The organism is Pseudomonas sp. 1D4, from assembly GCF_001728925.1.
GTDB classification, from domain to species: Bacteria; Pseudomonadota; Gammaproteobacteria; order Pseudomonadales; family Pseudomonadaceae; genus Metapseudomonas; species Metapseudomonas otitidis.
The window spans coordinates 1-54180 of sequence record NZ_LXJQ01000046.1 but is presented as its reverse complement, the minus strand read 5'-3'; the positions used below and the strand labels follow the sequence as shown (position 1 = coordinate 54180).

The window sequence follows — 54180 nt, the reverse complement described above, 5'->3', positions numbered from 1 at the left end:
CAAGGAACTCCTCGCCCAGATCGTCTTCGATCAAGATGAACGGCTCGCGTTTGCTCTTACTAAGAGCCTGAAGCTCAAAGTACCTGACGATCCGGGCGGTCTGAAATCCCCGGGAGCTGCGTCGAGCGGTTGGGTCGAGCACCTCTGCAGCCCAGCATGTGTTAGCGCTCAGTTGCGGATATTTAGTCTCAAGCCTCCGAAAGATATCTGCTGTCGCAAAGGCTGCCTCCTCATGGCTGCAGCCCAACTCCTGCATGTAGTAGCCAATGAAATCGCACAGCCGAAGCGGATCACAACGCGTGACAAGTGGCCGGCGCTTAATGGGGGCGGCTTGAGGGCTAGTCATGCAGCTCATCCAGGTGGTTGGCATACCATTGCAGCATCTCTCGTCGCCCCTCCAGATATTGAGCATGGTTGTAGGTGCCGCGAATACTGTTCTTGTCCACATGCGCTAACTGGGTTTCGACCCACTCGCTGGGGTACCCCTGTTCGTGCAGGGTGGTTGACATCGTGTGGCGAAATCCATGACCAGTAGCGCGCCTGTCGTAGCCGGAACGCTTCAACAGTTGGTTGATGGCAGCCTCGCTCATAGGTTTTGCTGGGTCGTTACGGCCCGGGAATGCCAGCGTGTAGCCGCCAGTGATACCTTGCAGTTCACGCAACGCGGCGACCGCCTGCTTGGAGAGCGGGACAAGGTGAGCGCGGCGCATCTTCATACGCGCAGCGGGGATCAGCCAGAGCTCCTTATCGAGGTCAAACTCAGCCCATGGAGCCCCTCTCAGCTCGGCCGTTCGTACCCCTGTCAGAATTAGCAGACGGGTAGCGATCTTTACGACGTCATGCCCCGGACACGCCTGAATGCTGCGTATCAACTCCGGAACTTCAGCAATGGGCAAGAAAGGGTAGTGTCGGGACGTAGGGGTCTGCAGCGCCCCTCCCACGTCCGCGATTGGGTTGTACTCAGCGCGTCCCGTGGCAATCGCGAAACGGTAAACCTCTTGGCAACGTTGCCGAACCTTGCGCAGCTTCTCCAGGGCTCCGCGCGCCTCGATGCGACGGAAAACCTGTAGCCAGTGCATAGGCTTGATTTCGGTTAGCGGCAAGTTCCCCACCTGGGGAAATATGTCCAGCTCGAAAGCCTCCATAACGTCACCGGCATAACCTGCCGACCAGCGCGACGACTTATGCTGATGCCACTCCAATGCAAGGCTCTTGAATGTATTGGCGCGAGATATTGCCGCCTGGGCGCGCGCAACCTTCCGCTCAAGCCCAGGATGCCGCCCCTGCGCCACTAGCTGGCGAGCGTCAAAAGCAAGCTGCCTTGCCTGTGCGAGCGTCACCTTGCCGAGAGTGCCAAAGGAAATGTGCGACTGCTTGCCATCCAGGCGGAATCGGAAGCGCCAGGACTTGCCACCTGCCGCACGAATCCAGAGGAACAGACCGCCGCCATCGGCAAGCCCATAGTCTCTTTCGCGTGGCGCAGCATTCTTTACCTGCAAGGCCGTCAAAGGCATGCCGAGTACCCATGGATTATTGAACAATCCAAAGGTACTCGCGGAGGTACTCGGAAGACAAGCGCTTGGGTGAGACTGAATGGCACCGCATGAAACAAAAAGCCCGCACTAGGCGGGCTTCTTAAGAGGTTCATGACACTGCTTGGCACTGCATGAATCTGTTTAATGGTGCCGGAAACAGGAATCGAACCTGCGACCTTCGCGTTACGAGTGCGCTGCTCTACCTACTGAGCTATTCCGGCGGCGGGCGGAATTTAGCATTCAGGGGCGGGGCAGGCAATCAGCCTTGCTTCGGAAATAGAACAGAGAAATCAGTATCAGGGAATACTCGTTCAGCCTCTGCCTTTACCGCTGCCAAGTGTTGATCGGTAAGCGCACCGTAATACACACGAGCATCCTGAGCAGTCCTCTTGCCTTGCTCGATATCCCCCATGGCGACTTGGACAAATGCCAAACGCGCCATCAGTTGAGGGTAAGGCAGGAAATGCTGAAAGCGCTCAAGAACGTCCCGCTCCTGCTGCAACGTCTTGGGCGACAACTGGAAGTTGGCGAAGTAGATCATGTAACCCGCCGGCTCCATCAAAGGATCACGGATCATGGCATTCATGAAGCTGTACTCATTGGCATCGACAGGCGCCCTGACCAAGTACTGCCGATAAGACCAGTAGAAGCGCTCAACCAGCGGAACGTAGATGACCACGCCAACCAGCAAGGCCACCCCCAGAAGAGACGAGAAAATCTTCCCTAGTTTCAAGCGTAAAGAAACAACGGGGCTCGACAGACACCCTACCAGCAGCAGGTTCAGCACTAGGAAGTGCATCACCCAGAGAGGAAACTCGAAAAGACTGTAGACACCAAAGACAAACAAGATGGAAACGGGTAGCAGCTTGACTTCAGAGCAGAGCGCTTTCCAACCGGCATAGCACAATGCAGCAACCGCCAAAACACACCAAAGCAAACCCAGAACGCCCAGCTCCACAGCAAGCTGAAGGATTGAGTTGTGCGAGTGCACAAAAAGCCCAGGAGGCGAGGCTACTCCCTGCCGAAGGTGTTCTGCATAGGCCTCAGCCGCATAATTGCCTACACCTACACCAAACCAGGGGTGATCACTCAGTACGGCTAGGGCAACTCTCCACTCTAGAACGCGCCCACTACTGCCAAACCCCCTTGGGCCGATACCAGAAAGACGACCATCTTCTAGACCAGCGCCCCCGAATTGAGACAACCAGGCCGCGATGCTCCCCATAAAAGGCATCATGAGAAGCACTGCTGTGAGCCCTGCAGTCAAGGCAAGACGATAACGACTGACCTGACGATCACGAAGCCACAACACCATGACAAGGCCAGCCCAGGCCACCAGAGCGGAACGCGCACCGGAAAGCAGAAGCCCCGTGACCATCAGCAACCCGGCGATCACAAACCATGACGTTGCGATCTTTTCACGGTGCCAGACCCAAGCACCACAGAAAAATCCCAGAAGGCAAAGATAGGCAAAGTAATTGGCATGCCCTATCAACCCTACCATCCGGGGGGATGCGACATTGGGGATGAAAGCACTCCACACTCCCAGGAGGTCCAGGTGGCGTGCCCCTCCGACAACCACCCCGACCAATGCACACCAGAAGAATACGCGTGCAACCAGGTCGACAGCCGCAGCGCTCTCCCAATCAATTTGCTCACCGATCAGGATCGCCATCCACCCCATCAGCCAGTAGATCAGATATGCCGCCTTGCCTGCCTGAAAAGCAGCGGGGTGAAAAAACGCTGACAACAGAAAAAGGATGCCCAGCCCCAGCCAGATAAACGAGCCTGCCGAAAACCTCAACGTTTGAACTCGCCAGAGTACGACCGCTGCGGCCCCCATCACGGCCAGTGCACTCAGCAGTTCCTCTATGTAATTAGGGAGCGGATAAAGGTGCAGCGGATTACTGAATGACACTGCTAGCAGCAGCAGCAGGAAGGCTACCGCAGCCCTCACATTCGTATCAGGCATTCTTGGCACTCATTGACGTTTTTTGTCAGCCCCTGCACAACCTTATGGTTCTGAGCTGGACAATTTCGGGCTCAAAAAAGTTGGCAAGGCTCTTGCTTACAAGAATGGCAGCTGCCTGAGCAGTCGTAAACATCTACCCTTGGAGAACATGAATGAAAGCTCAAAAAGGCTTTACCCTGATCGAACTGATGATCGTGGTTGCGATCATCGGCATCCTCGCCGCCATTGCCATCCCGGCGTATCGCAACTATATCGCTCGGTCAGAAGCCAACACTGGTCTGCAGGCCATCGCCCCGCTGAAGACCGCAGTTGAAGACTCCTTCGCTCGTGGAGTACCAGGTACCTCCCTCTCCGACCTTACTCTTCTGGGTGCTGCAGCAACCGCCAGCCCGCTGGGCACCATCGCCGCCACCTTCCAAGACAACGGCCAAGGCACTCTGACTTTCACCTTCAACGGACAAGCCAGCCCGGCCCTGCGCCAGCCCGATAACGCAGTGCACACTCTGACCCGTGCCGCTGATGGAACTTGGACTTGCATGTCTAGCGCTAACGCTGACTTCCGTCCTCGCGGCTGCGACGCTGCTCCGTAATTTCGTTGGGATTCAAACAAGGCACCTTCGGGTGCCTTGTTTATTTGTGCTTCTATATACGCTGCCTCCTTAATACAGCCATACGGACGATGCTTGATGAGCGACTCAATTTCCCTGACCGGCCTGGCTCGCCAGATTGTGATTGCCAACCTGCTCGACGAGAAAAATGCCCAACAGGCCCAGCAGCAGGCCCTGCGCAACAAGATGTCGCTGGTGACGTACATCGTCCAGAACAAGCTGGTAAAGAGCCGCCCGCTCGCAGAGATCGCGGCGGAACAGTTCGGTGTCGCTTTTTTTGACCTGGGCGCCATCGACAAGGAGTCCCAACCCAAAGAGTTGATCAGCGAGAAGCTGATCCGTCAGCACCGCGTGCTCCCCCTGTGGCGCAGAGGCAACAAGCTCTTTATTGGTGTCTCGGACCCCACCAACCATCAAGCTGTTACCGATGTGCAGTTCAGTACCGGCCTCACCACCGAAGCCATCCTGGTAGAAGACGACAAGCTCGGCGAGGCCATCGAGAAATTCTTCGACTCCGCGAATAGCGGTATGGAGGACCTCGGCGATGTCGACCTCGATGGTGTGGATATCGAGAGCGTCGACGAAGACAAGGATGACAAGGGATCGGGGGCCGAAGCCGACGATGCGCCCGTGGTGCGATTCGTCAACAAGATGCTGCTGGACGCGATCAAGGGCGGTTCATCCGACCTGCACTTCGAGCCCTATGAGAAAAGCTACCGTGTCCGCTTCCGTACCGATGGCGTACTGCATGAAGTTGCACGGCCGCCGATTCAACTGGCCAGCCGCATCTCCGCGCGCCTCAAGGTGATGGCGTCCCTGGATATCTCCGAGCGTCGCAAACCGCAGGACGGTCGGATCAAGATGAAAATATCCAAAACCAAGGCCATCGACTTTCGTGTCAACACCCTGCCCACGCTCTGGGGCGAGAAGATCGTGATGCGAATCCTGGATCCCTCCAGCGCACAGATGGGGATCGACGCACTGGGGTATGAGGAATCGCAGAAAGAGCTCTACCTCAATGCACTGAATCAACCGCAAGGCATGATCCTGGTGACCGGCCCAACCGGATCCGGTAAAACCGTATCCCTCTATACCGGCCTGAATATCCTTAACACCGTCGACATCAACATCTCGACAGCCGAAGACCCTGTTGAAATCAACCTGGAAGGCATCAACCAGGTCAACGTGAACCCCCGACAAGGCATGGATTTCTCTCAGGCACTTCGCGCCTTCCTCCGCCAGGACCCCGACGTAATCATGGTGGGCGAGATCCGAGATCTGGAAACGGCGGAAATCGCGATCAAGGCCGCACAAACCGGCCACATGGTGATGTCCACCCTCCACACCAACAGTGCTGCCGAAACGCTGACACGTTTGCGCAACATGGGTGTGCCCGCATTCAACATCGCCACATCGGTCAACCTGATCATCGCCCAGCGCCTCGCACGAAAGCTGTGCGGCGTCTGTAAGAAAGAAGTGGAGGTCCCACGCGACACGCTCCTCAAGGAAGGTTTTCCTGAAGAGAAGATCGGCACCTTCAAGCTTTATGGCCCAGTGGGTTGCGATAGCTGTAAAGGCGGCTACAAGGGAAGGGTGGGTATTTATGAAGTAGTTAAAAACACCCCAGCCCTGCAACGGATTATCATGGAGGAAGGCAACTCCATCGATATCGCGGCCCAGATGCGTAAGGATGGCTTCAACGACCTGCGCACGTCAGGTCTATTGAAAGCCATTCATGGCGTGACAAGCCTCGAGGAAGTCAACCGCGTCACCAAGGATTAACCAATGGCGGAAAAAGCTATCAAAACCAGCTTGTTCAGCTGGGAAGGCACCGACAAGAAAGGCGCCAAGGTCAAAGGGGATATGAGCGGTGTCAACCCCTCCTTGGTGAAGGCACAGTTGCGCAAACAGGGGATCAATCCCACCAAGGTCAAGAAGAAAGGTGCCTCGCTATTTAGCAAAGGCAAGAAGATCAAGCCGCTGGACATTGCACTTTTCACGCGCCAGATGGCAACGATGATGAAAGCAGGTGTACCTTTGTTACAAAGCTTCGACATCATCAGTGAAGGTGTCGATAACCAGAACATGCGCAAGTTGGTTGAAGAAGTTAAACAAGAGGTTGCTGCGGGTAACAGCTTTGCAAACTCTCTTCGAAAGAAACCTCTTTATTTCGATGAGCTCTACTGCAACCTCGTTGATTCCGGTGAACAATCCGGTGCTTTGGAGAACCTGCTTGACCGTGTAGCTACCTACAAGGAAAAAACTGAATCCTTGAAAGCTAAAATCAAGAAAGCGATGACTTATCCGATTGCAGTTGTAATCGTCGCCTTGATTGTTTCAGCCATTCTACTCATCAAGGTTGTTCCTCAGTTCCAAGCCATCTTTTCTGGATTTGGCGCGGAACTCCCAGCTTTTACCATGATGGTCATCCATCTTTCTGAGTTTCTACAGACTTGGTGGTTCATCGTTTTGATCGCAATTTTTGGAGCTTCCTTTGGCTTACGCGAAATGCATAGGCGATCTAAGAAATTCAGAGATGGTGTCGACCGCACTGTATTGAAGCTACCTATAATGGGTGACATCCTCTATAAATCTGCGGTCGCACGTTACGCACGCACGCTATCCACCACCTTTGCAGCTGGCGTGCCTCTGGTAGACGCCCTCGACTCAGTATCCGGTGCAACCGGCAACGTGGTCTTCAAAGAGGCTGTCAACAAGATCAAGCAAGATGTTTCTACTGGCATGCAACTTAACTTCTCAATGCGCACCACAGGCGTATTCCCTGCGATGGCTATCCAGATGACCTCGATCGGTGAAGAGTCCGGGGCACTGGATACCATGCTCGACAAGGTCGCCTCGTTTTATGAGGAAGAAGTGGACAACGCCGTTGATAACTTGACGACTCTCATGGAGCCTCTGATCATGGCCGTTCTTGGCACATTAGTCGGCGGTTTGATCATCGCGATGTACCTCCCCATCTTCCAGCTCGGCTCGGTAGTAGGCTAAGTGACCGTTCTCGACTTCCTGGCCGGCAACTTGCCGGCCTTTGTTTTCTGCGTATTACTCCTCGGTCTCTTGGTCGGCAGTTTCCTCAATGTGGTCATTTACCGCTTGCCGGTGATGATGTTCCGCGATTGGAAAGTCCAAGCCCGCGAGGCCCTGGAGTTGCCGCCGGAGCCGTCGGGCGAGACGTTCAACCTGGTTCTGCCGAACTCCCGCTGCCCCCATTGCCAGCACGAAATCAAGGCCTGGGAGAACATCCCGGTGGTCAGTTGGCTGGCCCTGGGCGGCAAGTGTTCGTCGTGCAAGGCCCCGATCAAGAAGCGCTACCCGCTGGTGGAACTGGCCTGCGGGCTGCTTTCCGCCTACGTCGCCTGGCACTTCGGTTTCACCTGGCAGGCGGGCGCCTTCCTGGTGCTGACCTGGGGTTTGCTGGCGATGAGCATGATCGACATCGACCACCAGCTGCTCCCCGACTCCCTGGTGCTGCCTTTGCTCTGGTTCGGGCTGATCGTCAACAGCCAAGGCCTGTTCACCGGGCTGGAAGATGCCCTCTGGGGCGCGGTGGGCGGCTACCTGAGCCTGTGGAGCGTGTACTGGGTGTTCAAGCTGGTGACCGGCAAGGAAGGCATGGGCTATGGCGACTTCAAGCTGCTGGCCATGCTCGGCGCCTGGGGTGGCTGGCAGGTGTTGCCGCTGACCATCCTGCTGTCGTCCCTGGTCGGCGCGGTACTGGGGATCATCATCCTCAAGCTGCGCGATGCCGACAGCGGCACACCCATCCCCTTCGGCCCCTACCTGGCGATTGCCGGCTGGATCGCATTGCTCTGGGGTGATCAAATAACCGGGACCTATCTGCAGTTCGCCGGTTTCAAATGACCACACCCTGGATTCTTGGCCTCACAGGCGGCATCGGCAGCGGCAAGAGTGCCGCTGCCGCTCATTTCAACGCCCTGGGCATCCACATGGTGGATGCCGATCACGCCGCCCGCTGGGTGGTGGAGCCCGGCCGCCCTGCCCTGGCTCGCATCGCCGAGCATTTCGGCGAAGGCGTCCTCCTGGCCGACGGGCAGCTCGACCGCGCCGCCCTGCGCCAGCACATCTTCCAGCACCCGGAGGAACGCCGCTGGCTGGAAAACCTGCTGCATCCGCTGATCAACCAGGAGATCGCCAGCAACCTGGCCGAGGCCAAGTCCCCCTACGCCATCCTGGTTTCCCCGCTGCTCATCGAGTCCGGGCAGCACCGCATGACCCAGCGTGTGCTGGTGGTGGACGTCCCCGAGGCCCTGCAGGTGCAACGCACCATGGCCCGCGATGGCGTCTCCGAGGAGCAGGTCCAGGCCATCCTCAAGGCCCAGGCCGACCGGGACAAGCGCCTGGCTGCCGCCCACGACGTGCTGCTGAATGACCGGGACCTGACCTGGATGCGCACCGAAGTCGAACGACTGCACGCCTTCTATCTGACACTGCGAGGAGGCCAGCCATGAGCCAACCCATGACCGTTGAATGCCCCACCTGCGGAGCCCCCGTCGAATGGGGCCCGCAAAGCCCCAACCGGCCCTTTTGCTCCCACCGCTGCAAGCTGATCGACCTGGGCGCCTGGGCTGCAGAAGAACATGCCATCCCCGGTGACAATCTCGAGGACGAACTGTTCTCCGGTGATCTTCCTGACCGTCACTGATCCCATGCGCCCTCAGGGGCGCATGAAGGCGTAGTCCCGCCCATCATCCAGGTTGTCCGCCAGGAACATCAGCTCCGCTGCCAGATCCTCTTGTGAGCGCACGCCCTTGCTGCGCTCCACCACCGCACTCAGCAGCGCCCGCAAGGCCATCGACTCGTCGAAACCCTCGCCACCGCCCTGCTCCAGCACCTGCGCCAGCGCCGCACGCGCCCAATCGTGAACCCCCATGGTTGCATCCTCGTTCGAAGTGACCGGGGGATCATCGGCGCGCGCCAGGTCGCACGACCTTGATCGGCGTCAATCGGCGCCGATCATCGGGGCAGTGAATCCAGCGCCATTCAGCTCTTGTCGTCGTCCTTCCAGGGCGCCTGCAGGTAGCGTGTGCGGTTGAAGGTCTCCAACCACTCGGGGCAGAACACCACCAGCGCCGTCACCGCCGTACCGTTGATGAAGGCCTCCGGGAACATCACCAGCCACAGGTAGCCGACGAAGTCCTCCAGCCAGGGCGGCATCGGGAAGATGCCATCGATGAACAGCAGCCCCAGCCCCACCAGGGTGCAGAGCAGAGCCGCCAGCGCCGCGGGGAAGAACCCGCAACAGAAGATGTAGACGAACAGATTGCGCGGCTGGAAGTGTTCCACCCACTTCGCACACAGCTCCGTCACCAGCACCGGCAGCAGCACCAGCAGCGCCCCGTTGATGCCCATCGCCGCAACGTCCTGGCGCCCCAGCGCCAGCAAGCCGAGCTGTGCAACGAGGCCACCCAGCACCGCCAGGGGCCAGTCCAGCAACAGCGTCACCGCCGTCATGCCGATGAAGTGGTAGGACACCCCGGAATCGAAGTCCCGCCGCACCATCCACAGCAGGAACAGCGCCAGCACCGTGCCGAACAGCAGGTGCTGGCGCCGGAAGTCGCTGAACAACTCCAGCCACGGCGCGCGCATCACCGCCCAGGCCAGGGCCGGGACGTAGATCGCCCAGCCCAGCCCCAGGCTGGTGTCGGACAGCAGCTCGGCGGCGATCACGGCGCCGGCGGCACCGCGTCCAGCGCCGCGCGCAGCGACTCGGCGGACGCGAAGGCCTTCTGCCCTTGCAGCACGCCGTCACGCAGGGTCAGCACCAGCACCTGGCCCTCGGGGGCCTCATAGCGCGGCGCCACGCGGGACTCGCGGTCCAGCAGCACGCGGTAGTTGTAGTCCTGCATCGCCGGCACGGCGAACAGCTTGGAAATCACCGACGGCATGCGGCTGATGTCCGCCACGAATACCGCATGGCGCTGTTCGAGGAAGTCCTTCGGCTTGCCGTCCAGAGCCGCCTTCACCAGCTTTGCCCCATCCATGTCGCGCGCCACCAGCAGCAACCCCAGCCGGTCGTCCAGGCTGTAGGGCTTCTCGTACTGGTCCAGCAGGGTCCAGGGCGCCAGGCGCTCACCCTGTTCCAGCGCCTGCGCACCACCAGCCAGCAGAGCCAGCAGCAGCGCCAAAGAGAGCCGTTTCATCGTGTCACTCCGTTCGTGGAAAAAACCGCGATGTCCCCGCGCCGGGACCAGTCCGCCCGGGCGGACCAGAACGCCAGCGCCTCGGGCGCGTCCCGCAGGACGAATACATGGGATTTGCCGATGCCCTCGGCCGCCAGCCGCTGCAGCACCGCGTCCAGCAACCGCCGCGCCAGGCCCTGCCCACGCAGCGGCACATCTACCACCAGGTGTTGCAGGTAACCACGCCGGCCGTCATGCCCGGCCATCAGCGAGGCCACCACCTGGCCCTCCCGCTCCACCAGCAGGCTGAGCCCCGGGTTTCGCGCCAGGTAGGCGCAGAACGGTGCGTAGGCATCATCCTCGCGCAGGCTCAGACCGGGCGTACGCTGCCAGAGGGCGATCAGCTGTGCGTGGTCATCAGGGGTGACTGGGCGAAGGTGCATGGCGGGCATCCGGCAAACGCAGCAGAGTCTATACCAAGGCGCCGGCTGCCACATCGCCACGCAATGCCACACCCTGCGGCGGCTTGCAGCCGACCGCCCTCGCCCCCTACTCTCCGGCCATGGACGAATCCGACTACCTGCGCCTGCTCACCCGCCAGGCCGAACAGGCCAATGAATTCCTCTCCAACGCGCGCAAGTGGGAGCGCGAACGCTGGGTCTGCCAGCGCCTGCTGCAGGCACTCAACCAGCCCTACCGGTTGGAAGACTTCAGCACCGGCGCCGAGCCCCCCGACGTGGAGTTCCGCGATGCCAACTTCGAGGTCTTCTTCGTGCTCGACGAAGGTCGCCGCCTCAACGACGAATGGCGCGCCGAGCTGGAGCGCCGCCGCAGCGCATCGTCCCTCAGCCAACTGCTGCGCCGGGAGACGCGCCCCAAGCGCATCGCCATGAAGGAGCTGCAGGCGACGCTGGCGCCCACGCTGCGCAAGAAGGCCCACAACTACCGCGAGCGCGGCCTGGACCTGGCCGAGCTCGACCTGCTCGCCTTCGTCAGCCTCAAGCGCGTGCGCCCCGATTTCAACAGCCCGTTCCCGCCGCCGACCGAATTCCTCCTGCAGGGCTGGCGCTCGCTGTCCGTAGTGGGCCCCACCTACGCCCGCGTGCTCTTCGCCCAGCCGGGTGCCCCGGAGTTCCTCCGCGCCAACCTCGGGCGGACCGTGCTCTTCGACCTTGGCGTCGGCCTGTGACCGCTCACGCAAACGCGCATTGAGCGCCGCCGGAAGGCACGTCTAGAATGCACGCCATGTTTCTCCGTCGAGGCACGCCATGCCCAGCCGCCTGACACCCGACGACCAGCAGAAGGTCGAGCAGTACCTGAGCCTCCCCCAGCACCAGGTCGAACGCCAGCCGTTCAAGCCCTGGCGGCTCCTGCTCATCCTGCTGGTTCTGGTCATCGGCCTGGGCCTGCTCAGCCGCCTCCTCGCGCGCCTCGTCCTGTGAGCCGCGCCAAGCGCCACGAAGGCGCCTACGAAAAGAATTCTTATAGCCTTGTGAGAAATCCCCATGACCCATCGCATCGTGATCGTCGGCGGCGGCGCCGGCGGCCTGGAGCTTGCCACCCGCCTGGGTAGAACCCTCGGCAAACGCGGCCAGGCGAAGATCATCCTGGCCGACGCCAACCTCACCCACATCTGGAAACCGCTGCTGCACGAAGTCGCGGCGGGCTCGCTCAACTCCACCGAGAACGAGCTGAACTACGTCGCCCAGGCCAAATGGAACCACTTCGAGTTCCAGCTCGGCCGCATGAGCGGGCTGGACCGCAGCCGCAAGGCCATCCAACTGGCCGCCACCCTCGACGAGGAAGGCCGCGAACTGGTGCCTGCCCGCGAGGTGGCCTACGACACCCTGGTGATCGCCGTCGGCAGCACCACCAACGACTTCGGCACCGAGGGCGCCGCCCGCCACTGCATCTTCCTCGACACCCGCGAGCAGGCCGAGCGCTTCCACCGGCAGATGCTCAGCCACTACCTGCGCGCCCACGCCCGCGACGGTGACGACGACCAGATCAGCGTCGCCATCGTCGGCGCCGGTGCCACCGGCGTCGAACTGGCCGCCGAACTGCACCATGCCGCCCACGAACTGGCGGCCTACGGCCTGGACAGCATCCAGCCGGAGAACATGCGCATCACCCTGATCGAAGCCGGCCCGCGGGTACTGCCGGCCCTGCCCGAGCGCATCAGCGCCCCGGTGCACCGCACCCTGGAAGGGCTCGGCGTGCGCGTCATGACCGGCGCCGCCGTCAAGGAAGTCACCGCCGACGGCCTGCTCACCGCCCAGGGCGAGAAGATCCCCGCCAGCCTCAAGGTCTGGGCCGCCGGCATCCGCGCCCCGGCCTTCCTCAAGGACCTCGACGGCCTGGAAAGCAACCGCATCAACCAACTGGTGGTGACCCCCACCCTGCAGACCACCCGGGATGCCGACATCTTCGCCTTCGGCGACTGCGCCGCCTGCCCCCTGGGTGACGGCAGCGAGCGCAACGTCCCGCCCCGTGCCCAGGCTGCACACCAGCAGGCCTCCCTGCTGGTGAAATCGCTCAAGGCGCGGATCGCCGGCCAGCACACCCTGCCCGAGTACCGCTACCAGGACTACGGCTCGCTGATCTCCCTTTCCAGCTTCAGCGCCGTCGGCAACCTGATGGGCAACCTCATGGGCAGCGTGAAGCTGGAAGGCTGGCTGGCGCGGATGTTCTACATCTCCCTCTACCGCATGCACCAGATGGCCCTGTACGGCGCCTTCCGCACCTTCCTGCTGATGCTCAGCGACCGCATCGGCCGCAGCACCGACCCCCGCCTCAAGCTGCACTAGAAAGAAGCCCGCCGGGCGCTCTAGGCCCGGCCATCCGGCCCGCAAATTCAAGCGCAAGAAACGGAGTGCCAACGCCCCACTGTCCCCCGATAGTGGGCGCGTCGGCCCGTACGCCCCGCGCAACGGCCACCCGGGGCCCAGGCATGGCCTGGCCCGGCGTGTCCCCTCATTCGCAGTAACCCGGGAGAACGCCCCGCACCCAGCCCTGAAGAACGCAGAGTCGATGACAGACAGGAGACGAAACACACATGGAACTACGTCATCTTCGCTATTTTCTCGCCGTGGCCGAGGAACTGAACTTCACCCGCGCCGCCGCCCGCCTCCACATCGAGCAATCCCCGCTGTCCCGGGCCATCAAGGAACTGGAGTCCGAGCTCGGCATCCAACTGTTCGAGCGCAACCCCCGGGGCGTGCAGCTCACCTGGGCCGGCAGCGTGTTCCTCGATAACGCCAAGCGCATCTTCGCCGCCCTTGAACAGGCCCGCATGGACATGCGCGGCGTCGCCCTCGGCTTTCGCGGCACCCTGCGCATCGCCGTGTCCGACGGCATCGCCCCGAACCGCCTGGCCGACCTGCTCGCCCGCTGTCGGCAGGAGGAGCCGGAACTGGGCATCCGCCTGTTCGAAGTCAGCTACGCCCAGCAGGTGAAAGGGCTGCTGGAGCACCACTACGACCTCGGCTTCGCCCGCATCGACGCCGCCGGCAGCGGCCTGCAGGCCCAGCGCGTCTGGAGCGACCCGCTGGTCGCCGCCCTGCCGGCCCGCCACCCGTTGCTCTCGCACCGGCGCATCCCGCTGCAGGAGCTGATCCGCCACCCGCTCATCCTCAGCCACAGCGAAGTCCACGAAGGGCAGTTCCAGCAGATCAGCCGGCTGCTCCGCGCCCACCTCAGCGAGGATGAAGCCGCCCGCCTCGATATCGCCGAGCAGTACATCTCCCGCGAGACCATGCAGGCCCTGGTCGCCGCCGGCTATGGCGTCGCCCTGGTGAGCGGCACCGAGCGCAGCGACCTGGCCGGCAGCGAGATCGTCACCCGTGCCCTGTCGTTGCCCGACTCCGAACTGGCCACCTACCTGCTGCGCCCGGCAGGCGAACCCAGCGCCCACCTCTCGCGCTTCCTCGAACGGGTCGCGCAGACCTGCCGGCGCACCGAAGAGCCCAGCCCCCAAGGCCTGTTCGACAGCCTGCGGCCCCTGGCACCGCTCACCCGCCTGCGGCCCATGGGCCTGCCCCAGGCCCACGGCAGCCTGTCCGTATCATGAGTGCCGTGCTCTCATGCCCGGCGGCGCCGGACCTCACCCCCACCGCCCTCCTCGACCGGCTCGATGCCCTGGACTGGCCCCAACTGGAAGCGCAATTGGACCACCACGGCCACGCCTGCATCGAGCAGCTGCTGGACGCCGACGCCTGCGCCCACCTGGCCGCGCTCTACCCGGACGCACGCACCTTCCGCTCGCGCATCGTCATGGCCCGGCACAGCTTCGGCCAGGGTGAGTACAAGTACTTCGCCTACCCCCTGCCTGCCCTGCTCACGACCCTGCGCCACCGACTGTTCCCGCCGCTGGCACGGATCGCCAACCGCTGGCAGGCCCGCCTCGGCCTGGAGACGCGCTACCCCGAGGCCCTGGATGCCTTCCTCATGCGCTGCCACCGGGCCGGGCAGACACGCCCCACCCCGCTGCTGCTGCGCTACGGCGCGGGCGACTACAACCGCCTGCACCAGGACCTCTACGGCGAGCACCACTTCCCGCTGCAGATCGCCATCCTGCTCTCCGAGCCCGGGCGCGACTTCACCGGCGGCGAGTTCGTCCTCACCGAGCACCTGGCCGGCACCCAGCGCGCCGACGTGGTGCCCCTGCGCCAGGGCGACGCGGTGATCTTCCCGGTGGACCTGCGCCCCGTGCCCGGCAAGCGCAGCGGCTTCCGCCGCGCCGCCATGCGCCACGGTGTCAGCCTGGTGCGCAGCGGCCAGCGCCACACCCTTGGGCTGATCTTCCATGACGCCACCTGAGGAGCGCCCATGACCCCCGACCTCTTCGCCGCCCCTGCCGGCGGCCAGCGCGAAGCCATGGCCGAGCAGGCCGTGATCCTGCGCGGCTTCGCCCTGGACCAGGCCGACGAACTGCTGCGGCAGATCCTCCAGCTGCAGGCCCAGGCACCGTTCCGCCACATGCTCACCCCCGGCGGCTTCCGCATGTCCGTCGCGCTGACCAACTGCGGCGCCCTGGGCTGGACCACCGACCGCCGCGGCTACCGCTACAGCCCCACCGACCCGGACAGCGGCGCCCCCTGGCCGGCCATGCCGGAACGCTTCCGCCAACTGGCCCGCCAGGCGGCCGAAGCCGCTGGCTTCCCGAACTTCGACGCCGACGCCTGCCTGCTCAACCGCTACCAGCCCGGCGCCCGCCTGAGCCTGCACCAGGACCGCAACGAACGTGGCTTCGACGCCCCCGTGGTATCCGTCTCCCTCGGCATGAGCGCCACCTTCCTGTTCGGCGGGCAGCGCCGCAACGACCCGGTCCGGCGCTTCCTCCTGCACCACGGCGACGCGGCCGTGTGGGGTGGCCAGGACCGCCTGCGTTTTCACGGCGTGGCCCCACTCAAGGGGCCGCCGCACCCGAGCCTGGGCGAGCAGCGCCTGAACTTCACCTTCCGCCGCGCCGGCTGACGGCGCCTTGCCAGCCACGAGAGCCCCTTCGTGCCCGACCTCACCGACATTCCTGCCGCAGCGGCCGCCCACCTCGGCGAACCACCAGCGGCCCACGACGCGGCGGAACAGGCCAGGCGCCAGGTGCTGGATGCCTTCCAGGCCATGGTGGATGCCCGCCAGGCCTGGTGGCGCACCCACGAAACGGGGCGGACCGAACTGCACCTCGCCAGCGGCGAGGTCTACCTCTTGCAACGCCACGGCGTGGTCCGGCTGCGCTGAACCCCGCCACAAGGAACACCGTCCATGACAAGGAGAACCACCCCATGAACCTGTTGCTGAGCGCCCTCGAGTCCCCGCTGGGCAGCCTGCTGGTGGTCACCGACACCGAACAGCGCATCCGCGCCCTCGGCTTCGGCGATTACCGCCTGGCGCTGCTGCGCAACCTGCGCCAGCGCTTCGGAGACTACCGCCTGCAGGACACCCCGCTGCCACGCAGGATCGCCGACGCCCTGCGCGGCTACTTCCAGGGCGACCTGGGCGCCATCGACCGCCTGGTGCTGGAGCCCGACGGCACGCCCTTCCAGCGCAAGGTCTGGGACGCCCTGCGGCAGATCCCGCCCGGCAGCACCCGCAGCTACGGCGAAGTCGCCCGCCAGCTGGGGCTGAACGACCCACGCGCCGCCATCGAAGTGGGTGCTGCCAACGCCGCCAACCCCATCGCCGTGCTGATCCCCTGCCACCGCGTGGTGGCCAGCAACGGCGAGCTGCGCGGCTACGCCTGGGGCCTTGAGCGCAAGCACTGGCTGCTGGAGCACGAGCGCGCCCTGCGGCCCCTCGCCGCCGCGCCGCGTACCGCCAGCCTGCCGGGGTTCTGAGCATGGCGCTGACGCTGACCCCACCGGCCTTCACCGATGCCAGCCGCTTCCTCGCTGCCCAGGACGCCGACTGGGCGCGGCACATCGAGGCCATCGGCCCCTGCCGGCATCAGCCCCACCCCCAGCGCGAACCCTACGAGGCCCTGGTTCGCGCCGTGGCCTACCAGCAACTGCATGCCCGCGCGGGCGACGCCATCCTCGCCCGGCTGCTGGCGCTGTACCCCGGCGGGCGCTTCCCCACCCCGAGCGAACTGCTGGCCACCGAACCCGAGCGGCTGCGCGCCTGCGGCTTCTCCGCACGCAAGCTGCAGACCCTGCTGGGCATCGCCCAGGCGACCGTCGACGGCCAGGTGCCCGGCCGCGACGAAGCCCTCAGCCTGGATGACGACGCCCTGCTGGCGCGCCTCACGCCCCTGCACGGCGTCGGGCGCTGGACGGTGGAGATGTTCCTCATCTATACCCTTGAGCGCCGCGACATCCTCCCCGCCGACGACTTTGGCGTGCGCGAGGGCTACCGCCGCCTCAAGGGCCTGGACGAGGCCCCCAGCGCCGCCCGCATGCGCCAGCTCGGCCAGGCCTGGAGCCCCTGGCGTACCGTCGCCGCCTGGTACCTGTGGAGAATGCCGCCCACAGCGTGAATTCGATCGCAAGAACCGGAGTTTTCACCGTCACCAACCCCGTTAACCTGCAACCGTCAACAGGCCCTTTTGGATGAATGCCATGAGCAGGACCCTTTCCACCGCCCCGCGCTACCTCACGGATGACCAGCGCTGGGCCGCCGTCCAGGCACGCGACCCGGCCGCCGACGGCCAGTTCGTCTACGCCGTGCGAACCACAGGCGTGTACTGCCGCCCCAGCTCCTCCGCGCGCCTGCCCAATCGCCGTAACGTCGAATTCTTCGACACCCCCGAAGCCGCCGAAGCCGCCGGCTACCGCGCCAGCCGCCGCCAGGCCGGCGACCGCACCGCAGCCGCTGCCCACCGCACCGCCGTGATCGCCGAGGCCTGCCGCACCATCGAGGCCGCCGACTCGCCGCCCAACCTCCACCAGTTGGCGGCAAGCGCGGGCATGAGCCCCTCGCACTTCCACAAGCTGTTCAAGACCGAGACCGGACTCACCCCCAAGGCCTACGCCTCGGCCTACCGTGCCCAGCGCCTGCGCCGGGAACTGAGTGAACAGGGCACCACGGTGACCGACGCCATCTACGGAGCCGGCTTCAACTCCAACAGCCGCTTCTACGAAACCGCCGACCAATTGCTGGGGATGCGCGCCAGTGAGTACCGCGACGGCGGCACCGGCGCCTCCATCCACTTCGCCGTCGGCCAGTGCTCCCTCGGCTCCATCCTCGTCGCCCAGAGCCAGCGGGGTGTTTGTGCCATCCTCCTGGGCGACGACCCGGACGCCCTGGTCCGCGACCTGCAGGACCAGTTCCCCAAGGCCCAACTGGTGGGCGGCGACGCCGGCTTCGAACGCCTGGTGGCTCAGGTGGTGGGCTTCGTCGAAGCCCCGTCCCTGGGCCTCGACCTGCCGCTGGACGTGCGCGGCACCGCCTTCCAGCAACGGGTCTGGCAGGCCCTGCGGGAAATCCCGCCGGGGGCCACCGCCAGCTACACCGAGATCGCCGAACGCATCGGCGCGCCCAAGGCCGTGCGGGCCGTGGCCCAGGCCTGCGGCGCCAACCACATCGCCGTGGCCATCCCCTGCCACCGCGTGGTGCGCCGCAATGGCGACCTCTCCGGCTACCGCTGGGGCGTCGAGCGCAAGCGCGAACTGCTGCAACGTGAAAGCCAGCCCAGCCACCCGACGAGCACAGCGCCATGCCTGAAACAGCCTGCGCTCTGAACCTGCCCCAGGACTGGGCCGCCATCGCCCAGGCCCTGGACGAACACGGCCACGCGCCCCTGCCCGGCCTGCTCGACCCCGAGGCCGCGCGGCGGCTGGGGGAGCGCCTGGCCCAGGGCCCGCGGGAGCGCCTGGAAACCCTCGGCCTGGGCCAGGGCGAAGGCCTGCGCGCCGGCCTGCCCCACGGCCACTGGAACAGCTTCCACGCCCCGCTCGCCGCCATCGCCAACCGCTGGTGCCAGGCGTTCGGCCAGCCCGAACAGCACGCCGCTCACGGCCAGGTGCACTGCGCCCACCTGACCCGCCTCGGCCCCGATGACTTCATGACCCTGCACCCGGGCGAGGACGACCCGGCGCTGCTGCCGGTGCGGTTGCTGGTGCTGCTCTCCGACCCGCAGGACTTCAGCGGCGGCGAGCTGGTACTCACCGAGCAGCGGCCGCGCATGCAGTCGCGGCCCTGGGTGGTGCCCCTGGCCCGTGGCGATGGCGTGCTGCTGTGCAACCAGCGCCGCCCCGTGCGCAACAACCAGGGGCAGCTCTACGGCGCCCAGTTGCGCCACGGCATCGGCCGGGTGCGCAGCGGCGTGCGGGTCGGCCTGGAAGTGAGCTTCCAGGGCCGCCATGACGACTGAAACGGGCGAACCCAGGGCCTGGCGCCTGATCGGCGCCGACGGCCGCCCCTGCCTCAGCCCGGTGCCCGGCACCCTCGGCGGGCACCGCCGCAACCGCCTCTACGGCCGGCTGGATTGCCGCAGCGCCCTGCAGGCACTGGCCCGGGGCGGCTACGTGGCACAACGGGTGTTCTTCCTCGACGAAGCCACCGCATTGAGCGCCGGCTACCGGCCCTGCGCCGTGTGCATGCCCGAACGGTACCGGGCGTGGAAGGCCGGCGAGCTGGCGCCTCCCCCGTAGGGTGGGCTTCAGTTCGTAGCCCGGGCTTCAGCCCGGGGTGCACGGGCACAGAACCCGGACTGAAGTCCGGACTACGGAGCCAGCCTGAACAGCCGTCGCGAGCGGCGATCGCTCCCACAGGGGGTTGGCGTACCCCCGTAGGGTGGGCTTCAGCCCACCAATGGCCACCACTCGTAGCCCGGGCTTCAGCCCGGGGAGGTCAGGCACAGAACCCGGACTGAAGTCCGGGCTACGGAGCCAGCCAGGGCGACCGTTCGCGAGCAGAGCTCGCTCCTACACAAACGCGCGGGGCTCAGGGCGTCGGGGTGGGTGCCAGGGCCTGGGGCGTTGCGGCTTCGGCGGTGCGGCTGCGTTCGGCGATGCGCTTGCTCAGGGCGATCATCGGTCGCTCCACGGTGCGGTGGATCAGCTCGGTGGCGCCAAACACCAGCACCAGCATCAGCGCCGTGTACTGCGGCCAGAGCGCGTCGGTGATGGCGATGCCTTCGCTGCGGGTGTAGCGGTGCATCAGCTCCAGGGTCAGGAAGAACATCGGGATGTGCACCAGGTACAGGGTGTAGGAGCGCTTGCCCAGGTAGTCCAGCAGTGCCTGCAGCGGCTGCGGGAACACCAGCAGGCCGCCCTCGCACGCCGCCATGAACACCAGCGCCAGGGACAGTGCGCAGACCACCGGCACCGCCAGCACGTTGCCGAAGCCGATGGCGGTGACACTGGCCAGCACCAGCGCCAGCACCGTGGCCAGCAGCGCCCCGGCGTAGCGATGGCGGCCGGCCCGCACACGCAGGGCGGCGAACCACGGCTGGGTGCTGGCCAGGTACAGCAGACAGCCGTAGATCAGCCCGTCGCAACGGGTCTGGGTGAAGAAGAACACCTTCATCGGATCGGACAGGCTGAAAGGCCGCAGCACCAGGCTCACCAGCAGCAGTGCGCCCACCAACGCCAGCACCCGTGCGCGGGTGCTCTTCAGCAGGATCAGGAACAGCGGGTAGAACAGGTAGAACTGCTCCTCCACCGACAGGCTCCAGTACGGCGCCAGCGGCACCCCGCCGGCGATCTTGTTGTCCGGCAGCCAGAAGTTGAACGTGTAGGTGAAGATGCCCAGCGCCGCCTGGGCGTTGTACACCGGCGGGGCGAAGTACTGGCCCTGGTTGAGGAACAGGCTGCAGGCCATCACCAGCGCCACCACCACCCAGGCCACCGGCAGGATGCGGAACACCCGACGCACGTAGAACGCCTTGATGCAGGCCGCCCGCTGCACGCCGCTGCGCAGCCCGTCCAGTTGCTCCAGCAGGGTGCGCGAGATGATGTAGCCGGAGATGACGAAGAACAGGTCGACCCCGCCCCAGGCGTTGCCGAACAGGTCCGCCACCGACTCGGGCTTGGGGTAATGCATGGTGAAGGTCCAGGGGTAGAACACCTGGTACAGGTGGACGTAGAAGGTCAGCAGCACGGCGATGGCACGCAGGCGGTCGAGTTCGAGGTTCCTCGACGGGCCGCCCTCGGTGACGAGGCCGGCGGCGGGCACTTCGGTCTTCACGTTCATGGTCTACCCCCGGAGGTGGCTGGCGGTCAGAGCTTGGTGCCACCGTCGACGCTGAGGATGTCGCCGGTGATCCAGCGCGAGGCGTCGGAGGCCAGGAACAGCGCGACATCGGCAATGTCCTCGGGCTGTGCGACGCGCTTCAGGGCCTGGATGCCGAGCACGAAGTCCCGCCCCTCGTCACTGCGCACGAAGCTGGACATCTCGGTGTCCACCACGCCCGGGGCCAGCCCGTTGACGCGGATACCGCGCCCGCCGAGGGCCTGGGCGAAGTGCAGCACCAGCGTGTCCAGGGCGCCCTTGGTGGCGGCGTAGGCGGGGATCTCGCCCACCGCCGAGCGCGCCCCAAGGGACGACACCATCACCACGCTGCTGCCCTCTCCCATCAGCGGCAGCAGTTGCTGGACGAGGAAGAACGGTGCCCGCACGTTGACCGCGAACAGCCGGTCGAAGTCCTCCACACGGGTGTCCTCCAGGCGGGCCGTCTGGGCGATGCCGGCGCAGGCCACCAGCACGTCGAGCCGGCGCACCTGTTCGCCCACCTCGGCGGCGAGGATGCGCGGCCCGTCCACGCTGGCCAGGTCCGCCACCAGCACGTCGGCGCGGCCGCCCCGGTCGCGGATCTCGGCGGCCACGGCGTGGGCCTCTTCCACGCCCCGGTTGCAATGCACCAGCACATGGGCGCCGGCGGCCCCCAGGGCCAGGGCGGTGGCCTTGCCGATGCCACGGGAGGCCCCGGTGACCAGGGCGGTCTTGGAAAGCAGGGAATGCTGCATGATGGATCTCCTGGGTTCAGTTCAGGGAGCGGCGCTCCGCGGGATGGGGTGAGGGTTCAGGCGGTTTCAGCGAGGCGCTGGCCGTGACGCTGCTCGGCCACCAGCACCCGCGCCGCCAGTTGCGCCACGGTGAGCACCGAGGCATGGATGTTCACCGTCGGCATTTCGGGGATGACCGAGGCGTCCACCACCCGCAGGCCGGACACGCCCCAGACCCGGAAGCGCCCGTCCACTACGCTGCTGCGCGGGTCGCGCCCGGCGCTGCAGGTGCCGGTGTAGTGCAGGCCGGGCCCGCCGTTGCGGGCGATGAAGGCGAGCTTCTGCGCCGGGGTGTCCAGCGGGTCGCTGGGGTAGAGCCCGCCGAAGTAGTCGGTGACCCCGGCGCCGATGGCCAGGCCACGGTCCAGGGCGGCGAGCATGATGTCGCGGTCGATGGCCTCGCCCAGGTAGTTGGGGTCGATCAGCAGGGACTGGCGCGGGTCGGTCCCGGCCAGGCGCACCCGCCCCCGGCTGCGCGGCTTGGCCAGAAAGGGGATGACGGTGTAGGAGCTGCCGCTGGGCAGGGGCACCGGGCCGAAGGGGTACTGCATACCGGCCACCTGGATGTCCGGCGCCTGCTGTCCACTGCCGTGGTGGTAGTAACTCATGGTCGCTACGCCGTTGGAGACCTGCGGCGGAATGGCCAGCCGCGAACGGTACTGCAGGCTGAGCAGCAGGTGGTCCTGCAGGTTCTGCCCCACGGCGGGCAGATGCAGCCGCACCGGGATGCCCTGCTCGCGCAGGGCCTGCTGCGGGCCGATGCCGGAGAGCATGAGCAGCTTGGGCGATTCGCAGGTGCCGGCGCAGAGGATCGTTTCGCGGCGCGCGCGGATCGATACCAGGCGGTTGTCCACCAGCACCCGCACGCCTTCGCAGCGCGAGCCACGGAGGATCAGGTTGGTGATCAGCGCCTCGCTCAGCACGCTGAGGTTGGGCCGGGCCAGGGCCGGGACCAGGAACGCCTGGGCCGGCCCCACCCGGTAGCCGTTGGCGGTGGCGTTGACCTCGGTGATGCCGGCGCCTTCCAGCGGCAGCCCGTCGTTGAGGGTCTGCACGCCGAGCCCGGTGGCGCTGCTGGCCGCCAGGTAGGCAGCGGTGAGCGGGTGCTCCCCGGCGAAACGCCCGAGGCGGATGCGCGGTGCGCCCTGGCCGGCGGGGCTGCCCACGGGCTGCGCCATGTCCAGGTAGGCCCGTTGCAGGGCCGCCACCGTCCAGGGGGCGCCGACCAGCTGCTGCCAGCGCTGCAGGTCGCGGGGGTCGCCGCGCAACCAGATCATCGCGTTGATGCTGCCGGAGCCGCCGACGATACGCCCGGCCGCCAGGCTCTGGGCGCGCTGGTCCAGCTGCGGCTGCGGGGTGCTGGTGCGGGCCCAGTCGGTGTCGCTGCCGAGGTTCTGCAGCCACAGCGCGACTTCGCGCACCTTGGGCTGGTCGATGCGGTGGCTGCCGGCCTCCAGCAGCAGCACCGAGGCGCCGGTGGCGGAGAGCCGGTCGGCCAGCAGGCAACCGGCGGACCCGGCGCCGACGATGATGTAGTCGTAGTCCCGGCGGTGGCTGGGGCGGCCTGGGTCAGCGGCGGCCAGGGCGGCGGCGGGCAGCAGCCCCATGCCGGCTGCACCGGCTCCCAGGGCCAGCAGGCGGGTGAGGAAGTCTCGCCGCCCGGAGGCGCCGAAACCGGCCGTCGCTTCGCCCTCGCCTGCAACGCCGGGCATGTCGTTGTGCGTCTTCATGTCGATGCGGATTCCATTGCGGTGGGGGACGGGCGCCGCGATGGCGGCGCCCGGATCGGCCGGGTGGCCTCAGGTGCGGGTGATGGTCACGCCGCCTTCCACGAACAGCGTGGTGCCGGTGACGAAGCTGGAGGCATCGGAGGCGAGGTACAGCGCCGATTGGGCGATCTCCTCCGGGCGGGCCATGCGCTTGAGGGCATGGATGCTTTCGACGAAGGCCTTCTGCTCCGCCGTGGAGGCGGCGGCGCGGCCCATCTCGGTGTCGGTGCCGCCGGGCATCAGCACGTTGACCCGTAGCCCCTGGGCGCCGTATTCGGCCGCCAGGGTGCGGGTCAGGCCCACCAGGCCGGCCTTGCTGGCGGCGTAGGCGGCCATGCCGGGGAAGCCGACGCTGTGACCGACGAAGGAGGAGGTGAAGATCAGCGAGCTGCCAGGGCGCTTGAGCAGTTCGGGGATCTGGTGGCGGGCACCGAGGAAGGCGCTGGTGAGGTTGGTGTCGAGGGTGTCGTGCCAGCCCTCCAGGCTGATGTCGGTCACGCTGCCCAGGGCGCCCATGCTGCCGGCGTTGTTGAAGGCGATGTCCAGGCCGCCGAACTGGCCCACGGCCAGGGCCACGGCCTCGCGGGCGCAGGCTTCTTCCTTGACGTCGCCCACCAGGGCCAGGGCCTTGCCGCCCAGGGCGTGGATCTCGCCCAGCAGGCGGTCCAGGCAGTCGGCACGGCGGGCCACGGCCACCACCTGGGCGCCTTGGGCCGCGAAGAGCTTGGCGGTTTCATAGCCGATGCCTGAGCTGGCACCGGTGACGATCGCGGTCTTGTTCGCCAGAGTTTTCATGCGTTCACCTTTTCTTCCATGTCGTGTTGAGGGATCAGTCCCGTTTGCCGGACTCGAAGAGCCGGATCAGTCCATCCAGGTTCTTGCCGAAGGGCGGCTCGCCCTCCTCCACCGTCTCGGCGTACTGCCAGAAGTCGGTGCTGAACATCATTCCGTAGTCGCGTGCTTCGCTGACGGCCTTGAGCTGGACGATGGGGTTGTTGCGGGCACCGCGCACGCCGGGGAGGATCGGCCGGGCGATGGATTCGAAGTAGTCCTTGAGGGTCACTTCGGGGGTGTCGGGGGTCCACACCAGCCACATCATCACGGTCTTGTCGGTGATGTTGACGAAGCCGTGGATGTGGTTGCGCCGGCCGAACACCATGGCGCCCTTCTTCATGGGGATCATGCGGATGGTGTCGCGCCCGGACACGTCCGGCGGGTTGTCCAGGTCGGTGTAGGTGCGGGTGCCCATGAACATCACCACGCCGCCGTCGGGGGCGTAGAACCACTCGTCGGTGCGGGTGTGCACATGCAGCGGCGGGCCGGAGCCCGGGGGGATCTCCACCTTGGCCATGAGGTAGCGGCCACGGGTGGTCTCGCCGGTCTTCACGAAGCGGATGGAGGCCCCTTCGGGCTCGCCGTTGACCACCTGCGGGTTGGGGTCGTCCTCGATCAGGGCGAAGGCCGCCGCGTTCTCCTGGGCGTCGTCCGCGTACTCGGATTCCAGTCCGCTCGCCTCAAGGGCCGGTTCCCGGATTCGTTCACTTGCCAATGCACTCATGTCGCCTCCTTGATGCCATCAGGTTGTCGATCAGCCCACTGCACTGAATACGCAGCCCAGCACCGGGCCCGGGGCCTGGATGCCCGCCACGCCCTGCCCGACGAGGCGGTCCAGCAACGCGCCGGCATCCTCCGGCAGGGTGTCGCCGCGCCAGCCGATGTGCTGGTCGGGCCGGACCAGCAGCAGCTGCACTGCGTAGAAGGTGAAGGCGGTGGCCGGCAGGTCGACCACCTCCAGGGGAATGCCACGGGCCCGCGCCGCCTCCACCAGGCGCGTGGACTCGGGGGCCTGCGGGCCGTTGCGCAAGAGGGTGAAGCCGACGCCCAGCCGGTCGAACACCGAGCACCGGCCGGTGCTGCCGTCGGCGATCCACAGGTGTGGCAGGCGCCCGCCCGGCAAGGTGCTGGGGCGGTAGAGCAACGGGTCGTCCTCGGGGGGCGTGCCGTCGTCCGGCCAGAGGATCGGCGAGCCGTCGTAGCGGGCGCCCAGCTCGACGCCGAGGGAGGCGAACTGTCCGCGGAACTGCTGCAGCGCCTCGCCCAGGCGCGCCCGCGCCTGCTGGCCGGCGGGCCCCGGGTCCTCGATCTCGGCGGGCACGTCCACCTGGCCGACGCGCTGGGTGAGGCGGCGGGCGGCGTGGGTATTGCGTAGGGTGACCGGGCGGCGCTCCAGCTCGTAGGTGGCCAGGAGCCCGTCGCCGGCCCAGCCCTGCACGGCGGCGGCGAGCTTCCACGCGAGGTTGGCGGCGCCGTCGATGCCGGTGTTCATGCCGAAGCCGCCGGTGGGCGAGAACAGGTGAGTGGCGTCGCCGGCGAGCAGCACCCGGCGGTCGGCAAAGCGCTCGGCCACCAGCGCCAGGCCGCCGTGCCAGACGGCATGGGCCAGCACGCTGACCTCGACGGGTTCACCGATGCCCTGCTGGATGGCGCGGATCACTGCGTCGTCCTGGGGCATCTCGTCGTGGCTGTGGGCCTGGGTCATGAGCAGGAACTCGTCGGCGCCGTCCAGGCTGATCAGCAGCATGCGCCCTTCCGGGGCGACGACGTTATACATCCAGGCCTTGCGGTCCGGCAGCAGGCGCCGGTGCAGGTCGGGGATGCGCACATGGCTGGAGAACATGCGCCCGCTGAGGAAGCCGCCGGTGCTGCCGTCCGGGCCGATGTAGCCGATGCCCAGGCGACGGCGGACGAAGCTGTGGCCGCCGTCGCAGCCCACCAGGTAGTCGGCGCGCCAGTGCTCGTCGGCAGCCTGCCCGGCGCTGTCGACGGCATGCAGGCTGACGCCGTCGGCGTCCTGCTGGAAGTCGTCGACCCGCCAGCCGAAACGCAGCTGGATGCCGGGGCGGGTGCGCAGGTGGTCCAGCAGGAAGCGCTCGACGTACATCTGGTTGGCCCGCAGCAGGGGCTCGGGCACCTGGTCGGTGTCCGGGGCCTGGCGGGCCGCCTGCAGGCGCTCGCGCTCGGCGGGCATGTCCAGGCGCGCCAGCTCCCAGCCGTTGAGGCGGGTGAAGTAGGCGACGTCCCGGGGGTGGTCGGCGGGCAGGCCGAGCCGGCGGATGCCGTCGGACAACCCGAGCCGCCGGTAGTGCTCCATGGTGCGGGCGTTGTGGGTGTTGCCCTTGGGGTGCCAGCGGGTGGTGCGCTCGCTGTTGAACAGCACCACCGGCACGCCGTGACGGTCCAGGAACAGGGCGAGCATCATCCCCACCGGGCCGCCACCGACGATGGCCACCGGGGCCTTGAGGGTGTCGTGCATGGCGATCACTCCCGTGGGGCTCAGGCCCCGGCCGGTGCGTGGGCACCCGGCAGGAGCTGGAGGATGTCGTAGCGCGGCGCACCGTCGCCCTGGCCGCTGACCGAGGCGATCACCCGCGAGGCGTAGCCGTGCTCGCGCAGCAGGGCCTCCAGGGCCTGGCCGTCGCCCTGGCTGCTGAAGCCCATCAGCAGCATGCCGCCGAGGGCGAGGTGGCGCGGGGCTTCGTCGAGGAATCGCCGGTGCGCGGCGTACCCCGGGTCGCAGAAGGCCAGCATGATGGCGGCGTCGAACACGTGGTCGGCTTCGACGAAGACGAAGTTGGAGTTCCAGAAGATGACGTCGAAGCGCTCGCCCTCCTCCAGCACGTCGAACAGGTCGCCCTGGCGCACGGACAGGCGTTCGGCGACGCCATGCCGGTTGGCGTTGGCGCGGGTGTTGGCGACGGCATCGGCGCTGATGTCGCTGGCCACCACCACGGCGCAGCCTTCGAGGGCGGCGGTGACGGCGGTGACGCCGGCCCCGCAGCCGATCTCCAGGAAGCGCCCGCCCCGGGGATAGGGCAGGTGGCGGGTGAAGATGCCGGTGGACTGGAAGTGGGTGGGCGGGAATACGCCGTCATGGACGATGAAGCGGCGCCCCATGCATTCGTACTCGCCCTGCTGGTCGGCCTGGGCGGCGGCGAGCCGCTGGCGCACCGAGGCGAGGGCGTCGGGTTGGAAGGTGGCCTGGGTCATGGTTCGGTCCTTGTTCGTGGGCGCGCGCTCAGCGCTCGGTTCCGGTGGAAGCCAGCGGGCGTTCGGATTCCCCGGCCTGGCGCTGCAGGTGCAGCAGGGCCTGTTCGTGCTCGCCGGCCAGCAGGGTCTCGGCCAGGCCACGCAGGCGGCGCTTGAGGACCTTGCCGGTGGCACCGACGGGGAGGAACGCGAGGTCGCTGGCCACGGCCACGGCCAGTTCGCCGTCCGCCAGGGTCACGCCCCGGCGCGCGGCGGCCTGGTGCAGGGCGGGCAGGACGCGGGCGGCCAGGGTGGCGGCCTGGTCCAGTGCCTGCCGCTCGGGCAGGACGATGGCGAGCACGCGGGTGCCTTCGGCGTGAGCGGGGTCGACGCCGACCACGGTGACGTCGCAGACGCCCTCCACCTGCTGCGCGGCTTCTTCCAGTTGCAGGGTGTAGAGGGCACCGCCGGTGGCTTCGATGACGTCCACGGCGCGGTCGATCTGGAAGAACTCGCCGTCGCGGCAGTAGGCGACATCGCCGGTGAGGAAGTAGCCGCCGCGCCAGGCTTCGACGGTCTTCTGCGGCTGCTTCCAGTAGCCGGAGGTGACGGTGGGCGAGCGCACGGCCAGCAGGCCGACTTCGCCGGGTTTCACTTCTTCACCGCTGCGGGGGTCGAGGACCTTGGCAACGGCGATGTCCACCGGGCGGCCGATGGAGCGCTGGTCGGCCAGGGATTCGCGGGTGGATTCGCTGCGGAACAGGGCCATGCCCAGCTCGGAACTGCCGAAGGCGTCGATGAAGCGCGACTGCGGGGCGCCGTCGAGGATGGCGCGCACGTGGCTCTGGTGGGAGGCGTCACCCATGGCGAACCAGCGGCGCACGCCGGGGAATTCGCCGGGGTGGATGCCGCCGTCCACCAGCAGCACGTAGCTGCGCGGGAAGGCGACCACGGTGGTGGGCTGGAAGTAGCGGATGGCTTCGCGCAGGGCCTGGCCGTCCTGGGTGCCCAGCACGTAGGTGGGGATGCCGTGGAGGATGGCCGTCTCCAGGTGGCTGATGGCCGCTGAGTGGGACTGCGGCAGGGCGGTCAGCAGGCGCTCGTCGGGGCCTTCGGCGAAGCGGCCGATGCGGGCGCGCTTGCCCATGAAGAACTGCCGGTGCTCGAAGCGCACGGCCTTGGGCAGGCCGGTGGTGCCGGAGGTGTGGCTGAGCATCACCAGGGTCGAGTCCTCGGGCTCCAGCGGCCACCAGGCGGGCAACTGCGGGGCCGGGTCGAGGTGCGAAAGGCTGACGTCGAGCACGGCCTGGGGCGCCTGGTTGCGCCATTGGCGGACGAAGGCGCTGGTGGCCAGGGTGGCGCTGTCGGTGACCAGGCGCTCGAAGCCGTTCTCGGCCATGTAGGCGAGGCCGAACTCGGCGGGCATGGCCGGGTTCATCAGGGAGATGGCGGCGCCGAGGCTGGTGAGGGCGAGGTAGTGGAGCATGGGCATGAGCCCGTCCTCGACGCTGACGGCCACCACGTCACCGGGCTTGACGCCCTGTTGCAGGTACCAGTCGGCCAAGGCCATGCGGTGGCGCTGCAGGTCGTTGAGGCCGAGGGCGCTGACCGGGGCGCCCTGCAGGAGGTGCAGCGGCCGGTCGAGGAACAGGAACGGCTGGTCGGCGGTGGTGCTCAGGGCCAGGCAGCGGTCGAGGAAGTTGGCGCTGCCGAGGCTGGCGTCGGCGCGCAGCGCCTGGAGGGCTTCGGGGCTGGTGAGGGTGCCCTGGGCCTGGCCGGTGCCGCTGCCCTGCCCGACCAGTTCGACGAGCATGTTCATGCGCAGGTGGACCATCTCTTCGCCGATGGCGATGACCCGGCTGCGCAGGTAGGGCCGCTCGCCGAGCATGCGGTCGATGATGTCGCGCATGACGATGGCGTGCTGCTCGTCCTCTTCGATGTGCAGGACGAAGAAGTGCTCGGCCTCGGCCGGGGCGTTGTGGCTGCGCAGGGCGTCGAGCACCGGGCCGTAGATCAGCGGGACGATGGCTTCGGCGCCGAGGCAGAGCGCGGCCAGGCCGTCCAGCGGGTCGCTGCTGCGGCAGTGGCGGAACATGGCGTCGATGAGCTGGCGGGTGCCGTCCAGCAGCGGGCGGCTGCGTGGGGCGGCGGCCATCAGGTCCATGGAGCGGCGGTACAGTTCGGCGTGGGAGATGTCGACGCTGTCGCCGCCGGAGAGCTCTTCGGTGAGGTTGTGGGACAGGGCCTTGAACTCGCCCTGGTCGGCCAGGCTGCCCATGAGGGCGCACAGGTAGCGGGTGAAGTACTGGGAGTAGTAGTGGTGCTGGATGAGGAAGTGGCGCAACTGGTCGAGGCTGACCGCGCCGTTGCGGCAGGCCACGAGGAAGGGGTTGGCCCTGAGCTGGCCGAGCAGGCCCTCGGGGAAGAGGTCCGTCCAGAGGGGTGACAGCATGTAGTCGTTGCGGCCGTCGGCGCGCATGTCGAGGTGTTCCATTGACCTTCTCCTGGACGGCCGCGGGGCGGCCGTCGGTTGAATTCCATTCACACGGCGCGGCTGAGGTATTCCGTTTCGCCCCGGATGCAGTCCGCCAGGCGGCGCAGCAGGTCGAGGGGGCGGGGGTGCTGGAAGACGTTGCGCCCGACGCAGAGCCCGGCGGCGCCACTGGCGAGCATGGCGCGGGTCATGGCCAGCAGCCGTTCGTCTTCGGTGCGCTCGCCGCCGGCGAAGAAGATGCGGATGTCGCGGCAGTGGGTCTCCACCAGTTCGGTGCATTCGACGCTGGTTTCCGGCAGGGCCAGCTTGACGGCGTCGGAGCCGAGTTCGGCGACCACCCGCACCAGGTGGCTGAGGCGCCGCTGGCGCTCCTGGGCGGTGAGCCCGCGCACCTTGTCGTAGAGCATGGTGAGGATGGGCAGGCCGGCGGCGTGGGCGGCGTCGGTCATGGCGCCGAGCTGGGCGACGTTGTGCTGGAAGTTGTCCTCGGTGAAGTTGACCTGCAGGGACACCGCGTCCGCCCCCAGCTCCAGCGCGGCGTCGACGCTGGCGACGGGGATCTTGGTGTCGGGCTCGGGGGCGATGCTGGCCATGCCGTTGAGGTGGAGGATGATGCCGGTGGCCGGGTGGAGCATGTCCCGCAGGATGAGCCGCTCGATCAGGCCCTTGTGGGCAATGATGGCGCTGATGTGGTCGCTGCCGATCCACTTCTCGAAGTCGGCAGTCTGGGTCATGCCGGCAATCGGTCCGAGGGTCAGGCCGTGGTCGATGGGGACGATCAGGCCGCGGCGCGAGGCCGGGAACAACAGCCGCCGTTCTCGGAGAACTCTGCTGATGTAGCTCATGGCGCCCTCTACTTCTCGATGATCGATTCGTTGATCTTGATGCCGACGTGGCGCCCGGGCTCGGTGACGTAGCCGAGGACCTTGTCACCGGGCTTGAGCTCGGAAATGTTCAGGGGCTTGGCGGCGTCGGAGAAGATGCGCACGTGCCAGTCGTCCTGCATGAGGACGTTGACCCGCTCCTTGCCGGGGAACTCCACTTCGATCAGGCGCAGCGGGCGCTGCTCGATCTTCATGCGGCCGACGGCGGCGCGACGCACGCGGCCCTTGGAGTTGACGATCATGATCGGCGAGCCGGCCTTGAGCTCGCTCATGTAGTCGGTGCGGTTGTCGGTGTTGAACACGTAGGAGTGCACGGCCCCGGCGTTGACGCGGAAGGGCCGCAGTTCCATGTAGGGCAGGAAGTAGACCTCGGGGCAGCAGAGCACGCCGCCCTGGGAGGTGCTGCCGACCAGCATGCCTTCGTCGGGCTCGAACAGGGTGGCGGCGTCGATGCAGGCGCGGTAGCCCATGCCGACGGGGCGGCTGTCGATGACGGTGCCAACCTGGATGTTGAGGTTGGCGTAGCTCTGCGCCTGGGACATGCGGGCGAGGAATTCGCTCATCACGCCGTGGTCGCGGGGGGAGAAGATCACGCCTTCGGCGCCGTATTCCATCACACCGTAGGAGACGATGGCGTCGTCGACGTCGGTGGGTGCCTTGATCTCCTTCATCAGCACGGTGGAGGTGGGCTGCAGCGAGGCGATCACCAGCTCCAGGGGGATGTTGGTGGGGTCGCGGAAGAGGATCCACAGGTAATTGAAGCGCAGCCCCTGGTCGATGGCGCCGAGCAGGCTGTCGCGGTCGTCCACGTAGCTGGTGAAGCAGGTGAGCAAGCCGTCCTGGCCCAGTTCGGCCAGGGCCTCGGCGTCGTTCAGGGCGACGGAGCGGTTGCGGGCGGCGGCGCCCTTCTTGAAGGCTTCGAAGTCCGCGCCCTCGCGGAAGGCCTCGAGTTCGGTGGCGTTGCGCAGGCGCAGCACCACATGCATGCGCGCCGGCACGGCAGGGAGCAGTTCGGCGAGGTTGTCCATATAGAGGACGATGCCGGTGTAGAGCGAGTTGATGACGCGGACGAAGATGCCGTCGTCGGGGCGCTTGCTGGCCAGTTGGGCGCTGTCGAACCAGACCAGTTGGCTGTCGTTGGCGGTGCGCTTGGATTCTCCGGCCTTGCGGATGTTGGCGAGCCTGACCGAGCTCCGCCTGGAAATGGTTTCTGGCGTTTCGAAGTCCTGTGGGACGGTTACTTCCTTGGTGATCTGGACGTCCTTGCCCTTCGCCCCGGCGCTTGTGTTGCTCATGTTCCCTCTCCTGGCTGCGTGCCCTTGATGAAACGTGGTCATGTAGAGGGCATCCGGATACCCGCTTGCGTACTGCTCTACATTCGCAACCTCTACGGGGATCCCTATCCCGTCGGGCCGCCCAGCCTTCTCCTTCGGCCAGCCGCGGGGCGGCCGATGGGGTCGGATTGCAGGGGGCGGGCCCGGCACGCCCGGCCGGGTGGTGGTGGTGTCCCGGGCCGTTCTGACGTGGGGCGGAGTCTTTCCCAGCCCCAGGGGTGAGGAAAGACCATGTGGATGACATGGCATTCGGAACGAGCACGGCCAGCGATCCAGACATGACAGGTCCGTATCCAGACACACACGGAATCAGCACCAGGCGGGCAGGCGAAACGGCGAGCCAGCGAAAACATCAGACGCAAAACGTCCGTCGCCAGACCTGAAAAGAATGAACAACTGCGACAACCGGACGCAGGGAAGCACCGGAAGCAAAGGGAAGAGAGTCGCCAAAGGTCTGGCCAGTGACCCGCCAAGCAGGGATCAAATGGCCAGAAACGAAAAAGCCCACCTGTCAGGTGGGCTTCTCGTCGTCGACCAGGAGGTGCCTGGGCGATCGTCATATGGTGGGTCGTGTAGGATTCGAACCTACGACCAATTGGTTAAAAGCCAACTGCTCTACCGACTGAGCTAACGACCCGGAAATTGTATTGGTCGGGGTAGAGAGATTCGAACTCCCGACATCCTGCTCCCAAAGCAGGCGCGCTACCGGACTGCGCTATACCCCGTTTTGGAAGTTGGCTCCGCGACCTGGACTCGAACCAGGGACCCAATGATTAACAGTCATTTGCTCTACCGACTGAGCTATCGCGGAACTTCACATTTCCAATCTCTGCGGCTTCGTCTTTCAGATTGCTGCTGCAGAGGCGCGCCATTTTACGTATGGCGAATCGGCTGTCAACCCCTCAAAAGCGATTTTATTCAGTGCTTTGCAGTTGGTGCGCCCGCTGCTATATCTGTGCCTCATCCGACATAACGCAGGACGCGCCGGCCGCAAGGCCCAGGCGACAGGGCCCATGAGCCGCCAAGATACGCCGCCCCCTCCCCGCCCAGTCGCCACGCTGGCCAACCGTGGCATCCAGCCACGCTTCGGCGACCTCGTACAGGGCTGTCGCAAGCTGGTGATGAATCAGCTTGCCGAGCACCTGACCGGCGTCTTCGCCCAGGTCGACGACACGCTCTTCGAATGCGCGGAAAAAGCCGAGAACAACCAGGTACAGACGCTGTTCTTCGACAGCATGCGCGAGATCCGTCGACAGCGACCGCAAATAGAACGCCTCTACCACCAGCGCATCGCCCAGCAGTTCGGCGACTTCATGGAGGGCCGCGAGCCCGAGGCGAAAGTCACCCAGTTGGATGCCGACCACCTTGAACTGGTGCAGAACGAGGTCTACGAAGAGAGCCTGCTGGTCACCAACATGGTCAGCAGGGTCAAGGCACGTTGTGCCCAGCCGCTGTTCGCCCTGGACCAGCGCCTGGCCCTGCTGAACAACGGCCGCAAGCTCGGCGAGGACAGCAATCCCTTCGGTCCCCAGGCCATCGCCCAGTCATTCCGCGATGCGCTGCAGAACATGCCGTTCCCCCTGCGCATCAAGACCATCCTTTATATGCTCTTCGATCAGCAGGTTATGCAGGGGCTGGATGGCCTCTACGAGGCCCTCAACAACCGCCTGATCGATGCTGGCGTGCTGCCCAACCTCAAGTACACCGCGCAACGCCAGGCCACTCCTGCCAAGCCCCAGCCCCGTGAGCCCGCTCCGCGCCCGGAATCACCCGCCCCCAGCGCACCCGGCCCGGCTGCGCCGCCGGCCGATCTTTCTGCACCACCGCCCCAGGAGCCCGGTGCGCTTTACAGCGGCTTGTCGGCGCTGCTCGAGGAGCATCGCCGGCTCAACCAGGAAGCCGGGGTCACCTTCACGGGCACGCCGAGCATCATCAGCTATGCCCCGCAGGGCGCAACACGGACCTACAGCGCGGCCGACCTGCTGGAGGCGCTGAACCGCTTGCAACAGCAGTCTGCCCACGATCTGGCGTCACGCTTGCAGCAACCCCAGCGGGTCGAGGGCCTGAAGGCGGACCTGCACCAGCAACTGGAAAGCCACAGCACGCAGCCGGGCCAACAGAAGGTGGCCGAACAGGAAGCGGACGTGATCGACCTGGTCGGCATGCTGTTCGACTTCATCCTCGACGACGACAGCCTGCCGGACACCTGCAAGACCGCCCTCTCCCACCTGCACACGCCCTATCTGAAGGTGGCGCTGCAGGACAAGGCGCTGTTCACCCAGCATCACCACCCGGCTCGCCGTCTGCTCAACACCATGGCCCAGGCCGGTGCGCTGTACGGCGGGGAAAGCGAGGAGAAAGGCCTGCTGGCGAAGATGCAGTGGGTGGTGGAACGGGTGATCCACGGCTTTGCCGGCGATCTCCAACTGTTCGACACCCTGCAGGACGAGTTCAACGAGTACGTCGCCACGCTGCGCCACAAGGTCGAATTGCGTGAACGCCGCGCAGTGGAGGCAGCCAAGGGCCGCGACCGCCTGCTGGAAGCCCGTCAACGCTCGGTTGACGCCATCGCGCGCCTTCTCGAAGGCCGCGAGCTGCCGAAGATCATCCGCCACTTCCTGGAACAGACCTGGAGCGATGTGCTGGTGTTCGTGCTGTTGCGCCACGGGGACGCCGGGGAGGAATGGCGACGCGCCTGCGAGGTGGCCGATCAGTTGGCCTGGAGCGGTACCCCGCTCGATGCCCGTGGGCGTGAACGTCTCCAGGGGCTGCGGGTCGGGATGCTGGAAGACCTGCGCAAGGGCCTGGAGCTGCTGGGCGGCTATCACGAGGACGGCATCCGCCGCCTGCTGCAGGACCTGGTGGCGTGCCAGCACGCCGTGCAGGGCAAGCAGCCGCAGGTTGCCGCACACCTCAACCCGGAACTGCCGAAAAGCCCGCTCAGCGAGATGCTGGGCGAAGACGCCGGCCTGGTCGAACGCCGCACAGTCGCCCTCTCAGCCCGTGCCCAGGCGCTGGTCAAGGAGCTGGAAAGCCTGGAGTTCAACACCTGGTTCGAGTTCGTCGAGGACGGCCAGAGCCGCACACTGAAGCTGTCCTGGTACAGCCCGACGACCCGCAATTACATGTTCGTCGACCACAGCGGCCAGCGCGTGGCGATCAAGCCGATCACCCAGTTGGCGCAGGACATGGAGCGCGGCAACGCACGCATCGTCGCCCCCGACCACAACGTACCGCTGATGGACCGGGCGCTGGGCGCCATCTACCGCGTCCTGCAGCGCTTCACCGGCCGCACCCCACGGGCCAACTGAGGAGCCACCATGGAAGACCGCCGTCATCACAGTCGCCATAACGCGGGCATCCAGGTGGAGGTCTACGACCTGCATTCCGGCAACCGCCTGGGCCGCGTGGTGGACCTCTCCCTGGATGGCTTCATGCTGTTCAGCGAAGCGCCGCTGGCCACCGACTCCGTCTGGGAGTGCCGCCTGGTCCCCGCCGAACCCGTGGACGGCATCACCGAAGTCCGCCTCGGCGCAGACTGCCTCTGGAGCCGCCCCGGCGCAGATGGCCAGCACGCCTGGGCGGGGTTCCACATCATCGACCTGGCGGAAGATCAGGCCAGGGCGCTGGAGGTGGTGTTGGGGCGGATCTGACCACTCCCCCAACAATCTCACCGCAGCAAGAAGCCCCGCTTCATGGGGCAGTCGAGGACTGCACACGAAGCGGGGCTTTTTTACAGGCCTTACCAGCAGTTGGCTACGGTCGCGCCTGCACCCGAAACACCTTTGACACCCCGACTATCCAGGGTGAGGTTGCCGCAGCTGTCAGCCGCTTGCCCCCCCTGAGGCTGAGCAGTCAGGATCACGCACCGGGCAATGGTCGTCCCCGCACAGGCGCCGGCATTGATGCTGTAGCGCCCGCTTTCGGAAATCACCGCCGCCCCCTGGGCTATTGCATTCCCGGAAGAGTCGCGGAAGGCAAGGCCATTGGTGCCCAGGTTGTTGGTGTAGGTCTGGTTCTGTGAGTAGAAACGCTCCTGGGCCTGCATGATCTGCATCATCGTAGCCTGGCCGTCACCGCGGCCGGTCCGCATCACATAGCTCTGGTAGCTGGGGTAGGCGATCGCGGCAATGATGCCGATGATCGCCACCACGATCAGCAATTCGACCAGGGTGAATCCCTTGGCTCTGGTCATCAGTTCTCTCTCCAGTAGAGGCCTTGGATGGCTTTGTTGGTCTCGCAGATTTCAGCACCATCGACGCAGCCCTTGTTGCTCGGATCGCCAAGGCAGGACTCCGCTCCGCACAGCAGGTCGACCGGCTTGTCATCACGCAGGATAGTCGCCGGTTTCGATGGAATACCACCGTGTGCCAGGTCGAAACTGCGCTTGGCGGTCTTGGTGCCATTGACGGTCTCGGTGAAGACTGCACTCGCATCCACCAGATTGAGGGCGTAGAAGCGACCACGACCAACGTCCGGCCCGCAGGTAGTGACCTGCTGGCCGCTGGGACGGAAGGTGGTGAACAACACGGAGCCTGCGAAGCTCACCGAGCTGGACAGCACTTTCTCGCCACTGGGGAAGCGAATGAACCAGCCGCTGCTCTGGGCCAAAAGAGTCGGGTTGGGGGTGTAGTTGTCGCCCGGTGTGAGTTGTGCGTACAGGGCGTTGATCTCGGTGCGCTTGGTCGGGATACCGGCGGCGGCGGCGGCACGCGCCTGCTCGATGAGGTAGTTGTAGGCCTCGAACTGGGTCAACGGTGGTGTGGCATCCGCAGCAGTGGCAGCAGCCAGATCGGTCGAGTTCAAGACGTTGGAGGTCGTATCGTAAGCACGGTCAGCCAATGCCTGCAGGTCCGCCTGAAGACCGGAGGCCTGCCCCGCCAACGCCACCCGCTCAGTTTCGAGGGTGCTCAGCAGGTTGGATTGAGTCACCAACGGCGAGCTCACAGCTTCCAGGTCTGTTTGGGTCTGCGCTTCGTTGGCAGCCAACAGGCCACTGCTGGTGGTACCGGCAGGGGCCGCTGGCAAGCCAGTGGGCAGCAGGTTGTCCAACGCGCTCTTGGCTGAACTCAGCTCCGCCAGTTTGCTGGCAGCCGTAGCCGCATCGCTCTGGTTGTAGGCTGTGACAACAGCGGCCTGAAGCGCAGCAATCTCAGCGATTTTCGCGTTGATCGCGGAGAGGTTCTGGATCAGCTCATCACGTACACCGTAAGCGGCCGAATTCTCATAGTTGCTGTTCAGCCCATCCAATTCAGACTCCAACGCCGTGGTATCCGAGCCCGCAGCCTTGGCGGCCGTGATCTGATCCTGCTTGGCAAGGATGGCGGTGTACTGATTGCTCAGCGACGTATCGTTCAGGGCAGCCGTGATCCTGGCTTGCAGAGTGCCGATGTTGCCCGTCGCCATGCTGTCGAGCTCCGATGCCTTGAACGCGCTGGCATCGGGGTTTGCCGCATTCAGGGCGTTCAACTGCGCCAGTGCGGACTGTGCCGCGACGACCAGGCCGTGAGACTGGGTCTGGCTACTGGCCTCCGCCGCATGCTCGGTCACGTAGGGATCGTTACGCAGGATGGTGTCGATGGCGGCCTGTTTCTGATTGATGGCGTTGTTGACTTCTACCAGGGAGTTCAGCTTGTCGGTGTAACCGATGCTGGCCTGGTAGCTTGCCAGGTTGGCACGCGCAGTGGCCTCCCTGGCGTTCAGCGCGTCGATTTCCGCCCGCTTGGCGTCGATCTGGTTCTGGATGTTCTGGGCCTGGGCACTCGTCAGGTTCACACTGCTGACATCGACCAGGTTGCTTTCGGTGACAGTGGTGTAGCTGGTCGGTGCGGCATACACACTCTTGTCACGGATGACATAGAAGCGATCCAGCGCCGCCTCGCTAAGCGGGTGGCCGCGATAACCCGAGCCGATGGAAATGGTGAAGTAAGTATCCCCGCCACGCTCCTTGATCAAGGCGACGTCGGGCTGATTGTAGAAGCGGCGGTTGTTGGTGGCGTCGGTTCCGCCCAAGGCAGCTACACGCCCCCCCGTGGCGAAGTCACTGGCTCCGCGGTTACCCGGCTTGATGTCGAAGCGGAAGATCTGGCCACGGGTGTCCGCTGTGAAGATGGTGTCGATCAGACCATCCCCGCCGATGTCGATCAGCGCCGGGTCCCCGGGGATGCTGTTGGTCATGGTCGAGAGCTTCAGGTTGGCATCGTTGTCGCCCGTAGGGCCGGCCATCCACAGCTTCTGACCGGTATTCGCATCCACGACGTACAGCGCGTTGCCGTAGCTGTCGCTTTTCGGGTTATCCGGGATCGCGTCGTTGTCCTGGTTGGTGTCGTAGCCCCCCGTGAAGATCAGCACTTCCTTGGCTTGGCCATTCCACTTGACCTTGGCGTACTTGGGCGTGGACCAGGTCTGGCCCAGGCGAGTGAAACCGGTGCTACCACCGGCACCACCACGGATGACCCACTTCAGCTTCGGCTGAATGGTGGAAGGATCGCCAAGCGTACTGGGCGTCATATCGAGGGCATAGTAATTGCGACCGCCCCTGCCCATGCCGGCATAGAGGGTCACGGTGGTGGCATTGCGGAACTGAGTGGTGGGATCGACGTTGCCGTAAGTGACCTTGAGGTCAAACTGGCCATCGATGCCGTACTTTTTGTTGGCGCTGCCCTTGGGGTCGTCGTAGTAAGCCTTGAGATTCGGCAACAACTCCTTGGGAATGAAAGAGAAAAGCTCTTCACCGGTCTCAGGGTTGATGGCACCAATAAAACCTTCATTGGTCCCGTAGAACAGCACGAGGCGATCTCCAGCGGTACCGGCCGCGATTCGCGAAATACTTTCATCGCTGCGATAGGCCACCACCTTCGGGGCGTTGTGCAGCACATCGCCAATCTGGGCACGCACAGAGCTGTCCGCCGGATCAGTACCCCGAGCCCAGGTCAGCAGATTGGTCTTGTACTCATTCGCCATGTTGGCATCGCCCAACATGGCCTTGGTCAAGGCACTGTTGCTGGTGGACAGCAGGTGGGCGCTGTTCGTCACGTTGACGGGCGAGTTATTGCCCGGCTCAAGATTGCTGCCTGTATAGGTGTAGAGCTTGCGACCGCTGGGATTGGTCAGACGCCCTGCAGCTCCACCGAGCGAAGCATTCTTGCCGTCCACCACAGCAGACCAGTAGCTCTGTGCACTGTCGAGGAAGAAGCCGGTCGAGCTGTCTACGGCATTGCGTCCGTTGACATCGCTAACCACCAGGTTGCCACTGGCATCCGAGGTCGCCTTGTACTTCTTCACATTGCCCAGCCAACGGGCGCCTTGGGCTGGGCGGAACAGGGCGTAATAGAGGTCATTGCGGTAGCCGAAGTTGCTGTATGCACTTACGGATACGGTGGGTGTGGTGAACGTCGTGTTCTCGGCAAGGATATCCACCAGGATGGAGCGCAACGAGGCAACAAGGCCTGACGTGTCGCTAGTGGTGTAGAACTTGCCCTGACCGAGAGCCGCCGTGTCGTTCAACAGGCGGGTATCGCTGATGTTGCCGAAGCCCACGGTGTAGGTGGAGATTGTCTGCTTGCCGGTAACGGAAGCCGGTCCGTTGTCGTTGTTGGCCAGCCATTCGGCAAGGCCAGGCATCCAGCAACCTGCACCAGCCTCACCATCAGTCGGGTAGCTTTTGCAGCGGGTGTAGATGCTGTTGGGCGTGCCGGTACCTACCAAAGATTCGATTGCGGAGTGGCTGCTGCTGTCACCGTTGGGCAGACCGTCGGTCAGAACGATGATGCTCGACTTCTGACAGGAGTTCTGGATGGGCGATCTATAGGTGGAGCCGGAATAGGATGCTCGATCGCTGTTCCACGGCGAAATCAACGCGGCCCCCTTCCTGTCTTCGATATAACCTCGTGATCGCAGGCCGTAAATGACACTGCTTCCACGCATGTACTGCGCCGCCTCATGGTAGGCCTCCAGAAGAGGAGTGGCGCCGCTTGCGTAATAGCTGTTCAGTTGGTTCTTGAAGGTATTGGCAACGGTGCCGGCCTGCTGAACCGGGACGTTGACGAAGCCCCCTTCGTTGTTGGAGCTGAAACGCACCAGGCCGATGTTCGAATCGTTGGAAAGTGCAAGCTCATCCACCAGTTGCCCAACAACTTGCTTGACGACCTGGATACGCGTGAGCTGTCCGTTGTTGACCCGATTGGTACGCGCCTCGGTACTGGTACACCAATCACGAGGGATGCCTTTGGAGGAGTAGTCAAGAGGCACCAAAGATCTACAGTTGGTTCCCGGGACCCCACTCTGCATCGACCCCGACGTGTCGATCACGAACATGATGTTGGGACGAACGCGTTGATCCGCCGGTAGATCACGGGTGGTGTAGATCTCGGTGTCATCGGCCAGCGCTGTGTTGAGCGATAGCGCCAGGTAGGTGAACGCAGAGGCGCCAAGGGCCAGCTTTCTGGTAACGCTCATGGGTCTATCCTCGGCGTCAGTTCAGGAACAGTTCAGTAACGGTGGGCAGGCCGGTCGGGGTGTAGAACACCGAGCCTTGCCAGTCGATCTTCAAGCCCAGGTTGGCAAAATCCGTGGGCTCGCCGCGCAGATACACCTTGGTCCGATCATTGATCTCAAAGCGTTGCGGGGCACAGGTCTGGCAAGCGGTACTGAGCACATACCCCTTGGCGGGCTCGCCGCTCTTGTTGGTCAGACTGAGAATCAACGTGGCACTTTCGATGTACTTCGGCGGTGTTTCATCGACCTCCTCTGCAACCCCATGCAAGGCGAAGCCGGAGACGAAAAGCGCAAGAAAAAGCGAGATCAAACGGTTCATATCCGGCCTCGATCACTTGAGGTTGAAAAAGACAAAGCCCTGGGCCTGGTCAGAGAGGGCACCACCGACCTTGGCCTGCGCCCGAACTTCATACTGCTCACAGCTGTAGTTACCAAAGGAGTAGCCCTTGCCGAAGGTGGCGCAATCCAATTGACCGACGCTGCGCAATGTATTCACTTGTGCGTTATCCCCAGTGGTGGGAACGGTGACTTGTGCCGCCAGGGAAATGCGCTTCTTCAGTTCAGGGAAACGAGTCAGGGCATTCTTCCAGCTCGGATCGGTTGCCTCGTCACTGTCAGAGTTAGAGGCGGCTGCATTCTTGGCCGAAATCAGCGGCTGACGGTTCGCCACCGCACCAAACCGAAGCAAATGCGAGCGAATCTCGGTTTGCCCTTGCTGGTAAGCGGTATTGCGGAACTGGTTGCTGCTGGCCATGCGTTCGTCATTGGTTGCGAAGCGAACAGCAGTGATGCCCGCAGCGGTCAGCACAACAAGGAAAATGAGCGCAACGATCAAGGTGGCGCCTGCCTGGCGTTGCAGCGGTCGAAGGGACTGCATATGAACGTTTCCTAGAGATTCTTGAACTGAACGGTGGTGGTGAATACCTGGCGCGCACGACCGTCGTTGGAGGAAAACGGTGCGGCATCCAACAGGTAGTAGTTCCGCTGGACAGGGGCCGGGTTCAGGACATCAACGGAGTTGGCCAACACGGCGATACGAACGGCGACGACCTTACCCCAGTTGCTGACGCGATCCGCCGAGACGTACTGATTCACGCTCTGGGAATTTCCCCCGGTAGTAATGCCGTAGAGAACCTGAAGGGAGTCAATGCCATCGATAAGGCGCTGCCCGGCACTGAGGGCAGCGTTGGTAGTCCGATTGAATGACTTGCATCCCAGTGCTGCCGTGGGGTTATCCGCGTCCGCTGGAATGATGTAGAAGGTGTTGACCACCAGATTGTTGTCAGGCACCACAGCACCGGCACAGTCGCGCTTGGCCCCATCAATGATCGGTGGCTCGAAAGTGAACCCCACTACATCCGCGCCATTGCCGCTTCCATTCACAGCGCAGGGGTTGTTGCCGCTGTTACCGACACCGCAGACCGTTCTTTCCACTGGGAAGGGGCGGTCAAGCGTGGAGCCTGGAGAGGTGTAGCCAGCCTGGCGAGCGCTCTGGGTAATGAACTCCAGCGCGAACCGCCCGTTCTCCTGCAACTTCGCCATGGCATCGTTGGTGGCAAACGTCTGCTTGCTTGAAATGAAGACCTGAATGATGCCCAGCAGCAGGATCAGGCCCAGGGTCAGGCCGATCATCAGCTCGACCAGGCTCAGGCCGCGTTGGCGCTGAAGGGTAATGGCGGAATGCTTGCTCATCGTTGTACCTGCGCGCTGCTGGTCAGGTTTTCCCCGGCCGGGTCCTTGCTGGCCTTGCTCTGCCAGGTCGCCGTGATACTCAGTTGGGTTCCGGACGCGACAACAGCGAGGGGCTGGGTACCGCTTGCTGCCAGCCCAAGAAAGTCGCGACTGGTGTATCGCCCTGAAGCTGCAGTTGCGTTGGCACCGTATGCGGTTGTTCCGCTGTATGAACACTGGGCTTCCCAGCGGTCATAAGCCGCCATCTGGGCAGCCGAGCAATTGGTTCCGTTCACCTTGGCACCCGTGATGGGGTCGTAGTAGTCACTGCAACGCTGGGCCGGCAGGTTGGAACAGTTCGGGGCCGCGGTGTAGTCGCTGGTACCAGCCTCCTGGTTTGCGCGGATGCGCTCCGCCAGGTCCTGTACGACCCAGGTCGCCTGGGTTCGCTGGTTACTGTCCCCGGAACTCTGCAGTGCACTGAGCTGGAGTGCCGCGAAACCCAGCAGGCCGACAGCGAAGATGAGGAGAGCGATCAGCACCTCGATCAACGAGATCCCCGCCTGATTGGAAACCTTATCAACAGGACGCATCGCGGTTCACCTTCTTGATCGAAGCCTTGCCCATGGCATTGAGAGAGACACAGCGTGCGCTGCCGTCATTGTCCTGCAGGCGTTCCGAGGTCACCTTGAAGGACTGGGCGCTGATGCCTGACAACAACGTTCCATCGCGTCGGAACGTCAGTTTGTTGGTGGACTGCAGGTACGGTGCGTTGATGGTGACATCCGTAGCCCCCTGGAAGGTACGAATCACATCGGCACTCGCACAGTTGCCGATGCTGGCAGGCCCTACACACCAGCCATCGGTCCAACCGCTCTCGCTGTTGGTCATCGGCAGCACCACCACGTTGGCATTGAGCTTGGTGGCCTCGATGCGGGCCACAGCCAGGGCATTCATCAGCTCACTGGCCTGCCCGGACACCCGCTGCCGAACGATGAACCCCCCCATTGCAGGTAAGGCAATTGATGCAACGATCCCCATGATGACAATGGTCACCAAGAGCTCGATCAAACTGAATCCACGTATACGTTCCATGAGTACTTCCTCTGCGCAGGCTGTAAGCTAGCGAGCCGAAACTCCAACCTCAAACAGCATGGGATGGCCGGCGTGGAGGAGCGTACGAGCGGCTGTCGTACGGGGATGCGGCTATTCGCCGCCGTGTCCAGTGCGCACCCGGCCTTGGCGGTTGATGATAATCCGCCGCTCGATTTGAGATGTTGATGCACTTACTAGAAACGTGCCGTTGCTGGTGAATGTCAGGCCACTGCCATTGAAGTGGACGGATCGCTTGTTACCCGCCCCGCCCCAATGGAGATCGACACCTGGAGGTACATCCAGCAGCGAGATCAGGTGATCCTGGGAAGCCAGCATCCGATGCCCATCATCATCGAAGAAGGTGCTCAAGACGCTGCTCCAGTTGCGGGTGCATCGCCCATGGCTATCGAGAGGGCAGAGCGTTACACGGCGCCCTTCGGTAAGCGCGAGATGGCGAGCCTGATGAACAGCATGGGCAAGGTCACGGCTGAATCCTGCAACTCGGTGTCCCATCATCCAAGACAGGCAGTTGGGCAGGGACATCACGATGATGCTCGCCACCAGCACAAGAGAGATCAGTTGGGAAACCAAGCCCATTCCACGATTCTTACGTTCCATTTTTCCTTGCTCCAATTCCATGGAGTGACTCAATAGTCAGGAGGTCTTCGTGTCAGTCCTTGTAGTAGGCGGTGGGGTCATTGGGCTTCTCACTGCCCTGGAGCTGGCCAGTGCCAGCGAAGTCACACTCGTCGAGCGTTCGGACGTGGGACGCGAGGCCTCCTGGGCCGGAGGCGGAATTGTATCCCCCCTCTATCCCTGGCGTTACAGCGCTGCGGTGACGGCCTTGGCTCATTGGTCGCAGGACTTCTACCCAGGCCTTGGGGAGAAACTGCTGAAGGCCACCGGCCTCGATCCGGAGGTGCACACCACCGGCTTGTACTGGCTGGATCTGGATGACGACACCGAGGCTCTGGAATGGGCGCGCCGTGAAGGGCGCCCGCTTCACGCAGTGGACATGGCCTCCGTGCATCGGCAGGTGCCGCCGCTAGGGGCAGGCTTCGAACGGGCCATCCACATGCCGGGCGTGGCCAACATCCGCAACCCGCGTCTCGCGAAGTCGCTGCGTGCTGCGCTTCTGGCGCTTCCCAACGTCAAGCTCCATGAGCAGACGGGGATCGACAGTTTCATCGTCGAAGGGGAGAAGGTCGTCGGCGTCAGGATCGGCCATGAAGAACTCCGCGCCGACCGCGTGATGCTCTGTGCAGGCGCCTGGAGCGGCGAGCTGCTCGCAACGCTAGGCCTCTCGCTGCCGGTCGAGCCGGTGAAGGGGCAGATGATCCTCTACAAGTGCGAGCCAGACTTCCTGCCCAGCATGGTGCTGGCCAAGGGGCGTTATGCAATCCCGCGCCGGGATGGCCACATTCTCGTGGGCAGCACCCTGGAGCATGAGGGGTTCGACAAGACGCCTACCGATGTGGCACGGGAGAGCCTCCAGGCTTCTGCGGAGGAGCTGATTCCTGCGCTGGCCAGACAGCCCATCGTCGGGCACTGGGCGGGGTTGCGGCCGGGTTCGCCCGATGGCATCCCGTTCATCGGGCCGGTACCGGGGTTCGAGGGGCTCTGGCTCAACTGCGGACACTACCGCAACGGGCTGGTTCTGGCGCCGGCCTCCTGCCGACTGTTGGCGGACCTCATGCTGGGGCGCGAGCCGATTGTCGACCCCACCCCCTACGCGCCCAGCGCTCGCCTTTGACCTGTCCGGGGATCAGTCGATCCCCAGCTTCTTCAGCCTGTAACGCATGGAACGGAAGGTCAGCCCAAGACGCTGGGCTGCTGCCGTGCGGTTCCAGCGGGTCTCCTCCAGGGCCTGCATGATCAGCTTGCGCTCGATCTCCTCGAGGTAGTCCTCGAGGTTGTCGATCTTGGCAAGGTCTGCCTCGCCGCCCTCTGCCGCGCCAGCAGCTTCGGTGAAGCGCAGGTCATGGGGCTGGATCTGGTCGTTCTCACACAGGGTGTAGGCCCGCTCCAGCATGTTCTCCAGCTCGCGCACGTTGCCGGGAAAGCGATAGGTCTTGAGCTTCTCCAGCGCATCACGGGTAAGGGTCGCGGCCGGCAGCGAGCAGGCGTCTGCCAGGCGCTTGAGCATCACGTCCGCCAGGCGGGGAATGTCTTCGCGGCGCTCACGCAACGGCGGCACCCCCAGTTCGATCACGTTGAGCCGGTAGAACAGGTCCTGACGGAATCGCCCGGCAGCCACCTCGGCAGCCAGGTCCTTGTGAGTGGCACTGAGGATGCGCACGTCCACCACCACTTCCTGCTGGCCACCGACGGCACGTACCGCCTTCTCCTGAATGGCCCGCAGCAGCTTGACCTGCATGGGCAACGGCAGGTCCGCCACTTCGTCGAGGAACAGGGTGCCGCCATGGGCAGCCTGGAACAGGCCCTGCTTGTCCTCGATGGCGCCGGTGAAGCTGCCTTTCTTGTGGCCGAAGAATTCGCTCTCCATCAGCTCCGACGGAATGGCACCGCAGTTCACCGGCACGAAGGGGTGACTGGCGCGCGGGCCTTGCTCATGGATGAGCCGTGCGACCAGTTCCTTGCCGCTGCCCGACTCGCCGCTGATGTAGACGGGCGCCTGGCTACGGGCAAGCTTCTGTATCTGGTTGCGCAGCGCCCGCATGGGGGGCGATTCGCCCAGCAAGCGGCTGTCGACGCTGGCCTCTTCGTCCGATTCGCCGCTGCGCAACCGCAGGGCGGTCGCTACCAGTTCACGGAGGCGACCGAGATCCACCGGCTTGGTCAGGAAGTCAAAGGCGCCGGCCTTGAGGGCGTTGATAGCGGTATCCAGGCTGCCGTAGGCCGTGATCATGGCCACCGGCACCTGGGGGTGGCGCTGCTGGATGTACTGCACCAGCTCCTGCCCGGTGCCATCGGGCAGGCGCATGTCCGTCAGGCAGAGATCGAACGGTTCACGGGCCAGCCACTCGCGCGCTTCCTTGACGTTGCGCGCGCTGCGGGTGTCCAGCTTCATCCGGCCGAGGGTGATCTCCAGCAGTTCGCGGATATCGGGCTCGTCATCGACGATCAAGGCTCTCTGTCGGGTCATGGTCAACTCAGTTTTCGCGGATGGGCGAAGGTGATGCGGAAACAGCTGCCGCCGCCTTCGCGGGGTCGATAGTCAAGGCGAGCCTGGTTGCTTTCGCACAGCTCGCGGGAGATGTACAGGCCGAGCCCGGTGCCCTTGTTCTCCGTGGTGTGGAAGGGCTCGAACAGGTGGTGGAGCTGCTCCTCGGCGACACCGGGGCCGTCGTCCATCACTTCCAGTATGGGCAGGTCGCTCTCGGCGTCACGGAAGAGCTTCAGCCAGACCTGCCCCTGGCGATGCTTCTGCGCGCTGTAACGCAGGCCGTTCTGCACCAGGTTGGTCAGCACCTGGGTGAGCTGGTGGGGGTCCATGCGGGTCTGGATGCTGCCCGGGTTGGTTTCCAGGTGAAGGGTCTGCCCCACCGGTGAGGCGCTGCGGAACTCGCTGGCGAATCGGTGCAGCCAGTACTTGAGATCCAGCAGTTGGGGCTCCGACTGGCGCCGCCGCGATAGTTGCAGAACATTCTCGATGACGAGGTTCATCCGCCGGGAATGGTCCTGGATGATCTGCGCCAGGCGGCGGTCGGGTCCCTCCAGCGCTTCGGACTCCTGCAACAACTGGGCAGCATGGCTGATGGCACCCAGGGGGTTGCGGATCTCATGGGCGATACCGGCGGTCAGCCGGCCCAGGGAAGCCAGCTTCAGTTGCTGCGCCTGCTGAGCGATCTGCGAGATGTCGTCGAGGAATATCAGCGTGTCCAACTGCTCACCACGCTGCAACTGGACGAAGCTGGGCTGCAGCACTGTGCCATCGGGTATCGGTTGCAGGCTCTGGGGACGCAAGGTCGGGTTGTCCCACCATTGCTCCAGGCGCGCGAGCAGTTCCGGACAGTATGGCCCGAGGGGGCGTCCCGCCAGCCCGTCATGCCCCAGCATCGCCTGTGCGGCCTGGTTGGCCAGCAACACCCGGTGGCGGCTGTCCAGCACCAGGATGCCCGTGCGCATGCGCTGCAGGATGAGCGCGTTGAGCGCCTCCAGATTGGCAACATCGGCCGCACGCTGCTCGGCCAGGGTCTCGCTCAACTGCAGACGTCGACTGATGCCCTGCACGAACAGGGCGCCTGCAAAGCACAGCGCACCGAGCGCGCCGGCCTGTACATACTGGTTGGCCGCTTCCGGGCGGGACAAGCTCAGGTAGAAGGTCAGGTAGATCATCCCGATGGCGGCAACAGCGGCGATCAGCAGCCCGATACGCCCACGCAGCAGGATGTTGGCAATGGCCACCGCAACGATGATCAGGTTGCCGATGCCGCTGGGCGAACCGCCCGCTGCATAGAAGATGCAGGACAGCAGAATGACGTCCACCAGCGCCAGGCTGAACACCTGCAGCATGTGCTGGGGGCGGCGGACCATCAGCGCAATGAGGATGTTCAGCAGCAGGTAGAACCAACTGGCATTGCGGAAAAGCTGTACGCGAGCCAGGTCCAGCAGCTCGCTGTCCAGCTCGATGGAAATCAATCCGACCAGCACCAGGCCGATGAGCAGGCGGTACAGGTTGTAGAGGCGGAAGATCCGTCGGATCTGATTGCTCGCCAGGGAGGGCGAATCAGTGCTCGCCACTGGCCGGGCCTTGCTCGAGGTGCGCCTGACTGCAGTACCAGCGCTGGGCACTGGGCAGGGCTTCGGACTGGGGAACGTGGACACCGCAATGGGCGCAACGAACCATGGGGCTGGCTGCCGGCTCGGCGGGCGGGGCCTCCTGGCGGGGCGGGCGAGCCTTCATGCGGCGCCATACCCACACGGCAGCAAAGATGACAGCAATCCAGAAGATCAGGCGCAGCATGCGTCGAACTCGAGTGTCCGGGGAAAGGCCAGCAGTTTAAGCCAAGGCCTTTCCCCGCGCCCAGCCGCTAAAGGCAGTGCTGTGCACTGAGTTCCTTACAGGCATGAAAAAAGAGGCCCGCAGGCCTCTTTTTCTCATCCATCCGCCTCAGTCGAAGAGGCCGAAGGTCATGTAGCTGAACCAGGAGCGCTTCTTGCCGCCCGTGTCGCCACCGGCCGAGGCGTTCTCGGGCTGCAGCTCATCGGGGATTTCTTCCTTGGCGTCTTCGTACTGCTTGATCACGTCCTGGTTGGCGCGAGTCTGGCCAGGGGGCAACGGCGCTTCGCTCTCGATCAGGCCGAGGGTGGCCTTGGCCAGCCAACTGCGGTTGTCGGCCTCATCCTCACGCGGTACGAACTGGCCATCGACCAGGCTCGGGTGCTCGGGGTAGTTCAGTTTCAGGGTTTCCAGGCTGGTGGCGGCCAGGTCATCCAGCCCCAGGCGCTGGTAGGACTCCACCATCACCGCCAGGCCATCGCCCACCGCCGGTGTGCCCTGGAAGTTTTCCACCACGTAGCGACCACGATTGCCGGCGGCGACATAGGCCTGGCGGGTCAGGTAGTAGTGGGCGACATGGATTTCATAGGCGGCCAGCAGGTTGCGCAGGTAGACCATGCGCTGCTTGGCATCCGGCGCGTAGCGACTATGGGGGTAGCGGCTGGTCAGTTGGGCGAATTCGTTGTAGGAGTCGCGGGCGGCACCCGGATCACGCTTGGTCATGTCCAGCGGCAGGAAGCGCGCCAGCAGGCCACGATCCTGCTCGAAGGAGGCCAGCCCCTTCAGGTAGTAGGCGTAGTCGACGTTGGCATGCTGCGGGTGCAGACGGATGAAACGCTCGGCGGCCGATTTGGCGGCCTCCGGCTCGACATTCTTGTAGTAGGCGTAGATCAGCTCAAGCTGGGCTTGCTCGGCATAGCGCCCGAAGGGGTAGCGGGACTCAAGGGCCTTGAGCTTGGCAACGGCACTGGAATAGCTCTTGTTGTCCAGGTCGGACTGAGCCTGCTGGTACAGCTCGGACTCGCTCAGGTTCTCGTCGACCACTTCTTTGGAGGAACACGCGGCGGTGAGGGCGAGAATGGCGATCAGCAGCAGGTGTTTCACTTGCATGGTGGCTTGCGTCCCTGTGACGGTCCGCTGTCTTGGGCGGAGCCGTCCTGTTATGATGGGCGCCCTGGGCTTTCCCAGGACAAAGACGCCGTATTTAACCACAAGCGCGTGGCCGAAACCAAAGGCTGCGCCCCGCCGTTTTCGAGCATGCCCCCGACCAATAAACAGGCCATCCAACTGAGTGCCGAGGTGCCGTCCGATTTGGGCGGGCAACGCCTGGACCAGGTTGCCGCACAACTCTTCGACGAACACTCCCGCTCCCGCCTGTCCGCCTGGATCAAGGAAGGGCGACTCACCGTGGACGGCCAGGTGCTCCGCCCCCGCGACACCGTCTATGGCGGCTCCGTGCTGGCGCTCGATGCCGAACTGGAGTCCCAGGGCGAGTGGGTGGCCCAGGACATCGAGCTGAACATCGTCTACGAGGACGACCACCTGCTGGTGCTGGACAAGCCCGCCGGCCTGGTGGTGCACCCGGCGGCCGGCCACATGGACGGCACCCTGCTCAACGCCCTGCTGCACCATGCCCCCGACCTAGCCAACGTGCCCCGGGCCGGCATCGTGCATCGCCTCGACAAGGACACCACCGGCCTGATGGTGGTGGCCAAGACCCTCGAGGCCCACACCAAGCTGGTCGCCCAGTTGCAGGCCCGGACCGTCAGCCGCATCTATGAGGCCATCGTCGTCGGTGTGATCACCGCCGGTGGCAAGGTCGACGCGCCCATCGGCCGCAGCTCCCAGCAGCGCCAACGCATGGGTGTGGTGGCCGGTGGCAAGCAGGCCGTCAGCCACTACCGCGTGCTGGAGCGGTTCCGCTCCCACACCCACACCCGGGTCAAGCTGGAGACCGGCCGCACGCACCAGATCCGCGTGCACATGGCCTACATCAACCACCCGCTGGTGGGGGACCCGGTCTATGGCGGCCGCTTCCGCATCCCGCCGGCTGCGAGCCCGACCCTGGTACAGACCCTCAAGGAGTTCCCCCGCCAGGCGCTGCATGCCCGTTTCCTGGAACTCGACCACCCGGAAACCGGTGATCGCATGAAGTGGGAATCCCCGCTGCCCGATGACTTCGTCTGGCTGCTGACCCTGCTGCGGCAGGACAACGAGTCCTTCGTCTGATGACGGACTGGCTCACGCCCGACTGGCCCGCCCCCGCGCGGGTCAGGGCCTGCGTGACCACCCGCGCCGACGGCGTCAGCCTTCCGCCCTACGACAGCTTCAACCTTGGCGACCACGTCGACGACGACCCCACCGCCGTCGCCAGCAACCGCCTCAAGCTCACGACCACCCTCGGCTGCCAGCCCGCCTGGCTCAGCCAGGTACACGGCATCCGCGTGGTCGAAGCCGATCCCACCCGCGTAGAGACGGCAGACGCCAGCTGGAGCCAGGCCCCCGGCATCGCCAGCCTGGTGATGACCGCTGACTGCCTGCCCGCGCTCTTCTGCAACCGCGACGGCACCCGTGTCGCAGCCGCTCATGCAGGTTGGCGCGGCCTGGCAAACGGGGTGCTGGAGGCCACGCTGGACGCCCTGGCCACACCAGCAGACCAGATCCTGGTCTGGCTCGGCCCGGCCATCGGCCCGGACGCCTTCGAAGTCGGCCCGGAGGTTCGCGAAGCCTTCATCGCCCAGCACGCCGAAGCAGACACCGCCTTCCGCCCCAGCGCAAACGCCGGCCGCTACCTGGCGGACATCTACGCCCTGGCACGCATCCGCCTCGCCGCACGCGGCATCACCGCCGTCTACGGCGGCGGTTTCTGCACCGTCAGCGACCCGCGCTTCTACTCCTATCGCCGCGCCTCCCGCACCGGGCGCTTCGCGAGCCTCGTCTGGCTGGCCGATTGAGCCGCTGACCTGCATCAAGGCCGGGCACCTTGAATCGCCCAGAATCGTCCTTATCTACACTGCATCCCGGCGAGCTCATCGTCTTCGGGGCGCTCATCGCCCCAGCCCGCCCCTAGAGGAAGGACTGCCCCCATGCGCATAGATCGACTGACCAGCAAACTCCAACTGGCGCTGTCCGACGCCCAATCCCAGGCCGTCGGCCACGACCACTCGGCCATCGAGCCGCTGCACCTCATGCTCGCCCTGCTCGACCAGCAGGGCGGCTCCATCAAGCCTCTGCTGATGCAAGTCGGCTTTGACGTTGCCGCCCTGCGGGCTGGCCTGACCAAGGAACTCGACGGCCTGCCGAAGATCCAGAACCCCACTGGCGACGTGAACCTGTCCCAGGACCTCGCCCGCCTGCTCAACCAGGCCGACCGCCTGGCCCAGCAGAAAGGCGACCAGTTCATCTCCAGCGAACTGGTGGTATTGGCCGCGATGGACGACAACACCCGCCTGGGCAAGTTGCTGCTCGGCCAGGGCGTCACCCGCAAGGCCCTGGAGAACGCCATCGCCAACCTGCGCGGCGGCCAGGCCGTGAACGACCCCAATGTCGAGGAAGCCCGCCAAGCCCTGGACAAGTACACCGTCGACCTCACCAAGCGCGCCGAAGACGGCAAGCTCGACCCGGTGATCGGCCGTGACGACGAAATCCGCCGCACCATTCAGGTCCTGCAGCGCCGCACCAAGAACAACCCGGTGCTGATCGGCGAACCCGGCGTCGGCAAGACCGCCATCGCCGAAGGCCTTGCCCAGCGCATCATCAACGGTGAAGTGCCCGATGGCCTGAAGGACAAGCGCCTGCTGGCACTGGACATGGGTGCCCTGATCGCCGGCGCCAAGTTCCGCGGCGAGTTCGAAGAGCGCCTCAAGGCTGTACTCAACGAACTGTCCAAGCAGGAAGGCCGCGTCATCCTGTTCATCGACGAGCTGCACACCATGGTTGGCGCCGGCAAGGCCGAAGGCGCCATGGACGCCGGCAACATGCTCAAGCCGGCCCTGGCCCGTGGCGAACTGCACTGCGTCGGCGCCACCACCCTGGACGAGTACCGCCAGTACATCGAGAAGGACGCTGCCCTGGAGCGCCGCTTCCAGAAAGTCCTGGTGGACGAGCCCAGCGAGGAAGACACTATCGCCATCCTCCGTGGCCTGAAGGAGCGCTACGAGGTGCACCACGGCGTGACCATCACCGACGGCGCCATCATCGCCGCCGCCAAGCTCTCGCACCGCTACATCACCGACCGCCAGTTGCCGGACAAGGCCATCGACCTGATCGACGAAGCCGCCAGCCGCATCCGCATGGAGATCGACTCCAAGCCCGAAGCCCTCGACCGCCTCGACCGCCGCCTGATCCAACTGAAGATCGAGCGCGAGGCCATGAAGAAGGAAGAGGACGAGGCCGCCATCAAGCGCCTGGCCAAACTGGAGGACGACATTCTCAAACTGGAGCGCGAGTACGCCGACCTGGAGGAAATCTGGAAATCGGAGAAAGCCGAAGTCCAGGGCTCCGCCCAGATCCAGCAGAAGATCGAACAGGCCCGCACCGAACTGGAGGCCGCCCGTCGCAAAGGCGACCTGAACCGCATGGCCGAACTGCAGTACGGCATCATCCCCGACCTGGAACGCAGCCTGCAGATGGTCGACCAGCACGGCAAGCCGGAAAACCAGTTGCTGCGCAACAAGGTGACCGACGAGGAAATCGCCGAGGTCGTCTCCAAGTGGACCGGCATCCCGGTAGCCAAGATGCTCGAAGGCGAGCGCGACAAGCTGCTGCGCATGGAAGACGAGCTGCACAAGCGCGTCATCGGCCAACATGAAGCCGTGGTCGCCGTGGCCAACGCCGTGCGCCGCTCCCGCGCCGGCCTGTCCGACCCGAACCGCCCCAGCGGCTCCTTCCTGTTCCTCGGCCCGACGGGCGTGGGCAAGACCGAGCTGTGCAAGGCCCTGGCCGAATTCCTCTTCGACACCGAGGAAGCCCTGGTGCGCATCGACATGTCCGAGTTCATGGAGAAACACTCCGTGGCCCGCCTCATCGGTGCCCCTCCGGGTTACGTCGGCTACGAGGAAGGCGGCTACCTGACCGAAGCCGTGCGTCGCAAGCCCTACTCCGTCGTGCTGATGGACGAAGTGGAGAAGGCCCACCCGGACGTCTTCAACATCCTCCTGCAGGTGCTGGAAGACGGCCGCCTGACCGACAGCCACGGCCGCACCGTCGACTTCCGCAACACCGTGGTGGTGATGACCTCCAACCTCGGCTCCGCGCAGATCCAGGAGCTGGTGGGCGACCGTGAAGCCCAGCGCGCGGCGGTGATGGATGCCGTCAGCAGCCACTTCCGCCCCGAGTTCATCAACCGGATCGACGAAGTGGTGGTGTTCGAGCCCCTGGGCCGCGACCAGATCGGCGGCATCGCCAGCATCCAGCTGCAACGCCTGCGCAAACGCCTGGCCGAACGCGACCTGAGCCTGGAGCTGAGCCCGGAAGCCCTCGACAAGCTGATTGCCGTTGGCTACGACCCGGTCTACGGCGCCCGCCCGCTCAAGCGCGCCATCCAGCGCTGGATCGAAAACCCCCTGGCCCAGCAGATCCTCGCCGGCCAGTTCGCCCCGGGCGTCACCATCCACGCTCGGGTCGAAGGGGAAGAGATCGTCTTCGACTGATCCATCGCCCCCACGCCGCCCATCCCTGATGGGCGGCATTTCTCATGGGCAATGAAAACGGGGGCCGAAGCCCCCGTTTTTTA

At 65.1% G+C, this 54180-nt stretch carries 52 protein-coding genes, 4 tRNA genes and 1 pseudogene; 24 read left to right on the top strand and 33 right to left on the bottom strand.

Annotated elements, in window-relative coordinates:
* The 4 genes and pseudogenes from A7D27_RS28525 to A7D27_RS20825 form a co-directional block, all read right to left on the bottom strand.
* Nucleotides 1-346 (bottom strand): annotated as a pseudogene (locus A7D27_RS28525) (hypothetical protein); the annotation flags it as partial.
* Nucleotides 339-1514, bottom strand: a complete 1176-nt coding sequence (locus A7D27_RS20835; protein ID WP_069565953.1) for a tyrosine-type recombinase/integrase — start codon at nucleotides 1512-1514, stop codon at nucleotides 339-341. The gene A7D27_RS20835 and the pseudogene A7D27_RS28525, both read right to left, overlap by 8 nt.
* A 166-nt stretch (nucleotides 1515-1680) precedes the next feature.
* Nucleotides 1681-1756, bottom strand: a tRNA-Thr gene (locus A7D27_RS20830).
* 38 nt (nucleotides 1757-1794) lie between these two features.
* Nucleotides 1795-3507, bottom strand: a complete 1713-nt coding sequence (locus A7D27_RS20825; RefSeq protein ID WP_069565952.1) for a PglL family O-oligosaccharyltransferase — start codon at nucleotides 3505-3507, stop codon at nucleotides 1795-1797.
* 152 nt (nucleotides 3508-3659) lie between these two features.
* Here A7D27_RS20825 and A7D27_RS20820 point away from each other — a divergent pair, with 152 nt between their 5' ends.
* The 6 genes from A7D27_RS20820 (at nucleotide 3660) to yacG (ending at nucleotide 8796) form a co-directional block, all read left to right on the top strand.
* On the top strand, nucleotides 3660-4097 hold the full coding sequence (locus A7D27_RS20820; protein WP_069565951.1) for a pilin: 438 nt from the start codon (nucleotides 3660-3662) through the stop codon (nucleotides 4095-4097).
* Between the two features lie 96 nt (nucleotides 4098-4193).
* Nucleotides 4194-5897 (top strand): type IV-A pilus assembly ATPase PilB, encoded by a 1704-nt coding sequence (pilB, locus tag A7D27_RS20815; RefSeq protein WP_069565950.1) that lies wholly within the window; start codon nucleotides 4194-4196, stop codon nucleotides 5895-5897.
* Between the two features lie 3 nt (nucleotides 5898-5900).
* Nucleotides 5901-7121 carry a type II secretion system F family protein gene (locus A7D27_RS20810; protein ID WP_069565949.1) on the top strand — a complete coding sequence of 407 codons (1221 nt, stop codon included), beginning with the start codon at nucleotides 5901-5903 and terminating at the stop codon, nucleotides 7119-7121.
* Nucleotides 7122-7994: an A24 family peptidase gene (locus A7D27_RS20805; RefSeq protein WP_069559817.1), complete on the top strand. Its 873-nt coding sequence runs from the start codon at nucleotides 7122-7124 to the stop codon at nucleotides 7992-7994.
* Complete coding sequence (coaE, locus tag A7D27_RS20800; RefSeq protein ID WP_069565948.1) at nucleotides 7991-8602, top strand: dephospho-CoA kinase; 612 nt, start codon at nucleotides 7991-7993, stop codon at nucleotides 8600-8602. The genes A7D27_RS20805 and coaE overlap by 4 nt, the downstream gene beginning before the upstream one ends.
* On the top strand, nucleotides 8599-8796 hold the full coding sequence (yacG, locus tag A7D27_RS20795; protein ID WP_044406857.1) for a DNA gyrase inhibitor YacG: 198 nt from the start codon (nucleotides 8599-8601) through the stop codon (nucleotides 8794-8796). Before coaE ends, yacG begins: the two co-directional genes overlap by 4 nt.
* Before the next feature lie 12 nt (nucleotides 8797-8808).
* On the opposite strand, the gene A7D27_RS20790 is transcribed toward yacG, so the two are convergent.
* The 4 genes from A7D27_RS20790 to A7D27_RS20775 form a co-directional block, all read right to left on the bottom strand.
* Complete coding sequence (locus tag A7D27_RS20790) at nucleotides 8809-9024, bottom strand: hypothetical protein (protein WP_069565947.1); 216 nt, start codon at nucleotides 9022-9024, stop codon at nucleotides 8809-8811.
* A gap of 110 nt (nucleotides 9025-9134) precedes the next feature.
* Nucleotides 9135-9821: an energy-coupling factor ABC transporter permease gene (locus tag A7D27_RS20785; RefSeq protein WP_044406853.1), complete on the bottom strand. Its 687-nt coding sequence runs from the start codon at nucleotides 9819-9821 to the stop codon at nucleotides 9135-9137.
* Nucleotides 9818-10294 (bottom strand): FAD/FMN-containing dehydrogenase, encoded by a 477-nt coding sequence (locus A7D27_RS20780; protein WP_069565946.1) that lies wholly within the window; start codon nucleotides 10292-10294, stop codon nucleotides 9818-9820. The genes A7D27_RS20785 and A7D27_RS20780 overlap by 4 nt, the downstream gene beginning before the upstream one ends.
* Nucleotides 10291-10716, bottom strand: a complete 426-nt coding sequence (locus A7D27_RS20775) for a GNAT family N-acetyltransferase (RefSeq protein ID WP_069559821.1) — start codon at nucleotides 10714-10716, stop codon at nucleotides 10291-10293. Before A7D27_RS20775 ends, A7D27_RS20780 begins: the two co-directional genes overlap by 4 nt.
* 119 nt (nucleotides 10717-10835) lie before the next feature.
* Here A7D27_RS20775 and A7D27_RS20770 point away from each other — a divergent pair, with 119 nt between their 5' ends.
* The 12 genes from A7D27_RS20770 to A7D27_RS20715 all read left to right on the top strand — a co-directional run bounded on the left by A7D27_RS20770 (nucleotide 10836) and on the right by A7D27_RS20715 (nucleotide 19359).
* Nucleotides 10836-11462, top strand: a complete 627-nt coding sequence (locus tag A7D27_RS20770) for a DUF1780 domain-containing protein (RefSeq protein WP_069559822.1) — start codon at nucleotides 10836-10838, stop codon at nucleotides 11460-11462.
* A 79-nt stretch (nucleotides 11463-11541) separates the two neighbouring features.
* Nucleotides 11542-11715, top strand: a complete 174-nt coding sequence (locus tag A7D27_RS20765) for a DUF3094 family protein (RefSeq protein ID WP_069559823.1) — start codon at nucleotides 11542-11544, stop codon at nucleotides 11713-11715.
* 63 nt (nucleotides 11716-11778) lie between these two features.
* On the top strand, nucleotides 11779-13080 hold the full coding sequence (locus tag A7D27_RS20760; protein WP_044406844.1) for an NAD(P)/FAD-dependent oxidoreductase: 1302 nt from the start codon (nucleotides 11779-11781) through the stop codon (nucleotides 13078-13080).
* A gap of 248 nt (nucleotides 13081-13328) precedes the next feature.
* Entirely contained in the window at nucleotides 13329-14342 is a 1014-nt protein-coding gene (locus tag A7D27_RS20755; RefSeq protein ID WP_069559824.1) for a LysR family transcriptional regulator, read from the top strand.
* Nucleotides 14339-15091 (top strand): 2OG-Fe(II) oxygenase, encoded by a 753-nt coding sequence (locus tag A7D27_RS20750; protein ID WP_069559825.1) that lies wholly within the window; start codon nucleotides 14339-14341, stop codon nucleotides 15089-15091. The genes A7D27_RS20755 and A7D27_RS20750 overlap by 4 nt, the downstream gene beginning before the upstream one ends.
* A 9-nt stretch (nucleotides 15092-15100) precedes the next feature.
* Nucleotides 15101-15748, top strand: a complete 648-nt coding sequence (gene alkB / locus A7D27_RS20745; protein WP_069565945.1) for a DNA oxidative demethylase AlkB — start codon at nucleotides 15101-15103, stop codon at nucleotides 15746-15748.
* Between the two features lie 30 nt (nucleotides 15749-15778).
* Nucleotides 15779-16009 carry a hypothetical protein gene (locus A7D27_RS20740; protein ID WP_069559827.1) on the top strand — a complete coding sequence of 77 codons (231 nt, stop codon included), beginning with the start codon at nucleotides 15779-15781 and terminating at the stop codon, nucleotides 16007-16009.
* Between the two features lie 44 nt (nucleotides 16010-16053).
* The gene (locus A7D27_RS20735; RefSeq protein ID WP_069565944.1) at nucleotides 16054-16605 is read left to right on the top strand and encodes a methylated-DNA--[protein]-cysteine S-methyltransferase; all 552 of its coding nucleotides are present in this window, start codon (nucleotides 16054-16056) and stop codon (nucleotides 16603-16605) included.
* A gap of 2 nt (nucleotides 16606-16607) precedes the next feature.
* A complete protein-coding gene (locus A7D27_RS20730) occupies nucleotides 16608-17243 on the top strand; it encodes a DNA-3-methyladenine glycosylase (RefSeq protein WP_069559829.1) in 636 nt (211 codons plus the stop codon).
* A gap of 82 nt (nucleotides 17244-17325) precedes the next feature.
* Complete coding sequence (gene ada, locus A7D27_RS20725) at nucleotides 17326-18447, top strand: bifunctional DNA-binding transcriptional regulator/O6-methylguanine-DNA methyltransferase Ada (RefSeq protein WP_069559830.1); 1122 nt, start codon at nucleotides 17326-17328, stop codon at nucleotides 18445-18447.
* Nucleotides 18423-19079 (top strand): 2OG-Fe(II) oxygenase, encoded by a 657-nt coding sequence (locus A7D27_RS20720; RefSeq protein WP_069559917.1) that lies wholly within the window; start codon nucleotides 18423-18425, stop codon nucleotides 19077-19079. Before ada ends, A7D27_RS20720 begins: the two co-directional genes overlap by 25 nt.
* The gene (locus A7D27_RS20715) at nucleotides 19069-19359 is read left to right on the top strand and encodes an Ada metal-binding domain-containing protein (protein WP_069559831.1); all 291 of its coding nucleotides are present in this window, start codon (nucleotides 19069-19071) and stop codon (nucleotides 19357-19359) included. Before A7D27_RS20720 ends, A7D27_RS20715 begins: the two co-directional genes overlap by 11 nt.
* A 292-nt stretch (nucleotides 19360-19651) precedes the next feature.
* Here the strand turns inward: A7D27_RS20715 and A7D27_RS20710 are convergent, their stop codons facing one another.
* From A7D27_RS20710 to A7D27_RS20650, 13 genes are all read right to left on the bottom strand, one after another.
* Nucleotides 19652-20902: an acyltransferase gene (locus A7D27_RS20710; RefSeq protein WP_069565943.1), complete on the bottom strand. Its 1251-nt coding sequence runs from the start codon at nucleotides 20900-20902 to the stop codon at nucleotides 19652-19654.
* A gap of 26 nt (nucleotides 20903-20928) precedes the next feature.
* Nucleotides 20929-21675: an SDR family NAD(P)-dependent oxidoreductase gene (locus A7D27_RS20705; RefSeq protein ID WP_069565942.1), complete on the bottom strand. Its 747-nt coding sequence runs from the start codon at nucleotides 21673-21675 to the stop codon at nucleotides 20929-20931.
* A 56-nt stretch (nucleotides 21676-21731) separates the two neighbouring features.
* Complete coding sequence (locus tag A7D27_RS20700; RefSeq protein ID WP_069559834.1) at nucleotides 21732-23444, bottom strand: GMC family oxidoreductase; 1713 nt, start codon at nucleotides 23442-23444, stop codon at nucleotides 21732-21734.
* A 69-nt stretch (nucleotides 23445-23513) separates the two neighbouring features.
* Complete coding sequence (locus A7D27_RS20695; RefSeq protein WP_069559835.1) at nucleotides 23514-24278, bottom strand: SDR family oxidoreductase; 765 nt, start codon at nucleotides 24276-24278, stop codon at nucleotides 23514-23516.
* A gap of 34 nt (nucleotides 24279-24312) precedes the next feature.
* A complete protein-coding gene (locus tag A7D27_RS20690; RefSeq protein ID WP_044403762.1) occupies nucleotides 24313-25041 on the bottom strand; it encodes a cupin domain-containing protein in 729 nt (242 codons plus the stop codon).
* 30 nt (nucleotides 25042-25071) lie between these two features.
* Nucleotides 25072-26796 (bottom strand): FAD-dependent monooxygenase, encoded by a 1725-nt coding sequence (locus A7D27_RS20685; RefSeq protein WP_069559836.1) that lies wholly within the window; start codon nucleotides 26794-26796, stop codon nucleotides 25072-25074.
* Nucleotides 26797-26816: 20 nt separating this feature from the next.
* Nucleotides 26817-27530 (bottom strand): class I SAM-dependent methyltransferase, encoded by a 714-nt coding sequence (locus A7D27_RS20680; protein WP_069559837.1) that lies wholly within the window; start codon nucleotides 27528-27530, stop codon nucleotides 26817-26819.
* 28 nt (nucleotides 27531-27558) lie between these two features.
* The gene (locus A7D27_RS20675) at nucleotides 27559-30003 is read right to left on the bottom strand and encodes an AMP-binding protein (protein WP_069559838.1); all 2445 of its coding nucleotides are present in this window, start codon (nucleotides 30001-30003) and stop codon (nucleotides 27559-27561) included.
* A 47-nt stretch (nucleotides 30004-30050) separates the two neighbouring features.
* Entirely contained in the window at nucleotides 30051-30848 is a 798-nt protein-coding gene (locus A7D27_RS20670; RefSeq protein ID WP_044403758.1) for a class I fructose-bisphosphate aldolase, read from the bottom strand.
* 8 nt (nucleotides 30849-30856) lie between these two features.
* Nucleotides 30857-32182: a 3-dehydroquinate synthase II gene (locus A7D27_RS20665; protein WP_083265722.1), complete on the bottom strand. Its 1326-nt coding sequence runs from the start codon at nucleotides 32180-32182 to the stop codon at nucleotides 30857-30859.
* Nucleotides 32183-32782: 600 nt separating this feature from the next.
* Nucleotides 32783-32858: transfer RNA gene (locus tag A7D27_RS20660), tRNA-Lys, on the bottom strand.
* Between the two features lie 11 nt (nucleotides 32859-32869).
* Nucleotides 32870-32946 (bottom strand) — tRNA-Pro (locus A7D27_RS20655).
* Between the two features lie 10 nt (nucleotides 32947-32956).
* Nucleotides 32957-33032 (bottom strand) — tRNA-Asn (locus tag A7D27_RS20650).
* Between the two features lie 202 nt (nucleotides 33033-33234).
* On the opposite strand from A7D27_RS20650, the gene A7D27_RS20645 reads away from it, so the two are divergent.
* Nucleotides 33235-35532 (top strand): DUF1631 domain-containing protein, encoded by a 2298-nt coding sequence (locus A7D27_RS20645; protein ID WP_069559839.1) that lies wholly within the window; start codon nucleotides 33235-33237, stop codon nucleotides 35530-35532.
* A 9-nt stretch (nucleotides 35533-35541) separates the two neighbouring features.
* Entirely contained in the window at nucleotides 35542-35874 is a 333-nt protein-coding gene (locus A7D27_RS20640; RefSeq protein ID WP_069559840.1) for a PilZ domain-containing protein, read from the top strand.
* Nucleotides 35875-35963: 89 nt separating this feature from the next.
* On the opposite strand, the gene A7D27_RS20635 is transcribed toward A7D27_RS20640, so the two are convergent.
* The 8 genes from A7D27_RS20635 to A7D27_RS27420 form a co-directional block, all read right to left on the bottom strand.
* On the bottom strand, nucleotides 35964-36416 hold the full coding sequence (locus A7D27_RS20635; protein ID WP_069565941.1) for a type IV pilin protein: 453 nt from the start codon (nucleotides 36414-36416) through the stop codon (nucleotides 35964-35966).
* Nucleotides 36416-40678, bottom strand: a complete 4263-nt coding sequence (locus A7D27_RS20630; RefSeq protein ID WP_069565940.1) for a PilC/PilY family type IV pilus protein — start codon at nucleotides 40676-40678, stop codon at nucleotides 36416-36418. The genes A7D27_RS20635 and A7D27_RS20630 overlap by 1 nt, the downstream gene beginning before the upstream one ends.
* Nucleotides 40679-40694: 16 nt before the next feature.
* Nucleotides 40695-41036 carry a hypothetical protein gene (locus A7D27_RS20625; RefSeq protein WP_069559843.1) on the bottom strand — a complete coding sequence of 114 codons (342 nt, stop codon included), beginning with the start codon at nucleotides 41034-41036 and terminating at the stop codon, nucleotides 40695-40697.
* Between the two features lie 12 nt (nucleotides 41037-41048).
* Nucleotides 41049-41594: a PilX N-terminal domain-containing pilus assembly protein gene (locus A7D27_RS20620; protein WP_069559844.1), complete on the bottom strand. Its 546-nt coding sequence runs from the start codon at nucleotides 41592-41594 to the stop codon at nucleotides 41049-41051.
* Nucleotides 41595-41605: 11 nt separating this feature from the next.
* Nucleotides 41606-42409: a PilW family protein gene (locus A7D27_RS28400; RefSeq protein ID WP_069565939.1), complete on the bottom strand. Its 804-nt coding sequence runs from the start codon at nucleotides 42407-42409 to the stop codon at nucleotides 41606-41608.
* Nucleotides 42406-42981: a type IV pilus modification protein PilV gene (gene pilV, locus A7D27_RS20610; RefSeq protein WP_069559846.1), complete on the bottom strand. Its 576-nt coding sequence runs from the start codon at nucleotides 42979-42981 to the stop codon at nucleotides 42406-42408. Before pilV ends, A7D27_RS28400 begins: the two co-directional genes overlap by 4 nt.
* Complete coding sequence (locus A7D27_RS20605; RefSeq protein ID WP_069565938.1) at nucleotides 42968-43483, bottom strand: GspH/FimT family pseudopilin; 516 nt, start codon at nucleotides 43481-43483, stop codon at nucleotides 42968-42970. Before A7D27_RS20605 ends, pilV begins: the two co-directional genes overlap by 14 nt.
* 111 nt (nucleotides 43484-43594) lie before the next feature.
* Nucleotides 43595-44122: a GspH/FimT family protein gene (locus tag A7D27_RS27420; RefSeq protein ID WP_083265721.1), complete on the bottom strand. Its 528-nt coding sequence runs from the start codon at nucleotides 44120-44122 to the stop codon at nucleotides 43595-43597.
* A 28-nt stretch (nucleotides 44123-44150) separates the two neighbouring features.
* On the opposite strand from A7D27_RS27420, the gene thiO reads away from it, so the two are divergent.
* A complete protein-coding gene (gene thiO / locus A7D27_RS20595) occupies nucleotides 44151-45236 on the top strand; it encodes a glycine oxidase ThiO (RefSeq protein WP_069565936.1) in 1086 nt (361 codons plus the stop codon).
* 12 nt (nucleotides 45237-45248) lie between these two features.
* Here thiO and A7D27_RS20590 read toward each other — a convergent pair whose 3' ends face one another.
* The 4 genes from A7D27_RS20590 to A7D27_RS20575 form a co-directional block, all read right to left on the bottom strand.
* Entirely contained in the window at nucleotides 45249-46589 is a 1341-nt protein-coding gene (locus A7D27_RS20590) for a sigma-54 dependent transcriptional regulator (RefSeq protein ID WP_069559850.1), read from the bottom strand.
* 2 nt (nucleotides 46590-46591) lie between these two features.
* A complete protein-coding gene (locus A7D27_RS20585) occupies nucleotides 46592-48187 on the bottom strand; it encodes a PAS domain-containing sensor histidine kinase (RefSeq protein WP_069559851.1) in 1596 nt (531 codons plus the stop codon).
* Nucleotides 48174-48410 (bottom strand): PP0621 family protein, encoded by a 237-nt coding sequence (locus A7D27_RS20580; RefSeq protein WP_069559852.1) that lies wholly within the window; start codon nucleotides 48408-48410, stop codon nucleotides 48174-48176. The genes A7D27_RS20585 and A7D27_RS20580 overlap by 14 nt, the downstream gene beginning before the upstream one ends.
* A 147-nt stretch (nucleotides 48411-48557) precedes the next feature.
* On the bottom strand, nucleotides 48558-49556 hold the full coding sequence (locus tag A7D27_RS20575) for an outer membrane protein assembly factor BamD (RefSeq protein WP_069559853.1): 999 nt from the start codon (nucleotides 49554-49556) through the stop codon (nucleotides 48558-48560).
* A 147-nt stretch (nucleotides 49557-49703) separates the two neighbouring features.
* Here A7D27_RS20575 and rluD point away from each other — a divergent pair, with 147 nt between their 5' ends.
* From rluD to clpB, 3 genes are all read left to right on the top strand, one after another.
* Nucleotides 49704-50675 (top strand): 23S rRNA pseudouridine(1911/1915/1917) synthase RluD, encoded by a 972-nt coding sequence (rluD, locus tag A7D27_RS20570; RefSeq protein ID WP_069565954.1) that lies wholly within the window; start codon nucleotides 49704-49706, stop codon nucleotides 50673-50675.
* On the top strand, nucleotides 50675-51400 hold the full coding sequence (gene pgeF, locus A7D27_RS20565) for a peptidoglycan editing factor PgeF (RefSeq protein WP_069565935.1): 726 nt from the start codon (nucleotides 50675-50677) through the stop codon (nucleotides 51398-51400). Before rluD ends, pgeF begins: the two co-directional genes overlap by 1 nt.
* Before the next feature lie 132 nt (nucleotides 51401-51532).
* Nucleotides 51533-54097: an ATP-dependent chaperone ClpB gene (gene clpB / locus A7D27_RS20560; protein WP_069565934.1), complete on the top strand. Its 2565-nt coding sequence runs from the start codon at nucleotides 51533-51535 to the stop codon at nucleotides 54095-54097.
* Nucleotides 54098-54180 lie beyond the last annotated feature (83 nt).

What these genes read in the sequence shown, in the direction of transcription:
- A7D27_RS20835 (WP_069565953.1), bottom strand. Translation starts at nt 1,514, where the DNA reads ATGCCTTTGACGGCCTTGCAGGTAAAGAATGCTGCGCCACGCGAAAGA.
- A7D27_RS20825 (WP_069565952.1), bottom strand. Translation starts at nt 3,507, where the DNA reads ATGCCTGATACGAATGTGAGGGCTGCGGTAGCCTTCCTGCTGCTGCTG.
- A7D27_RS20820 (WP_069565951.1), top strand. Translation starts at nt 3,660, where the DNA reads ATGAAAGCTCAAAAAGGCTTTACCCTGATCGAACTGATGATCGTGGTT.
- pilB (WP_069565950.1), top strand. Translation starts at nt 4,194, where the DNA reads ATGAGCGACTCAATTTCCCTGACCGGCCTGGCTCGCCAGATTGTGATT.
- A7D27_RS20810 (WP_069565949.1), top strand. Translation starts at nt 5,901, where the DNA reads ATGGCGGAAAAAGCTATCAAAACCAGCTTGTTCAGCTGGGAAGGCACC.
- coaE (WP_069565948.1), top strand. Translation starts at nt 7,991, where the DNA reads ATGACCACACCCTGGATTCTTGGCCTCACAGGCGGCATCGGCAGCGGC.
- yacG (WP_044406857.1), top strand. Translation starts at nt 8,599, where the DNA reads ATGAGCCAACCCATGACCGTTGAATGCCCCACCTGCGGAGCCCCCGTC.
- A7D27_RS20790 (WP_069565947.1), bottom strand. Translation starts at nt 9,024, where the DNA reads ATGGGGGTTCACGATTGGGCGCGTGCGGCGCTGGCGCAGGTGCTGGAG.
- A7D27_RS20780 (WP_069565946.1), bottom strand. Translation starts at nt 10,294, where the DNA reads ATGAAACGGCTCTCTTTGGCGCTGCTGCTGGCTCTGCTGGCTGGTGGT.
- A7D27_RS20775 (WP_069559821.1), bottom strand. Translation starts at nt 10,716, where the DNA reads ATGCACCTTCGCCCAGTCACCCCTGATGACCACGCACAGCTGATCGCC.
- A7D27_RS20770 (WP_069559822.1), top strand. Translation starts at nt 10,836, where the DNA reads ATGGACGAATCCGACTACCTGCGCCTGCTCACCCGCCAGGCCGAACAG.
- A7D27_RS20765 (WP_069559823.1), top strand. Translation starts at nt 11,542, where the DNA reads ATGCCCAGCCGCCTGACACCCGACGACCAGCAGAAGGTCGAGCAGTAC.
- A7D27_RS20760 (WP_044406844.1), top strand. Translation starts at nt 11,779, where the DNA reads ATGACCCATCGCATCGTGATCGTCGGCGGCGGCGCCGGCGGCCTGGAG.
- A7D27_RS20755 (WP_069559824.1), top strand. Translation starts at nt 13,329, where the DNA reads ATGGAACTACGTCATCTTCGCTATTTTCTCGCCGTGGCCGAGGAACTG.
- A7D27_RS20750 (WP_069559825.1), top strand. Translation starts at nt 14,339, where the DNA reads ATGAGTGCCGTGCTCTCATGCCCGGCGGCGCCGGACCTCACCCCCACC.
- alkB (WP_069565945.1), top strand. Translation starts at nt 15,101, where the DNA reads ATGACCCCCGACCTCTTCGCCGCCCCTGCCGGCGGCCAGCGCGAAGCC.
- A7D27_RS20735 (WP_069565944.1), top strand. Translation starts at nt 16,054, where the DNA reads ATGAACCTGTTGCTGAGCGCCCTCGAGTCCCCGCTGGGCAGCCTGCTG.
- A7D27_RS20730 (WP_069559829.1), top strand. Translation starts at nt 16,608, where the DNA reads ATGGCGCTGACGCTGACCCCACCGGCCTTCACCGATGCCAGCCGCTTC.
- ada (WP_069559830.1), top strand. Translation starts at nt 17,326, where the DNA reads ATGAGCAGGACCCTTTCCACCGCCCCGCGCTACCTCACGGATGACCAG.
- A7D27_RS20720 (WP_069559917.1), top strand. Translation starts at nt 18,423, where the DNA reads ATGCCTGAAACAGCCTGCGCTCTGAACCTGCCCCAGGACTGGGCCGCC.
- A7D27_RS20715 (WP_069559831.1), top strand. Translation starts at nt 19,069, where the DNA reads ATGACGACTGAAACGGGCGAACCCAGGGCCTGGCGCCTGATCGGCGCC.
- A7D27_RS20710 (WP_069565943.1), bottom strand. Translation starts at nt 20,902, where the DNA reads ATGAACGTGAAGACCGAAGTGCCCGCCGCCGGCCTCGTCACCGAGGGC.
- A7D27_RS20705 (WP_069565942.1), bottom strand. Translation starts at nt 21,675, where the DNA reads ATGCAGCATTCCCTGCTTTCCAAGACCGCCCTGGTCACCGGGGCCTCC.
- A7D27_RS20700 (WP_069559834.1), bottom strand. Translation starts at nt 23,444, where the DNA reads ATGAAGACGCACAACGACATGCCCGGCGTTGCAGGCGAGGGCGAAGCG.
- A7D27_RS20695 (WP_069559835.1), bottom strand. Translation starts at nt 24,278, where the DNA reads ATGAAAACTCTGGCGAACAAGACCGCGATCGTCACCGGTGCCAGCTCA.
- A7D27_RS20690 (WP_044403762.1), bottom strand. Translation starts at nt 25,041, where the DNA reads ATGAGTGCATTGGCAAGTGAACGAATCCGGGAACCGGCCCTTGAGGCG.
- A7D27_RS20685 (WP_069559836.1), bottom strand. Translation starts at nt 26,796, where the DNA reads ATGCACGACACCCTCAAGGCCCCGGTGGCCATCGTCGGTGGCGGCCCG.
- A7D27_RS20680 (WP_069559837.1), bottom strand. Translation starts at nt 27,530, where the DNA reads ATGACCCAGGCCACCTTCCAACCCGACGCCCTCGCCTCGGTGCGCCAG.
- A7D27_RS20675 (WP_069559838.1), bottom strand. Translation starts at nt 30,003, where the DNA reads ATGGAACACCTCGACATGCGCGCCGACGGCCGCAACGACTACATGCTG.
- A7D27_RS20670 (WP_044403758.1), bottom strand. Translation starts at nt 30,848, where the DNA reads ATGAGCTACATCAGCAGAGTTCTCCGAGAACGGCGGCTGTTGTTCCCG.
- A7D27_RS20665 (WP_083265722.1), bottom strand. Translation starts at nt 32,182, where the DNA reads ATGAGCAACACAAGCGCCGGGGCGAAGGGCAAGGACGTCCAGATCACC.
- A7D27_RS20645 (WP_069559839.1), top strand. Translation starts at nt 33,235, where the DNA reads ATGAGCCGCCAAGATACGCCGCCCCCTCCCCGCCCAGTCGCCACGCTG.
- A7D27_RS20640 (WP_069559840.1), top strand. Translation starts at nt 35,542, where the DNA reads ATGGAAGACCGCCGTCATCACAGTCGCCATAACGCGGGCATCCAGGTG.
- A7D27_RS20635 (WP_069565941.1), bottom strand. Translation starts at nt 36,416, where the DNA reads ATGACCAGAGCCAAGGGATTCACCCTGGTCGAATTGCTGATCGTGGTG.
- A7D27_RS20630 (WP_069565940.1), bottom strand. Translation starts at nt 40,678, where the DNA reads ATGAGCGTTACCAGAAAGCTGGCCCTTGGCGCCTCTGCGTTCACCTAC.
- A7D27_RS20625 (WP_069559843.1), bottom strand. Translation starts at nt 41,036, where the DNA reads ATGAACCGTTTGATCTCGCTTTTTCTTGCGCTTTTCGTCTCCGGCTTC.
- A7D27_RS20620 (WP_069559844.1), bottom strand. Translation starts at nt 41,594, where the DNA reads ATGCAGTCCCTTCGACCGCTGCAACGCCAGGCAGGCGCCACCTTGATC.
- A7D27_RS28400 (WP_069565939.1), bottom strand. Translation starts at nt 42,409, where the DNA reads ATGAGCAAGCATTCCGCCATTACCCTTCAGCGCCAACGCGGCCTGAGC.
- pilV (WP_069559846.1), bottom strand. Translation starts at nt 42,981, where the DNA reads ATGCGTCCTGTTGATAAGGTTTCCAATCAGGCGGGGATCTCGTTGATC.
- A7D27_RS20605 (WP_069565938.1), bottom strand. Translation starts at nt 43,483, where the DNA reads ATGGAACGTATACGTGGATTCAGTTTGATCGAGCTCTTGGTGACCATT.
- A7D27_RS27420 (WP_083265721.1), bottom strand. Translation starts at nt 44,122, where the DNA reads ATGGAATTGGAGCAAGGAAAAATGGAACGTAAGAATCGTGGAATGGGC.
- A7D27_RS20590 (WP_069559850.1), bottom strand. Translation starts at nt 46,589, where the DNA reads ATGACCCGACAGAGAGCCTTGATCGTCGATGACGAGCCCGATATCCGC.
- A7D27_RS20580 (WP_069559852.1), bottom strand. Translation starts at nt 48,410, where the DNA reads ATGCTGCGCCTGATCTTCTGGATTGCTGTCATCTTTGCTGCCGTGTGG.
- A7D27_RS20575 (WP_069559853.1), bottom strand. Translation starts at nt 49,556, where the DNA reads ATGCAAGTGAAACACCTGCTGCTGATCGCCATTCTCGCCCTCACCGCC.
- rluD (WP_069565954.1), top strand. Translation starts at nt 49,704, where the DNA reads ATGCCCCCGACCAATAAACAGGCCATCCAACTGAGTGCCGAGGTGCCG.
- pgeF (WP_069565935.1), top strand. Translation starts at nt 50,675, where the DNA reads ATGACGGACTGGCTCACGCCCGACTGGCCCGCCCCCGCGCGGGTCAGG.
- clpB (WP_069565934.1), top strand. Translation starts at nt 51,533, where the DNA reads ATGCGCATAGATCGACTGACCAGCAAACTCCAACTGGCGCTGTCCGAC.